This window comes from Streptomyces sp. NPDC002742 (genome assembly GCF_042888885.1).
Taxonomy (GTDB): Bacteria; Actinomycetota; Actinomycetes; order Streptomycetales; family Streptomycetaceae; genus Streptomyces.
This window is the reverse complement of the sequence record NZ_JBIAQF010000024.1, coordinates 1-57,514: the sequence shown is the minus strand read 5'-3', so window position 1 is coordinate 57,514 and position 57,514 is coordinate 1. Positions and strand designations below refer to the sequence as shown.

The 57,514-nt window shown below is 69.1% G+C and carries 46 protein-coding genes and 6 pseudogenes (1 of these 52 cut by a window edge); 25 read left to right on the top strand and 27 right to left on the bottom strand.

Annotated features, from left to right (window positions below):
• Positions 1–109: the 5' portion of an ergothioneine biosynthesis glutamate--cysteine ligase EgtA gene (gene egtA / locus ACFYW8_RS33530; protein WP_365869915.1), read on the bottom strand. Its footprint begins 1,229 nt before the window's first position; 109 of the gene's 1,338 nt are visible here — the first part of the coding sequence; it begins with the start codon at positions 107–109; the stop codon falls past the left edge of the window.
• A 256-nt stretch (positions 110–365) separates the two neighbouring features.
• Between egtA and ACFYW8_RS33525 the strand changes: the two genes are divergently transcribed.
• Together ACFYW8_RS33525 and ACFYW8_RS33520 are read left to right on the top strand one after the other, a co-directional pair.
• Positions 366–1,199: a TIGR02452 family protein gene (locus tag ACFYW8_RS33525; RefSeq protein ID WP_389086461.1), complete on the top strand. Its 834-nt coding sequence runs from the start codon at positions 366–368 to the stop codon at positions 1,197–1,199.
• 39 nt (positions 1,200–1,238) lie between these two features.
• Positions 1,239–1,484: pseudogene (locus ACFYW8_RS33520) on the top strand (zinc ribbon domain-containing protein); the annotation flags it as partial.
• A 259-nt stretch (positions 1,485–1,743) separates the two neighbouring features.
• Here the strand turns inward: ACFYW8_RS33520 and ACFYW8_RS33515 are convergent.
• The 4 genes from ACFYW8_RS33515 to ACFYW8_RS33500 form a co-directional block, all read right to left on the bottom strand.
• On the bottom strand, positions 1,744–2,190 hold the full coding sequence (locus tag ACFYW8_RS33515) for a type II toxin-antitoxin system PemK/MazF family toxin (protein ID WP_365869918.1): 447 nt from the start codon (positions 2,188–2,190) through the stop codon (positions 1,744–1,746).
• 203 nt (positions 2,191–2,393) lie between these two features.
• On the bottom strand, positions 2,394–3,884 hold the full coding sequence (locus tag ACFYW8_RS33510; protein WP_389086452.1) for a flotillin family protein: 1,491 nt from the start codon (positions 3,882–3,884) through the stop codon (positions 2,394–2,396).
• Between the two features lie 200 nt (positions 3,885–4,084).
• Entirely contained in the window at positions 4,085–4,303 is a 219-nt protein-coding gene (locus ACFYW8_RS33505; protein ID WP_365869920.1) for a hypothetical protein, read from the bottom strand.
• A 26-nt stretch (positions 4,304–4,329) separates the two neighbouring features.
• On the bottom strand, positions 4,330–5,754 hold the full coding sequence (locus ACFYW8_RS33500; protein WP_389086444.1) for an amidase: 1,425 nt from the start codon (positions 5,752–5,754) through the stop codon (positions 4,330–4,332).
• A 169-nt stretch (positions 5,755–5,923) separates the two neighbouring features.
• Between ACFYW8_RS33500 and ACFYW8_RS33495 the strand changes: the two genes are divergently transcribed.
• From ACFYW8_RS33495 to ACFYW8_RS33485, 3 genes are all read left to right on the top strand, one after another.
• Complete coding sequence (locus ACFYW8_RS33495) at positions 5,924–6,958, top strand: LacI family DNA-binding transcriptional regulator (protein WP_389086437.1); 1,035 nt, start codon at positions 5,924–5,926, stop codon at positions 6,956–6,958.
• A 110-nt stretch (positions 6,959–7,068) separates the two neighbouring features.
• A complete protein-coding gene (locus ACFYW8_RS33490; protein ID WP_389086432.1) occupies positions 7,069–8,283 on the top strand; it encodes a 4-hydroxybenzoate 3-monooxygenase in 1,215 nt (404 codons plus the stop codon).
• Positions 8,284–8,300: 17 nt separating this feature from the next.
• A complete protein-coding gene (locus ACFYW8_RS33485) occupies positions 8,301–9,737 on the top strand; it encodes a benzaldehyde dehydrogenase (protein WP_365869924.1) in 1,437 nt (478 codons plus the stop codon).
• Positions 9,738–9,805: 68 nt separating this feature from the next.
• Here the strand turns inward: ACFYW8_RS33485 and trxA are convergent, their stop codons facing one another.
• Positions 9,806–10,201 carry a thioredoxin gene (trxA, locus tag ACFYW8_RS33480; RefSeq protein WP_389086423.1) on the bottom strand — a complete coding sequence of 132 codons (396 nt, stop codon included), beginning with the start codon at positions 10,199–10,201 and terminating at the stop codon, positions 9,806–9,808.
• Positions 10,202–10,320: 119 nt separating this feature from the next.
• Between trxA and ACFYW8_RS33475 the strand changes: the two genes are divergently transcribed.
• Positions 10,321–11,754: a dihydrolipoyl dehydrogenase family protein gene (locus tag ACFYW8_RS33475; RefSeq protein WP_389086418.1), complete on the top strand. Its 1,434-nt coding sequence runs from the start codon at positions 10,321–10,323 to the stop codon at positions 11,752–11,754.
• 146 nt (positions 11,755–11,900) lie between these two features.
• On the opposite strand, the pseudogene ACFYW8_RS33470 reads toward ACFYW8_RS33475, so the two are convergent.
• Positions 11,901–12,747: pseudogene (locus ACFYW8_RS33470) on the bottom strand (ATP-binding cassette domain-containing protein); the annotation flags it as partial.
• 95 nt (positions 12,748–12,842) lie between these two features.
• Complete coding sequence (locus tag ACFYW8_RS33465; protein WP_389086413.1) at positions 12,843–13,502, bottom strand: peptide deformylase; 660 nt, start codon at positions 13,500–13,502, stop codon at positions 12,843–12,845.
• Positions 13,503–13,706: 204 nt separating this feature from the next.
• On the opposite strand from ACFYW8_RS33465, the gene ACFYW8_RS33460 reads away from it, so the two are divergent.
• Entirely contained in the window at positions 13,707–15,149 is a 1,443-nt protein-coding gene (locus ACFYW8_RS33460) for a PepSY-associated TM helix domain-containing protein (RefSeq protein WP_389086407.1), read from the top strand.
• Positions 15,150–15,557: 408 nt separating this feature from the next.
• Here ACFYW8_RS33460 and ACFYW8_RS33455 read toward each other — a convergent pair whose 3' ends face one another.
• The 3 genes from ACFYW8_RS33455 to ACFYW8_RS33445 form a co-directional block, all read right to left on the bottom strand.
• Entirely contained in the window at positions 15,558–15,899 is a 342-nt protein-coding gene (locus ACFYW8_RS33455) for a tetratricopeptide repeat protein (RefSeq protein WP_389086402.1), read from the bottom strand.
• Positions 15,900–16,033: 134 nt separating this feature from the next.
• Positions 16,034–16,474, bottom strand: coding sequence for a MarR family winged helix-turn-helix transcriptional regulator (locus tag ACFYW8_RS33450; protein WP_389086397.1), 441 nt, complete (start codon positions 16,472–16,474; stop codon positions 16,034–16,036).
• Between the two features lie 2 nt (positions 16,475–16,476).
• Positions 16,477–17,013: a MarR family transcriptional regulator gene (locus ACFYW8_RS33445; RefSeq protein ID WP_365869931.1), complete on the bottom strand. Its 537-nt coding sequence runs from the start codon at positions 17,011–17,013 to the stop codon at positions 16,477–16,479.
• Between the two features lie 179 nt (positions 17,014–17,192).
• Here ACFYW8_RS33445 and ACFYW8_RS33440 point away from each other — a divergent pair, with 179 nt between their 5' ends.
• Positions 17,193–18,158, top strand: a complete 966-nt coding sequence (locus ACFYW8_RS33440) for a pirin family protein (RefSeq protein WP_389086390.1) — start codon at positions 17,193–17,195, stop codon at positions 18,156–18,158.
• 461 nt (positions 18,159–18,619) lie between these two features.
• Here the strand turns inward: ACFYW8_RS33440 and ACFYW8_RS33435 are convergent, their stop codons facing one another.
• The 10 genes and pseudogenes from ACFYW8_RS33435 to ACFYW8_RS33390 form a co-directional block, all read right to left on the bottom strand.
• On the bottom strand, positions 18,620–18,934 hold the full coding sequence (locus ACFYW8_RS33435) for a hypothetical protein (protein ID WP_389086385.1): 315 nt from the start codon (positions 18,932–18,934) through the stop codon (positions 18,620–18,622).
• An 82-nt stretch (positions 18,935–19,016) separates the two neighbouring features.
• A pseudogene (locus ACFYW8_RS33430) lies at positions 19,017–19,871 on the bottom strand (IS5 family transposase).
• 107 nt (positions 19,872–19,978) lie between these two features.
• The gene (locus tag ACFYW8_RS33425) at positions 19,979–20,995 is read right to left on the bottom strand and encodes an IS630 family transposase (RefSeq protein ID WP_389086380.1); all 1,017 of its coding nucleotides are present in this window, start codon (positions 20,993–20,995) and stop codon (positions 19,979–19,981) included.
• 230 nt (positions 20,996–21,225) lie between these two features.
• Entirely contained in the window at positions 21,226–22,173 is a 948-nt protein-coding gene (locus tag ACFYW8_RS33420; protein WP_389086375.1) for a bile acid:sodium symporter, read from the bottom strand.
• 1,014 nt (positions 22,174–23,187) lie between these two features.
• Positions 23,188–23,364, bottom strand: a pseudogene (locus tag ACFYW8_RS33415) (cytidine deaminase); the annotation flags it as partial.
• A 21-nt stretch (positions 23,365–23,385) separates the two neighbouring features.
• A pseudogene (locus ACFYW8_RS33410) lies at positions 23,386–23,706 on the bottom strand (transposase); the annotation flags it as partial.
• Positions 23,643–23,945, bottom strand: coding sequence for a hypothetical protein (locus tag ACFYW8_RS33405; protein WP_389086370.1), 303 nt, complete (start codon positions 23,943–23,945; stop codon positions 23,643–23,645). The pseudogene ACFYW8_RS33410 and the gene ACFYW8_RS33405, both read right to left, overlap by 64 nt.
• Before the next feature lie 390 nt (positions 23,946–24,335).
• The gene (locus ACFYW8_RS33400) at positions 24,336–24,941 is read right to left on the bottom strand and encodes a DUF6325 family protein (protein WP_389086365.1); all 606 of its coding nucleotides are present in this window, start codon (positions 24,939–24,941) and stop codon (positions 24,336–24,338) included.
• On the bottom strand, positions 24,901–26,319 hold the full coding sequence (locus ACFYW8_RS33395; RefSeq protein ID WP_389086360.1) for a DUF2252 domain-containing protein: 1,419 nt from the start codon (positions 26,317–26,319) through the stop codon (positions 24,901–24,903). The genes ACFYW8_RS33400 and ACFYW8_RS33395 overlap by 41 nt, the downstream gene beginning before the upstream one ends.
• A 415-nt stretch (positions 26,320–26,734) precedes the next feature.
• Positions 26,735–27,154 (bottom strand): hypothetical protein, encoded by a 420-nt coding sequence (locus tag ACFYW8_RS33390; protein WP_389086354.1) that lies wholly within the window; start codon positions 27,152–27,154, stop codon positions 26,735–26,737.
• Between the two features lie 276 nt (positions 27,155–27,430).
• On the opposite strand from ACFYW8_RS33390, the gene ACFYW8_RS33385 reads away from it, so the two are divergent.
• The 7 genes and pseudogenes from ACFYW8_RS33385 to ACFYW8_RS33355 all read left to right on the top strand — a co-directional run bounded on the left by ACFYW8_RS33385 (position 27,431) and on the right by ACFYW8_RS33355 (position 36,395).
• Positions 27,431–28,003, top strand: a complete 573-nt coding sequence (locus ACFYW8_RS33385; protein WP_389086349.1) for a cation:proton antiporter — start codon at positions 27,431–27,433, stop codon at positions 28,001–28,003.
• A 23-nt stretch (positions 28,004–28,026) separates the two neighbouring features.
• A pseudogene (locus ACFYW8_RS33380) lies at positions 28,027–29,543 on the top strand (ISL3 family transposase).
• A 220-nt stretch (positions 29,544–29,763) separates the two neighbouring features.
• Positions 29,764–30,558, top strand: a complete 795-nt coding sequence (locus tag ACFYW8_RS33375; protein WP_389086789.1) for an SDR family oxidoreductase — start codon at positions 29,764–29,766, stop codon at positions 30,556–30,558.
• Between the two features lie 19 nt (positions 30,559–30,577).
• Positions 30,578–31,936: an NAD(P)/FAD-dependent oxidoreductase gene (locus ACFYW8_RS33370; protein WP_389086344.1), complete on the top strand. Its 1,359-nt coding sequence runs from the start codon at positions 30,578–30,580 to the stop codon at positions 31,934–31,936.
• Entirely contained in the window at positions 31,933–33,390 is a 1,458-nt protein-coding gene (locus ACFYW8_RS33365; RefSeq protein WP_389086340.1) for a cytochrome ubiquinol oxidase subunit I, read from the top strand. Before ACFYW8_RS33370 ends, ACFYW8_RS33365 begins: the two co-directional genes overlap by 4 nt.
• Positions 33,387–34,406: a cytochrome d ubiquinol oxidase subunit II gene (locus ACFYW8_RS33360; protein WP_389086335.1), complete on the top strand. Its 1,020-nt coding sequence runs from the start codon at positions 33,387–33,389 to the stop codon at positions 34,404–34,406. The genes ACFYW8_RS33365 and ACFYW8_RS33360 overlap by 4 nt, the downstream gene beginning before the upstream one ends.
• Before the next feature lie 222 nt (positions 34,407–34,628).
• Entirely contained in the window at positions 34,629–36,395 is a 1,767-nt protein-coding gene (locus ACFYW8_RS33355; protein ID WP_389086330.1) for a cation:proton antiporter, read from the top strand.
• A gap of 100 nt (positions 36,396–36,495) precedes the next feature.
• Here ACFYW8_RS33355 and ACFYW8_RS33350 read toward each other — a convergent pair whose 3' ends face one another.
• Genes ACFYW8_RS33350 through ACFYW8_RS33340 form a run of 3 tightly spaced genes read right to left on the bottom strand, consistent with a single transcriptional unit; the run spans position 36,496 to position 40,916 of the window.
• Complete coding sequence (locus ACFYW8_RS33350) at positions 36,496–38,076, bottom strand: GMC oxidoreductase (RefSeq protein ID WP_389086325.1); 1,581 nt, start codon at positions 38,074–38,076, stop codon at positions 36,496–36,498.
• A gap of 56 nt (positions 38,077–38,132) precedes the next feature.
• Entirely contained in the window at positions 38,133–39,074 is a 942-nt protein-coding gene (locus tag ACFYW8_RS33345; RefSeq protein WP_389086321.1) for a cyclase family protein, read from the bottom strand.
• 21 nt (positions 39,075–39,095) lie between these two features.
• On the bottom strand, positions 39,096–40,916 hold the full coding sequence (locus ACFYW8_RS33340; RefSeq protein WP_389086316.1) for a glycoside hydrolase family 15 protein: 1,821 nt from the start codon (positions 40,914–40,916) through the stop codon (positions 39,096–39,098).
• Positions 40,917–41,129: 213 nt separating this feature from the next.
• Between ACFYW8_RS33340 and ACFYW8_RS33335 the strand changes: the two genes are divergently transcribed.
• From ACFYW8_RS33335 to ACFYW8_RS33300, 8 genes are all read left to right on the top strand, one after another.
• A complete protein-coding gene (locus tag ACFYW8_RS33335) occupies positions 41,130–42,080 on the top strand; it encodes a DUF389 domain-containing protein (RefSeq protein WP_389086312.1) in 951 nt (316 codons plus the stop codon).
• A 160-nt stretch (positions 42,081–42,240) separates the two neighbouring features.
• Positions 42,241–42,489: an amphi-Trp domain-containing protein gene (locus ACFYW8_RS33330; RefSeq protein WP_389086307.1), complete on the top strand. Its 249-nt coding sequence runs from the start codon at positions 42,241–42,243 to the stop codon at positions 42,487–42,489.
• A gap of 235 nt (positions 42,490–42,724) precedes the next feature.
• A complete protein-coding gene (locus ACFYW8_RS33325; RefSeq protein WP_389086302.1) occupies positions 42,725–44,089 on the top strand; it encodes a glutamate decarboxylase in 1,365 nt (454 codons plus the stop codon).
• Between the two features lie 419 nt (positions 44,090–44,508).
• Positions 44,509–45,858, top strand: a complete 1,350-nt coding sequence (locus ACFYW8_RS33320) for a chloride channel protein (RefSeq protein ID WP_389086297.1) — start codon at positions 44,509–44,511, stop codon at positions 45,856–45,858.
• A 97-nt stretch (positions 45,859–45,955) separates the two neighbouring features.
• Positions 45,956–46,861, top strand: a complete 906-nt coding sequence (locus tag ACFYW8_RS33315) for an HAD family hydrolase (RefSeq protein ID WP_389086292.1) — start codon at positions 45,956–45,958, stop codon at positions 46,859–46,861.
• 79 nt (positions 46,862–46,940) lie between these two features.
• Positions 46,941–47,171 carry a hypothetical protein gene (locus tag ACFYW8_RS33310; RefSeq protein WP_389086288.1) on the top strand — a complete coding sequence of 77 codons (231 nt, stop codon included), beginning with the start codon at positions 46,941–46,943 and terminating at the stop codon, positions 47,169–47,171.
• A gap of 10 nt (positions 47,172–47,181) precedes the next feature.
• The gene (locus ACFYW8_RS33305) at positions 47,182–49,104 is read left to right on the top strand and encodes an alkyl/aryl-sulfatase (protein ID WP_389086283.1); all 1,923 of its coding nucleotides are present in this window, start codon (positions 47,182–47,184) and stop codon (positions 49,102–49,104) included.
• 200 nt (positions 49,105–49,304) lie between these two features.
• Positions 49,305–51,149, top strand: coding sequence for a SulP family inorganic anion transporter (locus ACFYW8_RS33300; protein WP_389086279.1), 1,845 nt, complete (start codon positions 49,305–49,307; stop codon positions 51,147–51,149).
• A gap of 245 nt (positions 51,150–51,394) precedes the next feature.
• Here ACFYW8_RS33300 and ACFYW8_RS33295 read toward each other — a convergent pair whose 3' ends face one another.
• The 3 genes from ACFYW8_RS33295 to ACFYW8_RS33285 form a co-directional block, all read right to left on the bottom strand.
• The gene (locus ACFYW8_RS33295; protein WP_389086274.1) at positions 51,395–53,029 is read right to left on the bottom strand and encodes a UvrD-helicase domain-containing protein; all 1,635 of its coding nucleotides are present in this window, start codon (positions 53,027–53,029) and stop codon (positions 51,395–51,397) included.
• Positions 53,017–55,020, bottom strand: a complete 2,004-nt coding sequence (locus tag ACFYW8_RS33290; protein WP_389086269.1) for an AAA family ATPase — start codon at positions 55,018–55,020, stop codon at positions 53,017–53,019. Before ACFYW8_RS33290 ends, ACFYW8_RS33295 begins: the two co-directional genes overlap by 13 nt.
• A gap of 453 nt (positions 55,021–55,473) precedes the next feature.
• Entirely contained in the window at positions 55,474–55,854 is a 381-nt protein-coding gene (locus ACFYW8_RS33285; RefSeq protein ID WP_389086264.1) for a phosphotyrosine protein phosphatase, read from the bottom strand.
• Between the two features lie 242 nt (positions 55,855–56,096).
• Here ACFYW8_RS33285 and ACFYW8_RS33280 point away from each other — a divergent pair, with 242 nt between their 5' ends.
• Complete coding sequence (locus tag ACFYW8_RS33280) at positions 56,097–57,011, top strand: DUF559 domain-containing protein (protein ID WP_389086259.1); 915 nt, start codon at positions 56,097–56,099, stop codon at positions 57,009–57,011.
• Positions 56,960–57,514, top strand: a 555-nt coding sequence (locus ACFYW8_RS33275; RefSeq protein WP_389086255.1) for a transposase domain-containing protein, incomplete at its 3' end; no start/stop codon positions are given. The genes ACFYW8_RS33280 and ACFYW8_RS33275, both read left to right, overlap by 52 nt.

Genomic DNA, 57,514 nt, shown 5'->3' with positions numbered 1-57,514 from the left:
AGCGGGGCGGACCGGTCTTGAAGCAGATGCCGCGGACCAGCGCCTCCACCTCGGCCTCGGTGACGGCGGAGCGCCGTCGCTCCGTACAGTCACTCACCGAATCGGACATGTAGGGATCCTCCTGAGATTCCAGCATGCCGCCGGCCCGGGGTCTGGTGGGCCGGGCCGACAATCACCCGTCCACCCAAGACCCTCGCGGCGGTTCGCACAAGGGTGCAAATGCTCGCTTTCGGGACCGGGAAACCATGTTTGCGGGGCCGCGAAACTCTGTTGCGCCGCAGGACCAGCATCGCTCACGATGCGTTCATGGGCACGACGGGGGAGCGCACGCAGGCCGCGCCCGTGGCGCGTACGGGGGTCGCGCCATGAGCGCGCGCCTGCGTGCGATCGCGCGGGAGACCGAGGAGATCGTGGCGGCGGGTGGCTATCGCGCCCCCTCCGGGGGCACGGTGTCCATCGCCGCGGCGGTCGAGAGCGCGCGGGCCGGGACACGCCTGTACGGTCCGGAACCGGTGGAGACACCGTCGGTGACCTCCGTCGGTACCTTGTTCGAGGTCACGGGCGAGAGCAGCCTGGAGGCGGCCCACCGGCTCACCACCCTGGGTGTGGACCCGGTCGCCGTGCTCAACTTCTCCTCGGCGCGCAATCCCGGCGGCGGATATCTGAACGGCGCCCAGGCCCAGGAGGAGGCCCTCTGCCGGGCCTCCGCGCTGTACACCTGTCTCCTGCGGGCCCGGGATTTCTACGACCATCACCGCGCCCACCGTGACGCGTTCTACACGGACCGTGTCATTCACTCACCCGGAGTACCCGTCTTCCGGGACGACCGGGGCGGGCTCCTGGACGAGCCGTTCCCGGCCGGATTCCTGACCGCGGCGGCGCCCAACGCGGGAGTCGTCCTGCGCACCGCCCCGCAGCGCGCGGCCGACCTGCCGGGCGCCCTCGCGCTCCGCGCCGAACGTGTCCTGGAGACGGCCGCCGCCCACGGCTACCGTCGCCTGGTCCTCGGGGCCTGGGGCTGCGGGGTGTTCCAGAACGATCCGGCGCAGGTGGCCCAGGCCTTCCGCGGGCTGCTGGTCGGGGGCCGCTTCGAGGGGTGCTTCGACCAGGTGGTGTTCGGGATCCTGGACCGCACTCCGGGCCGGACCACATACCTCGCATTCGGGCAGGCGTTCGCATTCGGGCCCCGGGGAGCGTGACGCGCCCTCGTCTGGGCGCCTCACCCGTCGACTTCCACCTCCCTGCGGTGCAGCGCCTGTGGCTGGATCGACAAGAACTCGCGCAAGAGCCAAGCCGAGTTCGTCTGTTCCTCCTGCGGCTTCGCCTGCAACGCCGATGAGAACGCAGCAGTCAACGTCGCGGCAGGACAGGGCGGGATCCCCCACCCCCGGCGCTCAGCCGGTGCCGGAGGGGCGACAACGGCCACCGGCCGTCCGAACGCCCGTGAACCTCAACCCCTCTGGGTTGGAATCCCCCTCTTTTAAGAGGGGGAGGATGTCAAAGAAACGGCAGGCCGGACCGTACCCGTACGGCGGGAGCTGGCCGGACACGGGACCGAACTGCTCCGCTGCCGCAGCCGGCGGCGGAGCAGTGGGAGAGCCAAAGGGGGATGGCGGTGTGCTCAAAAGGTTTCCCAAGATCGATGTGAACAAGAGCACCGCAGGGTAGCGAGGCCGACTGACATCACATGATCTTGCGAACGCCTGCTGCGGGAAACCGTCACCAGACCGTGCCCTGACCGGGCTACCTCCAGCGGTAGAGCTCCTTGAGCCGGTTGACGACGAGGTTGAAGCGTCCCCGGTCCAGGGCGCAGGCCTCGCGGCGCATGCCCTGGTCGTGGACGCGGAGCACCCGGTCGACGTTCACCCAGGAGGCGCGGCCGGACTTGTCCCAGGGGCCGGAACCTATCGCCACCCACTCGCGGTCGTCGTTGTGTTCCTTGCTGGACAGTTGCACCGCCAGCAGCGTCCCCGCGGCCTCCCGGGCGACGACCAGCACCGGGCGGTCCTTGCCCCGGCCGTCGTTCTCCTCGAAGGGCACCCACGTCCAGACGATCTCGCCGGGATCGGGGTCGCCGTCGTGCGCGGGGGAGTACTCGGTCTTCACGGGGCCGACCTCGCGGGGCTCGGCCTCGGAGGTCGCGGAGGGGCCGTAGCGGCCGGGAACGTCGTCTTCGGTAAAGGCAGTCACGCGGGCCACGGTAGAGCCTGCGCCGGGCGCCGCGGCGGGCGGGTCCGGGGCCGTACGGCGTCGGGCGTACGGGAGTGGATGTCCAACTTCCCCGCGACGTCTGACGTACGGCGTCGGGCGTACCGGAGCTGTGATCCAACTCCCGTACGCCCGAGCCTCATTGATCAGAACCTCTGGTGCCTGTGCGCCTCAGCGCGTCTGCCTCACCCCTCGTCCTTCTCCACGGGCACCTTCTCGGTGCGCGGCGGCACGAACCCGTTGAGCTCGGGGGCCGGGTTCTTGGCCGGGCCGCCCTCCGGGTTCATCGTCGAGAGCAACTGGCGGGCGAGGCCCAGGCCGGTGCCGCCCATGGTGAGCGCTTTGGCGAACATCTCCGACATGCCGTCGGCCCCGTTGAGCAGCACCATGTGATCCACGTTGCCGAACGCGCTCGCGCCCGCCTGCACGATCTCCGGCCAGTTCTCGGCGAGTTGCTGGGCGACCACCGCTTCCTGGTTCTCGGCGAGCGCGGCGGCCCGCGCCTTGATGGTCTCCGCCTCCGCGAGGCCCTGTGCGCGGGTCGCCTCGGCGGCGGCGAGCCCCTTGGCCTGGGCCGCTGCCGCCTCGGCCTCACCGGTGGCCCTGGTGGCCATCGCGGCGGCCGCACCCCGGGCCTTCGTGGCCTCGGCCTCCGCGTTGGCGGCCGTCTTGACCCGGTTCGCCTCGGCCGTGGCCGCGAGCTCGGTCTCCTTGGCCTTGGCCTGCGCCGCCGAGATCCGCGCGTCACGTTCGGCCTCGGCACGGGCCCGCGTCTCGTACGCCTGGGCGTCCGCCGGCTTGCGGACGTCCGCCTGGAGCTGCTGCTCGCGACGGAGAGCGTCGAGCTCGGCGATCCGGGTTTCCTGCACGACGACGTCCTGCCGGGCGGCGGCGTCCGCGAGCGGTCCGGCCTGCCGGGCCTTCGCCGCCGCCTTGTCGCGCTCCGCCTGGTAGCCGGCCTGGAGGATCTCGCTGTCCCGGGTCGCCTCCGACATCCGTGCCGCGGCCTTCTGTTCGGCCTCGGTGGCGAGACGGTTCGCCTCCGCCTGCGCGATGCGCGCGTCCCGCTGTACGGCGGCGGCGTGCGGCATCGCGAGGTTCTTGATGTACCCGGTCGGGTCCTCGATCTCGTGGATCTGCAGCGAGTCGACGATCAGACCGAGCTTCTCCATCTCCGTACCGCACGCGGCCCGGGTCTGGCCGGTCAGCTTCTCCCGGTCGCGGATCATGTCCTCTACGGTCAACCCGCCGACGATGGACCGCAGATGACCGGCGAACACGTTGTGCACCCGCTCGGCCATCATCTTCTGCTGGTCGAGGAATCGGCGGCCCGCGTTGGCGATCGACACGAAGTCGTCGCCCACCTTGAAGATGACCACACCCCGCACCTTCAGCGGAATGCCCTGGGTGGTCACGCAGTCCACGTGCAGTTCGGTCTCGTTGAGGTCGAGCGAGATCTTCCGCACCGCCTGCACACCCGGCAGCACCAGCGTGCCGCGCCCCGTCACGATGCGGAAACCCATGCCCTCTTCGAGGCCCTCGGTCCGATGCTTCGAACCGGAGATGATCAGTGCTTCGTTGGGCTCCGCGACACGCCACATGAGCTTGAAGACCACAACGATGAAGATCAGTGCGAGGACAACCGCCCCCGCCACGACGCCGACAATCATCGGCATACGCCCCCTTTTGATGGTGCCCTATCGGCACCGAACGAAGGGAGTGTGCTCCTCGCCGACACCGGGGTACAGAGGTGGGGGAATCCTTGTTGCGTTCTTGACGCATACGGCTCTCACCTGGGACGAGGGCAGCTCAACTGTCGTATGGACGGGGCGAGTCCGCTACGGTTCCGCCGTGTCGCCGGCCGTCCCGGCGCGCGTCAGCTGTCGTAGGCGGCCGAGACGTACACCGTGCGCGGCGCCAGGTACTCCACCACCATGACCACCGTGCCGCGCTCGATGCGGTCCTGTGGGGCGGCCGCGTACGCGAGGAAGTGCTCGGCGCCGCCGCGCACCCGGACGATCACCTCACCGACGAGCCCGGGTCCGACCGTGCCGGTGACCCGTCCCATCAAACCGACCATCGACGCATCGTCCATGGTCACAGCGTAAGGCCGGAACTCCCCTATGCGGCCGGGGAGTCCTTGACGGCTTCGTGGGACGGCCACTGTTCGTGCCAGCGCCGGTCCGCCTCCAACTGCCCGGCCAGCGACACGAGCAGCGGCTCGCTGTCCGCCGGGCCGAGCAACTGCGCGCCGACCGGGAGCCCTTCGCCGACGAAGCCCGCGGGGACGTTGACGCCGGGCCAGCCGAGTACGTTCCAGGGCCAGGCGTACGGGCAGGCGGCGATCATGGCCCGGTCGGTGCCGAAGCCGCTCAGGCCGAGCATCGCGCCGATCCGCGGCGGGGGAGCGGCGGTCGTCGGCGCGAGCAGCACGTCGTAGGTGTCGAAGAGCGCGCCGACGCGCTGTTGCAGCGCGGCCTCGGCGCGGCGGGCGGCCCGCAGCGGCGCCCCGCCGAGCAGCCGGCCAAGGCGCGCGGCGTCGTGGGTGCGCCGGTCGAGGAGCTCGGGGAACGGCGCGTCGCGCACGCGTTCCGCGATGCCGGCCGTGGCGCGCGGGAGGAACGCGAGCCCGATCCGTCCGTAGCGCGGCTCGGCCTCCTCCACCGTGTGGCCGAGCCCGGCGAGCCGCTCCGCGAGCGCGAGGACCTTCGCGCGTACGGCGGGGTCGAGCCGTGCGGGCACCGCGGTGAAGGGCGGCTTCAGCGACAGAGCGATGCGCAGCCGGCCCGGATCGCGGCCCACGGCGTCGCGGACCCGGAGCGCGGCGGGCCGGTGCAGATCGCCGTCGTGGCTGCCGCTCGCCGCGTCCAGCAGCAGGGCCGCGTCCGCGACCGTGCGGGCGAGTGTGCCGTTGACCGTGATGCCGTGGAAGGACTCCGGGCGCGGCCAGGTCGAGATCCGGCCGCGCTGCGGCTTGATGCCGACCAGGTGGGTCCAGGCGGCCGGGATGCGCACGGAGCCCGCGCCGTCCGAGCCCAGCGCGGCGGGCACCAGACCCGCGGCCACGGCGGCCGCGGAGCCCCCGGACGAGCCGCCCGGAGTGTGCCCGTGGTGCCAGGGATTGCGGGTCGCGCCGAAGGCGGGGCCCTCGGTGAAGGGCCACTGGCCCAGCTCGCAGGTGTTGGTCTTGCCGATCACGACCGCACCGGCCGCGCGCAGCCGGCGTACCGCCTCGCCGTCCTCGGCCACCGGCGGGTGGTCGCCCGGGCAGCCGAACGCGGTCGGCTCGCCCGCCACGTCCATGTCGTCCTTGACCGCGAGCGGCACCCCGAGCAGCGGCCGCCGCACACCCGCCGCCAGCTCCTTGTCCGCCGCGTCGGCCTCCGCGAGGGCGGCCTCGGCGCGCACCAGCCGGAAGGCGTTCACCGTGGCCCTCGCCGCCTCGATCCGGGCGAGCGCCCGCTCGACCAGCTCACGCGAACTCACCTCGCCCGCGGCCAGCGCACGCGCGCTCTCCGTCAGCCCTGGGGCACGGTCGGGAGCCATTCGGGTCACCTCCGAAGACATTGTCTACCGAACGGTAACCTCTCGCGAGGTCCACCGGTACGGGGCACTCAACCTCCTTTGCGGAAGCGGCAGTTCCACGATCCCGGGAGCCGTCCGGGCGGCCCCGGCGCACAGCGGGGTTCGGGCCCCTGCGAGGATGCGGTCCGTCATGGTGCAGATACCGAAACAGTCCGCTCAGCCGGCGCCCGCACAGCGACCCGTGCCGACCAGTGCCGACGTGGCGCGCCTCGCGGGTGTCTCGCGCGCGACCGTCTCGTACGTCCTGAACAACACCAGCGCCGTCCGGATCAGTGAACCCACCCGGCTCCGGGTCCGCGAGGCCGCCGAGGAACTCGGCTACGTCCCGCACGCGGCCGCCCGCAGCCTGCGCGCCGGACACAGCCGCATGGTCCTGATGCCCGCCCCGACCGTGCCCGTGGGCCCGCTCTACCACCGGTTCTTCACCGAACTCCAGTCGGCGCTCGGCCGGCTCGACTACACCGTCGTGCAGTACGGCAGCGTCGGCCTGCGCGGCGACGAGGCCGCCCGCGCCTGGGCCGAGCTGCGGCCGGTCGCCGTCCTGGTGCCCGGCAGCGGGCTCGGGCCGCAGGGCGTGGCGGTCCTCAAGCGGGCCGGCGCCCGTGCCGTGGTCACGCTGGGCCCCGAACGGGTCGAGGGCGCCCACGCGCTGCTCATGGACCACGACCGGGTCGGCCACTGCGCGGGCGTCCATCTGCTGTCGCGGGGCCGCCGCCGTATCGGCGTGGTGATGCCCGAGGAGACCGGCCTGGAGATCTTCTCCCGGCCCCGCCTCGACGGCGTACGCCGGGCGCTGCGCGACGCGGACGCGACGGTGACCGAACTGCCCCTGGCGTACGAGGAGGAGGCCGCCGCCCTGCTCGCGGCGCGCTGGCGTGAACTGGGCCTCGACGCCGTCTTCGCCTACAACGACGAGTACGCCATGCTTCTGATGCGCGCCCTTCAGGACGAAGGGGTCGCCGTCCCGGAGGAGACCGCCGTCGTCGGAGCCGACGACCTCATGCTCGGCCGGCTGCTCCGGCCCCGGCTGAGCACCGTCCACATCGAGCTGCCCTCCGGCCGCGACCTCGCCGAACTGGTCGACCGCGCGGTCCGCGAACCCGGCGCGGAACCCGAGACGCACGAGGTACTGGGAGCACGAGTCGTGCACCGCGCGTCGAGCTGAGAGAGGCTGGTGCCGCGGCAGGCAGCAGCCTGTTCGCCCGGCCTGTGCGGACCGGGCCGGTCCCCGTGCCGGAGCCTCGCCCCGGCGGCATCGGACACCGGAGGCGCGTCATGCGGACCACGGTCGGCATCATCGGCGGCGGCCCGGCAGGGCTTCTGCTGGCCCGGCTGCTGCACCGGGCGGGGATCGACTGCGTCGTGCTGGAGAGCAGGACGCGCGTGTACGTGGAGCGGCGCCAACGGGCCGGGATGCTGGAGCAGGGCACGGTCGACGCGCTGCGCGCCTGCGGAGCCGGCGAGCGGCTGGACGCGGAAGGCCTGGTCCATCACGGCATCGAGCTGCGCTTCGAGGGCGGGCGCCACCACATCGACTTCCCAGGGCTCACGGACGGCCGGACCGTCACGATCTACGCCCAGACGGAGATCGTGAAGGATCTCGTCACCCTTCAACTCGAAGACGGGCCACCCCTGTTGTTCGAGGCCGAGGCGTTGGCCGTGGAGAATCCGGAGAGCGGACCGCCCCTCGTGCGGTTCGTGCACGAGGGCCGCGAGCGGACGCTGACCTGTGACTGGGTGGTGGGCTGCGACGGCTCCCACGGCATCGCGCGCGCCGCGTTCCCGGCCGGGACGAGCCGTTCGTACGCGCACGACTACCCCTACTCCTGGCTCGGCATCCTCGCCGATGTGCCGCCCTCCTGCGAGGAGTTGATCTACGCCAGGGGCGCCACCGGTTTCGCCCTGCACAGCATGCGCTCCCCGTCGGTGTCCCGGCTGTACCTCCAGGTCCCGAACGGCACCGACATCGCAGACTGGCCCGACGAACGCGTCTGGGACGAACTGGCCGCGCGTTTCGCGGTCGACGGGGACTGGCGGCTGGAACGTGGTCCCGTGACCGCCAAGTCGGTCACTCCGATGCGCAGTTGGGTCCACGAGCCGATGCGTCACGGGCGGCTGTTCCTGGCCGGGGACGCCGCCCACATCGTGCCGCCCACCGGCGCCAAGGGGCTCAACCTCGCGGTGTCCGACGTACGGCTGCTGGCGCGCGCCTTCGCCGAACTGCACCGCACCGGATCGGCTGAACTCCTCGACCGCTACTCGGAGTTGGCCCTCGAACGGGTGTGGCAGGCGACGCGCTTCTCGTACGACATGACTAGGATGTTGCACGCTCAACCAGATGGGGATGCCTTCGAACACCGGATGCAGCTCGCGCGACTGCGCCGGATCACGGCATCCCGTCCCGCCGCCGCCGAACTGGCCGCGAACTACACGGGACTTCCGCTCGCCCCGAGCCGTACGGGCCCGCTGAGTCCCGCTGGTGATCACTGAACGATCGGAGAGCCGACATGCCGCTGCTCGACCCCACGACCTGGCAGTCCCGCCCGCTCTCGGGCGATGAGTACACCGTCACCGAGCCCGCCACCGGCGAGAGCCTCGGCACCGTCACGCTCGCCGCCGCCGAGGACGTCGCGACGGCCACGCGCACCGCCCGCGCCGCACAGAGCGAGTGGGCCAAGGCCCCGCACTTCGCGCGCGCCGCCGTCCTGCGCCGGGCCGGGGACCTCTTCGCCGCACACGCCGACGAGCTGCGCGAGTGGATCGTGCGGGAGTCCGGTTCCATCCCGGGCAAGGCGGACTTCGAGCTGCACGTCGCCGCCCAGGAGTGCTACGAGGCGGCGGCCCTCGCCTCGCGCCCGACGGGCCAGATCCTGCCCTCGGAGGCGCCGCGTCTGTCGTACACGCGCCGTGTCCCGGTCGGTGTCGTGGGCGTGATCGCGCCCTTCAACGCGCCGCTGATCCTCTCGATCCGCTCGGTCGCCCCGGCGCTCGCGCTCGGCAACGGCGTCGTTCTGAAGCCGGACCCGCGCACGGCCGTGTGCGGCGGCCTCGCACTCGCGGCGGTGTTCGCCGAGGCGGGACTTCCGGACGGGCTGCTGCAGGTGCTGCCCGGCGGCCCCGAGGCCGGCCGGGCCCTGGTCGCCGACCCGCTGGTCCCGGTCATCTCCTTCACCGGCTCGACCGCCGCCGGACGCGCGGTCGGTGAGGCGGCCGGCCGTCATCTCAAGCGCGCGCACCTGGAGTTGGGCGGGAACTCCGCCCTGGTCGTCCTGGCGGACGCCGATCTCGACGCGGTCATCTCGACAGCGGCCTGGGGCTCGTTCTTCCATCAGGGCCAGATCTGCATGACGACCGGCCGCCACCTGGTCCACGCCTCGCTGTACGAGGAGTACGTCGAACGGCTCGCCGCCAAGGCCGACTCGCTGGCCGTCGGCGACCCGCACCGCGAACAGGTGCACCTCGGGCCCATCATCGACCAGGCCCAACTCGCCAAGATCCGGGGGCTGGTGGAGTCCAGTACGGCGAGCGGCGCGAAGCTGGCGGCGGGCGGCACGCACGACCGGCTCTTCTACCGGCCCACCGTGCTCGCCGGGGTCGACGACTCGACCCCGGCCTACGCCGAGGAGGTCTTCGGCCCGGTCGCGCCGGTGCGTTCCTTCAGCACCCTCGACGAGGCGGCGGCCCTCGCGTCCGCGGGACCCTACGGTCTCTCCCTGGGCATCGTCACCCGGGACACCGCACGCGGCCTGGACCTCGCCGAGCGCATCCCGACCGGTATCGCCCACATCAACGACCAGACCGTCAACGACGAGGCCGTCGCACCCTTCGGCGGTACCGCCGCCTCCGGCACCGGCGCCCGCTTCGGCGGCGAGGCCAATCTGGAGGCCTTCACCGACATACGGTGGACGACGGTGCGCGGGGACGTGGCGGCGTACCCGTTCTGACGGCTGACGGCTGACGGCTGACGGCTCCGACGTGTCCGGCTCCGGGCTCGGCCGTACGCCGTCCCGGCCTACTCGGTGCCGTCGGCCCGCTCGGTGCGCTTGGCCTGCTGGGCCGCGACCGACCTGTGCACCTCGTCCATGTCCCGCTTCCGGGCCTCCTCGATGACGGTGTCCAGGGCGGCGGCGGGCAGCGCGCCGGGCCGGGCGTAGATCGCGACCTGGTCGCGCACGATCATCAGGGTCGGGATCGACCGGATGTCGAAGGCCGCCGCCAGCTCCGGCTGCGCCTCCGTGTCGACCTTGGCGAAGACCAGGTCGGGGTTGGCCGCGGCGGCCTTCTCGTACACCGGGGCGAACTGACGGCACGGCCCGCACCACTCCGCCCAGAAGTCGATCAGGACGAACTCGTTGTCCGTGACCGTCTGGTCGAAGTTCTCCTTGGTGAGCTCGACGGTGCTGCTCATTCCATTTACCTCTTCCTCACGTCCGGGTCGTGCCGGTTCGCACAACGCCACCCGTCGGAGGCGTATTCCGCGCCCGTACCCGTGTGGCCACGGCGCACACCAGCAACCAGACTGGCCCCATGACGGAAACGGAATCCATCGCCTACGACGTCGTGGTGCTCGGTGCCGGACCCGTGGGGGAGAACGTCGCCGACCGCGCCCGCGCCGCCGGCCTCTCCACCGCGGTCGTGGAGAGTGAACTGGTCGGCGGCGAGTGCTCCTACTGGGCCTGCATGCCCAGCAAGGCACTCCTGCGCCCGGCCATCGCCCGCGCCGACGCCCGCAAGGTACCCGGCCTCTCCCAGGCGGTGCAGGGTCCCCTCGACGCCCCCGCGGTGCTCGCCCACCGCGACTACTACACCTCGAACTGGAAGGACGACGGCCAGCTCGCCTGGCTGGACGGCATCGGAGCCGACTTCTACCGCGGGCACGGCCGCCTCGGTGGATCGCGGACCGTGACGGTCGACGGACCCGACGGCGAGCGCCGTGTGCTGACCGCCCGGCACGCGGTCGCGGTCTGTACCGGCACCCGCGCCCTGCTCCCCGACCTGCCGGGGCTCGCCCAGGTCAAGCCGTGGACGAGCCGCGACGCCACCAGCGCGCACGCCGTGCCCGGACGGCTGATCGTGGTGGGCGGCGGTGTGGTCGCCGCCGAGATGGCCACGGCCTGGCAGGCGCTCGGCTCCCAGGTCACGCTCCTGGTCCGCGGCAAGGGCCTGCTGCCCCGCATGGAGCCCTTCGCCGGGGAGCTGGTGGCCGAGGCGCTGGCCGAGGCGGGCGCCGACGTACGCACCGGCACCTCCGTGACCGCCGTCTCGCGCGAGGGCTCGACCGTGGTCGCCCTCACGGACACCGGTGAGCGCGTCGAGGCCGACGAGATCCTCTTCGCCACCGGCCGCGCGCCCCGCACGGACGACCTGGGCCTCGACACCGTGGGCCTGGAGCCGGGCAAGTGGATCGAGGTCGACGACAGCCTCCGGGTCATCGGCAGCGAGTGGCTGTACGCGGTCGGCGACGTCAACCACCGCGCCCTGCTCACCCACCAGGGCAAGTACCAGGCCCGGATCGCGGGCGCCGCCATCGCGGCCCGTGCCGCCGGGGTACCGCTGCTGGAGTCGGACCCCTGGGGCGCGCACGCCGCGACCGCCGACCACGCGGCCGTCCCGCAGTGCGTCTTCACCGACCCCGAGGCGGCCGCCGTGGGTCTGTCCCTCGCGGAGGCGGAGCAGGCCGGTCACCGGGTGCGGGCGGTGGACGTCGACATGGCCTCGGTGGCCGGCGCCGGACTGTACGCGGACGGCTACCGAGGCAGGGCCCGCATGGTCGTCGATCTCGACCGCGAGATCGTCCTCGGCCTCACCCTGGTCGGCCCCGGAGTCGGCGAACTGATCCACTCGGCGACCGTCGCCGTCGTCGGCCAGGTGCCGATCGACCGTCTGTGGCACGCCGTCCCGTCCTACCCGACGGTCAGCGAGGTGTGGCTCAGGCTCCTGGAGGCGTACCGGGACGCGTGACGCGCGCGGCCACCCGGGCGACCGGCCTCGACCGGTCCCGTGTGGGGACGCAGGGGGCCACGCACGCCCCGCGTGCCACGCGACCCTGGGCGGCACACCGGGCGCCGCGTCGCGCGCCGCCCGGTGTGCCGTCGCATTCCCGGGTGTCAGGCCGGTGACACCAGCTCCCGGTACTCCTCGCTCCACAGGTCCTCGTCCGCGTCCGGGAGCAGCAGCACCCGGTCCGGGCGCAGGGCGTCGACGGCCCCCGCGTCGTGGGTGACCATGACGAGCGCACCCGGATACGTGGCCACCGCGGCGAGGACCTCGGCGCGGGAGGCCGGGTCGAGGTTGTTGGTGGGCTCGTCCAGGAGGAGCACGTTCGCTCCGGAGTGGACGAGCCCCGCCAGGGCGAGCCTGGTCTTCTCGCCTCCGGAGAGGACCCCGACCCGTTTGTCGGCGTCGTCGCCCGTGAACAGGAACGAGCCGAGCACCCGGCGCACCTCCCCGTCGGTGAGATGCGGCGCGGCGGCGGCCAGTTGGCCGCGGACCGTGCCGGCGGGGTCGAGCGTGTCGTGCTCCTGCGCGAAGTAGCCGAGGCGCAGCCCGTGCCCGCGCGTCACCCGCCCGCCGTCCGGACTGTCGTGACCGGCGAGCAGACGCAGCAGCGTGGTCTAAGGGCTTGCAGGGAAGCAACACCTTGATTCCCTGCAAGCCCTTAGCCCGAGCCGTTCGGGCCGAGGATCAGCAGACGGCTGCCCCGGTCGACGGCGAGGTCGACTCCGCCGAGGACCCGCAGATCGCCGTACGACTTGGTCAGGGCGACCGCGCCGAGCGGCGTGCGTCCGCACGGGCGGGTTCCGGCAGCCGGATCCGGGCCACCCGCTCCGTCTGCCGGACGGGTTCCAGTTCCGCGAGCAGGCGGTCGGCGCGGCGGGCCATGTTCTTCGCCGCCACCGCCGTCGACACACGCGCGCGCATCTTGTCGGCCTGCGTGTGCAGGCTCGCCGCCTCCGGTTTACCGTCCGGAGGTCCCGTCGAGCGCTCGCCGGGCAGGGCCTGGGCGTCGGCCCGGCGGTGCGAAGCCGAGCTGACGCCCGCCCGGGATGTCAGCCGGGCAGAGTGAAACCCAGAACCTCGGCGGCCCGCTCCGGCGTCGGCTGGGCCCAGAGTTCCGCCGTCGCCCGGTTCGAGGACAGCGAGCGAAGCTCCGCGTGGTCGAGATAGAGCGTGCCGTCCAAGTGGTCCGTCTCGTGCTGGACGATGCGCGCGGGCCAGCCGCTGAACACCTCGTCGATCGTGTGACCGTGCTCGTCCAGCGCCGTCAGCCGCACCTCGGCGTGCCGGGCCACCACGGCCTGCCAGCCCGGAACGCTCAGGCAGCCCTCGAAGAACGCGGCCCGCCCCGGACCGATCCCGACGTACGACGGATTGACCAGCACCCGGAACGGCTGCGGCACCCGCCCGCGTGCGACGCGCACCTCGTCCGACACCGGCGCCGGGTCCTCGACGACGGCGATCCGCAGCGGCACGCCGACCTGGGGCGCGGCGAGGCCGACTCCTGGTGCCGCGTGCATCGTGGCGCGCAGAGCGGCCACGAACCGGGCGAGCAGCGCCGGGTCCAGCTGCCCGTCGAACGGCTCCGCGCCCCGGCGCAACACCGGGTCACCGGCCGCGACGATCGGCAACGGCCCCTCATGGCCGAGGAGTTCCTCGACCAGGTCGCTCAGGGTGAAGCGCGGGGCACTGCGGTCACGTTCGGATGCCATCGCGCCAGGATGCCAAGCCGGATGGGGCCGATCGAAGCGGCGCAGGGCGAGTCCCGCGACTTTTCTTTTGTGATGCAGGCCACACACGGGCGCGGGAACTCGCCGCCCGCACGCCCCGACTACTGGACCGCCACCGGCGAAGGGAGCCCAGCTCCCGGACCCACGGCCCCTTTCCGCCCCCTGCCCGACCGGAGAACACCGCCGATGCCCACCACTCCCTCCCCGGCGACGGACGCGACCCCGCGGCCCGCCGCACCCGCACCGGCCAGAAGCGTCAGGTCCGTCCTGCGCCCGCTGATCCTGCGCCTGCACTTCTACGCGGGGGTGCTCGTCGCCCCGTTCCTGCTGGTGGCCGCCACTACCGGCCTGCTGTACGCCGCCTCGTTCCAGGCCGAGGAGATCGTGTACGCGCATGAACTGACCGTCCCCGCCGGTGACCACAAGCTGCCGCTGTCCGAGCAGGTCGAGGCGGCCCGCGCCGCTCACCCCGAGGGCGTGGTCTCGGCCGTCCGCCCGTCCCCGGAGGCGGACGCCACCACACGGGTCCTGCTCTCCGGCGTCCCGGGGGTCGACCCCGACCGCACCCTCGCGGTGTTCGTCGACCCGTACACGGCGAAGGTGCGCGGCTCGCTGGAGCAGTACGGCGCCACCGGGGCGCTGCCGCTGCGCGCCTGGCTGGACGGGCTGCACGGAAACCTCAGGCTGGGCGAGAGCGGCCGGCTGTACAGCGAACTCGCCGCGAGCTGGCTCTGGGTGATCGCGGGCGGAGGCCTCCTGCTGTGGTTCGGCCGCCGCCGGGACCGCCGCAAGGTGCGCGGAACCAGCGGCCGCCGCCGCATCCTCGGACTGCACGGCACGGTCGGCGTCTGGGCGGCCGCCGGGTTCGTCTTCCTCTCCGCGACGGGCCTGACCTGGTCGACGTACGCCGGGACCAACATCGACACCCTGCGGACCTCCCTCCATCAGGCCACCCCGTCGATCTCGGCGACGACCGTCGGCGACCACGCGGGCCACGGCGGTTCGGGAACCGGAACCGGCGCCGGGAAGGAGGCCCCGCAGCGCCTCGACACGATCCTCGCGGCCGCCCGCGCCAAGGGCCTCGGCGATCCCGTCGAGATCGTCCCGCCCGCCGACGCGTCCTCGGCGTACGTCGTGAAGCAGATCCAGCGCAGCTGGCCCGAGAAGCAGGACGCGGTGGCCGTGGACCCGGCGAGCGGCGAGGTCGTCGACGAACTCCGCTTCGCCGACTACCCGTTGCTCGCCAAACTGACCCGCTGGGGCATCGACGCCCACACCGGAACGCTTTTCGGCCTGGTCAATCAGATCGCCCTGATGGCGCTCGCGCTCTCGCTGATCCTGCTCGTCGTGTGGGGCTACCGCATGTGGTGGCTGCGCGGCCGTGCCTCGGCGTTCGGCCGGCCGATCCCGCGCGGAGCCTGGCAGCACGTGCCGCCGCAGATCGTGGTCCCGGCGCTCGCGGCCGTCGCCGTCCTCGGCTATTTCGTCCCGCTGCTCGGCATCCCGCTCGCCGCGTTCATCGCCGTCGACGTGCTCCTCGGAGAGATCGCGCACAGAAGGGGCGGGGGCACCGGGGCGGCGAGTCAGCGTGATCCGGCACGCGGCGATGCCGTTTCGGGCCCGGCCTGATGCGGCCCGGTCCGGTCCCGCCCGGTCCGGCCCGGTCCGGCCCCGCCCGGTCCTGACCCGGTTCGCGCTCGTCGCGGTGATGCCCGTTCAGGCCGGTCCGGCGTCATCGCGGTGACGCCCCTTGGGTCCGGCCGGTACTCGCTGGGGTGACGCCCCTTCGGCCCGGCCGGTACGCGCTGCGGTGACGCCCGTTGGGCCCGTCCCTCATCCGCCGCGGCACGCCCCCTCGGCCCCGCCCGCGCCCGCCGCCGGGCCCCCCGGCGCGCGGGAAGGCCGGTCACCGAGGTGACCGGCCTTCCCGGCAGGGTCCGAACCCGAACCTGGAATCGCCCGGGTCGATCCCGAACCCGGAACAGCCCGGGTCGGATCGGATCAGGCCCGTTCGTAGCCGTAGCCGTAGCCGTAGCCTTAGTCGAAGTCGCCCGCGAGCGCGGACGCGATCCGCAGGTGCGACGCCGCCTCGTCGGACCGGCCGAGGCGCTGGAGCGTGCGTCCCAGCATCAGCCGGGCGTAGTGCTCCACCGGGTCGAGCTCCACAAGCGCGCGCAACTCGGTTTCGGCGCGGCGCAGTTGGGCCGAGTGGTAATAGGAACGCGCCAGCAGCAGCCGGGGTCCGGTCTGCTCCGGCACCTCCTCGACCAGTCCGCCCAGCACCCGCGCCGCCGCGGCGTAGTCCTTGGCCTCGAAGAACAGCTGCGCCCGCTCCCAGCGCTCCGCGGCCGTCCCGTGGTCGTAGTACGTCATGTCCACCACTGACCTCCTTCGAGGGCCCACAACCGCGCTCGTTGGTTGAATATTCCACGAACTGTCGAGGTGGCCCAGGATGGCTCGGGTACCCAGAGGTGCCCCCGGGTGCCACGAGTGTCACCGGTGCCCCGGAGTGGTTACGCGTCGGCGAGTTCCGCGTTGGCCCGCTCCGTGACGAGGGCCAGCACGCGCCCGGCGGTCGCCAGATCCTCGGCCGGGATCCCCCCGTACACCCGGGCCGCGATCGCGTCGCCCGCGGTACGGATGGACTCGAACAGCTCCCGGCCGCTGTCCGTGAGGGACACCTGCTCGGGCGTCGGCTCCACCAGGAGCCCCCGTGCCGTCATCTCCTCGACGGTCCGCCGGGCCGCCGACTCCTCGATCTTCAGTCCGCCGGTCAGCCGGCCCACGACCCTGCCGCGCGCGACCGTCCCGCCGTTGTCGGACACGGCCCGCAGGGCCACGGACTGCTCGAAGGTGGTGCCGCTGCGGGCCAGTACGCGCTCCAGGGCGGCGCGGCTCGCGTAGTGGGCGAGGCCGATGGCCTGACCGTTGACGGGGGGAACAGGGGTGGTCATGACTACTCCTCGGGTGAAGCCTCTTCGGAATCGGAAGGGAGGGGAGCCTCGCCGGAACGCGGCTCGGCTCCGGTGTGCGGATCGAGCGTTACGTCGAGCAGGACGGCCACCTCGCGGCTGAACGCCCGTGTGCGCTCACCGCCGAGGCCGCCCAGTGGTTCGAGAAGCTGTTCGAGCAGGCCCTGGACCACGGTGATCGCGCGGCGGGTGATCTCGCGCCCGTCCTCGGTGAGGGACAGTCGCACCGCACGGGGGTCCGCCGGATCCCGGGTGCGGTCCAGGAGCCCGGCCGTCTCGAGGGAGCGGGCCAGCTTCGAGACGTAGAGCGGTTCGAGTCCGGTGTGGTCGGCGAGCCTGCGCTGACTGGGGTGATGCCCGTCCCGGTTCATGCTGTAGAGCGACGCGACCAGCGAGTACTGCGCGTGCGTCAGGCCCAGCGGGCCCACCGCCCGGTCGACCGCGACACGCCATTTCATCGACAGGCGCCAGACGAGGAAACCGGGCGTCGCGTACTCGGATACCGACTTCGCTGAACTCATGCAAGAAACAGTACATGGATATTATGTCCATGGCTACTATTTCCTCGAACGGCCCGCCGTGCGGAGTACGGACCTGGGGCCCGGGTCCTGGGCCGCCGCGCCGGTTCTGAGCCGAGAGCCCCTCGACGGGCGGATCGACGGCCTGACGAGAGACCCCCGACGGGGCTAGGTTGGGCGCCATGAGCAATCTTGATCGGGAGGCGGTTCCCGCCCCCTGTGGTGGCCGCGGGTTCGTGGTGGCCGAGCCGGTGCGCGAACTCCTCAGCCCCCGCCGGGTCAAGCTCGGCGAGTCCACCGAAGTCCGTCGTCTGCTGCCCAACCTGGGCCGGCGCATGGTCGGCGCGTGGTGCTTCGTCGATCACTACGGGCCCGACGACATCGCCGACGAGCCCGGCATGCAGGTTCCGCCGCACCCGCACATGGGCCTGCAGACCGTCAGCTGGCTGCACGAGGGTGAAGTGCTGCACCGCGACTCCACGGGCAGCCTCCAGACGATCCGCCCGCGCGAACTCGGCCTCATGACCTCGGGGCACGCCATCAGCCACTCCGAGGAGAGCCCCCGCGAGCACTCCCGCCTGCTGCACGGGGCGCAGCTCTGGGTCGCCCTGCCGGACAGTCACCGGCACACCGACCCGCGCTTCGAACACCATGCCGAACTGCCCGTCGTCACCGCCCCCGGCCTGCGCGCCACGCTTCTGCTGGGCGCGCTCGACGGCACGACCTCACCCGGTACGACGTACACGCCGATCGTCGGTGCCGACCTGGCCCTCGCGAGCGGCGCGGACGTACGCCTGCCGCTGGAGCCCGACTTCGAGTACGCCGTCCTCGTCATGTCCGGCGAGGCCCATGTCGACGGCGTACCGGTGGTCCCCGGCTCCATGCTCTACCTCGGCTGCGGCCGCACCGAGCTCCCGCTGCGCGCCACCTCGGACGCGGGCCTCATGCTTCTGGGCGGTGAGCCGTTCGAGGAGGAGCTGATCATGTGGTGGAACTTCATCGGACGGTCCAATCAGGATATCGCACAAGCGCGTTCTGACTGGATGACCGGTTCGAGATTCGGTGAAGTAAAGGGCTACGACGGGGGTCCCCTGGTAGCCCCCGAACTGCCCTCGGGGTCACTGAAACCCCGAGGGAGAGTGCGCTGACCTGCGTAGACGACTGGAGTGTGCGATTGCGGCCGTCTTCGGGTTGGCCCGGACCTCCTGGCCTTGCGTGAATGCTGTGGTGACGGCTGTCAGAAGTCTGGAGGCCGGTGGCGGGACGCCGCGCGTCTCCAGAGTTCGGCAAGGTGTGGGCATCTCTGGTAGTCCTTATGCTGACTCAATGCTGACTTTTCTGATGCATCGTCAGTGATTGGTGAATGACGGTTGGGTGGCCACGTAAGCGAGTTCGCGTCGGGCGACGGGGCTGCTTGTGCTTCCCATGACTGCGGGGCGCGTATGCGGACCGGACGTTGATCGGAAGCCTGTTGTCGAAGCCGCTGTGGCGATGGATGGCCAGGGGTCGGGTTGTGGGAAGTGCACAATCGTGCCTTGGTCGTCCTGCAAATATGGGCGACGCTGTGGGAGCGTAACTTCCTTCAGTGAGGGCGCACTTCGAGAGGGCGTTAAGTCCGTTTCTGGTAGCGGCCTCGTCCGGGTTGGGTGAGGAAGCCTTGGCGGGTGAGTCGTCCGAGGCGGCTGCGGGTGACGTTCATAGCCGGGTCGTCGGTGGGCATGCCGAGGAGTTCGTGCAGTTCTCGGACCCGGAATGCCTGGTCGGGGTGTTGGTTGAAGGCGTTCACGATGGCCTGGTAAGCGGTGGCCTGTTCGGGCGGATCGAGCTCGCCTCCGTCGCAGGGCGGCGCGATTTCGGCGATGACCTTTCGGGTGGTGGCCAGGTCCGTGAGGCGCGCTTCGGTCTCGGCGAACGCGCTGGTCAAGTCCTCTGTCTGGCAGCGGAGTTCGTCAGCCCGGCGGCTTCGTCATGGCGGGCCTGGAGATCGGTCAGGAGCTCGGTGATGTTCATGCGGCCGCTCGGAGGGTGTCGCGCCAGGCTGGGGTGGGTGTGGTGAGGCGGCGGGTCATGTTGGCGGTGGAGGCCCAGTGGACGCGTGAGGCGGAGGTGTCGGACCGGTGATCGTATTCACGCGCCAGGCGCCGGTGTGGCATCAGGGTGCCGTTGACCTGCTGGACCACCCACCGCTCGGGCTGCGGGACGAAGCCCTTGCTCTGGTCGGCGGGGTTGCGGCGGACGACCTCGACGGTGATGTCCGACAACGCGCCGTGGATGATGACCTCGTCCTTGAAGCCCTGGTTCACCAGGGCCTTCTCCAGACGCATCCAGCCCTGCTCGGCCGCCTGGTCGAGCAGGGCGGTGCCGGCGGCGTTGTCGTGGGCTGAGGCGGCCAGGACAACGACGCCGACGATCAGGCCCAACACGTCGGCGGCCAGTCCCCGCTTGCGCCCAGGTGTCCTTTTGTTCGCATCCAGTCCCGTCGTGGTCTTCGGGACTCTCGCGGCCGCGCGCACGGACCGGGTGTCGATGATCACGAGGGACGGGTCCTCCAATCGGCGGGCTTTCTCCCGTACCTGGCAGCGCAGGAGTTCCTGGATCTGCTGGTCGAGCCCGTCCTGGCGCCAGAGGGTGAAGTAGTAGAACACCGCCGACCAGGCGGGAAGATCGTGGGGCAGGTAGCGTCACTGACAGCCCGTCCGGTTCTGATAGAAGATCGCGTTGACGATCTCCCGGAGATCGCAGGATCCGGGGTCCCCGGTCGCCGAACGGCTCACCCGGCCCTGCTTCCAGGCCGTGATCATCGGCTCGATCAACGCCCAATGCTCATCCGGTAAGTCGCTCGGATACGGTCTTCGGCCCATGCCTGCATCCCGGCATGCACATGACTAACGGTTGGCTCGTACGGCGATGAGTACCACGATCGAGCGATCACGAATCGAGGAAGATCGGACTTACTGACTTCGGCTGATTAGGGTGGCGTTGGGTCGTCGAGGTCCAGGCCGGTTCCGGCTATGAAGCCGTCGAGGGTGTCGGGCCGGTACTGAAGGCGCTTGAGCCGGTTGCGGACGAGGGCCTCGAGTCGGTCGAGGGCGACGACGGCGAGGTTGGCCAGGCTGCGTTTGACGTGTACCCAGACCCACTCGACGGGGTTGAGGTCGGGTGAGCAGGCGGGCAGCAGGAACACCGTCAGCCATGCCCGCTCGGTGATCAGCTCGCACATGGCGTGGGAGACGTGGGTGTTCAGGCGGTCCCAGACCAGGACGATCGGGGCCTTGACGAGGTGGTGGGTGCCGTCGATCAGGGCGATGAAGTCGCGCTCGCCCATGCTGCGGCGTTTGCCCTTGCCGGCGGGGTGGGTGCGTAGGCGGTGGCAGAGTCGGGTGCGGGAGCCGGGTCGCATGGCGATCAGTCCGGCGACTGACAGGCGTCCCGAACGTCGCCCGTTGACCGTCACGACCGGGGTGCGGCCGCGTCGGCCCCAGGTACGTCCCTTGGGCGGCCGCCGGGTGAAGCCTGCCTCGTCCTCGAAGCAGAGGTACCCCCCCGCAGGCCGCCCGGGCTCTTTTACCTCCGCCCAGGTCGCCTCCTTCCAGACGGTGACGGCCTGCTCGTCGCGCTCGGCCACCCGTTGTGCGGGGACCTGCGGGCTGAAGCCGAGCCGGTGCATCAGCCTCGTCGCGCCCGAGACGCTGTAGGAGACGTGGAACTTCCTGCCGATCAGCGTGGCCACCCTCGCCGCGGTCCACACCTGGTCCTCCACCCAGCCGTGCGCGGCCGGACCCTGCTCCAGATACGCGGCGAGTTTCTCCAGACAGCGCGGGGACAGACGACACCGCGATCCGCTCGGGCCCCGGGAGGCCAGCGCCTCAACTCCGCTGTCCCGCCAGAGCTGGTGCCACTGGTAGGCCAACTTCCCGCTCACCCGCAGGCACCGTGCCACCTCCAACGCCTTGACGTCCTGCTCGAACAGCTCGGCCGCCTGCATCCGCACCGTCTCCCGGCGCCGACGTCCTACAGCGGTCAGCCCACCCCCCCATCCGCATATCTCACACACCCCGGGATACCGCCACCACATCGAGACAATCAGGCATTCCAGAACACTTCACCCTGACGAGCCGAAGTCAGTAACGCTACGAACTAGTGCCGTGTCAGGGAAGGTTCGCCCCGTCCTCCAACGGCACTTCGGCGGCAGTCAGCATCCGTACTGATCACTCGTTACGTCGATGTTGGCGGGGTCAGGCCCTCGCCGGCTGGCTGGTTGGTCGTTGCGTGGGTATCCGATGACGACGCAGCGCGCCTCCACATCAGGACGAACAGCAGAACAGTCACGACGCCGACGGTGTTGAGGATCGTGATCGATACCGTGACCAGCGGGTCGCCACCAAAGGGAAAGATCATCATCAGGAGCATCGGAGCGATGTTGCGTACCGCCGTGGTCACCTCGGCCGCATGCCTGATTCCCACGTCTTTAACTCGAAGACTGGAAACGAGAAGGTAGCCACACCCGAGGCCGATGAATGGGCCGGCAACGGCTGCGATGTAGCTCTCGGTGCCCCACTCCTCCACGAACTGGTTCCAATACGCAACCAGCGTGAAGTTGAGATTGAAGAGCAGACACAGAATTGCGACTCGGACAATCCAATGTGCCAATGGCGGCGTCAGGTCGGCCCACCAGACCCTGAAGCCGCACCCGAGAACCAGCGGCAGGAGAAAGAAGAGCAGCAGCGGCCAAGCAACATCCCAGACAGAGGTCTTGAGCTGCGCGTCAACCGCATCGATGGCGAGGGGCAACCCGATCGGGAGGGCGATAACGGTTCCGACGGTCAAGGCCACCAGCAGCGTGGTGGAGATGCCGACGTTCGCCTTGGCTAGTCCGGCGAGGAGGGGAGCGAAAGGCATTCCCGCACAGAGGGCTGCGACACAGAACCCGACCTTGATCTCTCCCGGAATGGACGAGGCGATCGTCAGCAAATAGCCGATGAACAGGAGCGGGATGATGACGAAGTTGATCACCAACGCCCACACGGCGACCTTCCAGTGGGCATAGGCCTCTGCCAGCAGCTTGCCGACCTCGATCCTGAGGCCCAACCCGAACGAGTTCAGTATCACGAAGAGCAACCCAAACCCGTTGATCAGGACGCTCTGAGTGGACTGGGTAGTCATATCGCTCCTTCTCGCGAGCAGACGATCCACCAGGTAAACGAGTACTCCTCAGCCGTGACCGCTACTGGCGCTGGACACCATCATGGATTACCAGTTGCTGCTGCGCTCACGGCTCGATCGCCATCACGGCGGGAGCAGGCAGGTTCGATTTGCGGGGTGCTGTGTAGCCGGACACGAGTCAGCGTCGACCTGCCGATCCGTCGCTTCTGCACCGATCACCGGTCGATGTCCTCGCCATCGAGCCGTCGTATCGGAGGTTCGCGGTCTGCGCTTGGTCTCACGCCGACGGAGCGCGGCCGGTAGCGCCACCTTGACCAGACGGGACGCTGCGCGTGGTCCAGTCGCTCCACTCACCGCCACTGTCGGCACGCCACAGCACTGCGGCCATGACCGGCTTCCGACTCGTGTCGACTTTCGCGACCCACAGGACGTCGACACCTGATCCCAGGTCCGGGGCCGGAGACGACGAAGTTCGTCGTCGGTGAGGGACTCGCTGGCGAAGAAGTCGGACCCATCCATCCAGACGAACAGATGACGTTCTTCAACATCGACCGCCCGAGCGAGCTTGGCCCGGTTCGGCTCGACCTCGGTCATCGCGGCAGCGACGACGACGTCGGGGTGCACCGCATCTGCGCCCCCCTTCGTCGACAGGGAGATGGCCGAGCGTGCTGGTGCAGGACAGAACGACACGCTCAGCACGCTGAGCGACACCAGGCGCTGCTCGGCAGGCGTCAGCGTCGAGTCACACCGATCCCATCGAACGTGCTCGATGTCGATTCCTTCGAGTGTGACTGAGATCGCCCGTGTCCGCCGACTGAAGGACCGGAGCGCAGCATCATGACCGCCACACCGCCACCGTCCAGCGCAGTCCCGCCCACGCTGGCCGGTCACCTGAAGCCCTGCTCCCCGAACGTCGCCTCCGCGACGAAGGCTCTCGCCTGCATCGCCGAACAGGGCTGGCAGCCGATCTCCCCGCACCCCGGCAGCGATGTCCTATGGCACGTGAAATGCCTCCTGCGCGGGTGGACCGGGATGCGCTTCTACAGCCACATTCACCGCGGTGACGATCCGGCCGTCCCCGGCGCGGGCCGCGGCTGCCATGGTGTGGTTGTCACCCCGGCAGCGAGTGCGAGCCATGTGCGCCACGGCCTGGATGAGTTCGTGATCGACGGAGTGGGTCTGCGTGGTCATCTTCTCTGCCTTCGTCAGGTGTCAGGCGACGTTGACCCGAGTGACGATGGCGTGCAAGCGAATATCGGCGGTGTGCTTGTTCCGCCAGATGATGTAGCGGCGGATCATGCTGCCCTGCTCCTTGTGGCTGGCGTGGTCGGTGCCGTCCAGCGCGAAGTACCGCAGGGCGGTGAACTGGGCCTCGATCCGGTTCAACCACGAGCTGTTGGTCGGCGTGTAGGCGAACTCGACGTTGTTGGCCCTGGCCCAGTCGCCGACCCGGGTGTCCTTCTTCGTGGTCAGGTGCGGGGAGAAGTTGTCGAGCACGATCGCGATGCGGATCTTGGGCGGGTAGAGGCTGCGGTCTTCTCGGCGTCGGTGGTGGTGAGCTTCCAGACCGATTTGATGTGGGTGTAGTCCTTGGCGTATGTGCACCAGAAGGCGTGGTTGGCGGGTTTCCAGTCGGCGGGGCCGCTGTCGGACTTGGAGGACTCTGAGGCGATGAGGAGTTGGGGGTCTTTGAGGTTGTTGCCGAAGGCTTTGCGTTGATCTGCGGTCCAGGTGTCGGCGCCGGAGCGCCAGGCCTCGGCGAGGAGGACCATGTGGTCGATGGTCGATGGTCGATGGTCGATGGTCGATGGTCGATGGTCGCCTGGGCGACGACGGTGACGGTGGTGTCGTCGTAGACGGAGTACCAGGAGCCGCTGGCGGGCTGGCAGCTGTTCGGATGGGCTTGGATGTTCTTGCCGTCGCGGGCGAGGACGTCCTGGTGGGTGGTGCAGCCGTCGACCGCGTCCACCAGCTCGGATCAGCGCCGGTCCCGGCGGTCTTCACGGCGGTCTCCACGGTCCTCGCGGCGGTCTTCGCGCCGGTCGCTGCGGCGATTGACCCCGTGGGCGACGACAGCCGCGGTGCCCGCGACAGCCGCTGTGCGAACGACGGGGCGGTCGATGACCCCGCGTCGTCCTCTGCGCATGGGTCCGAGAGGCATCTCATTCTCCTTCTTCGTCGGCTTCGATCGAGGCCAGGATGGCCTGGATCGGAATACGTCCGTTGGCGATGAGCTGGCCTCCCGCACGGCGGGCGGCGGATGCGAAGGGCCCCGCCCACACGTTCTCCCAGACCAGTACTCCGGCTGTCGTGCCGGGCTCCATGGCTGCGGCCAAATTGACCACGTCCTCTTCCGCGAGCAGACCGGCCAGCTGCGCCTCTGCGGCGCGCAGTTCACCCACGCTGTCCGGGGCATCGACCTCCATCACGTCGAGCTCGCCGTCTGCCCCCTTCGACAGGATGATCAGATCCAGGACCCGGATGGTCCCTGAAGTGACCAGCTTGTCGAGCTCTGCGGCCATCTCACCGGTGAAGTGAGAGGTTTCCGGCGGGAATTCGACGACGACGTAGTCGACCGGTCCCAGTTCGTCGGTGTCAGGAGATGTCATTTGTCTGCGTTCCGTTCTCTCGATGAGTACCAGTTCGAGGTCAAGGGCCTTTTCGGCAGCCAACAGCTCAGAGACCTCACTCCCGAAGGCGTCGCCGATGGTGCGGGCGGCCGGCTTCTCAAGCTGCTTCGGCCGGTACCCGTCCGGCGCGGATGGCATCGACCAGGGCGCGGTGGTCCTTCTCGTTCTGGTCCGCGTACAGCTCGGCGAACGTCACCAGTGCACGGTCGAAGGCGTCACCGCCGCCCAGGTACGCGGCGATCGCGATCCGGTCCCCGGACCGGGCGTGGGCGCGGGCGAGCGTGGCACCGCACAATTGGCCGAACAGGGCCATCCTCTTCGGAGGCATGTTCTCGGCCACGGCGATTCCTTTCCAGTCCCGCAACTGGCGTACGTAGAAGTCGCGCTGTTTACCGTCCATGCCCGTGAGGCGTTCCCAGCCCAGGAAAACGTCGCTGGTGGCCTGCATGAGCCGCTGGCCGGAGACGACGCGCTCGCCCTGGGTGCCGTATACGCTGCCGCCGACATAAGGCGCCAGAACCGACTCGTCGGCTTCCTTGGCCTGGAGGAACAGGGGGTCCTCGTCGTCCTTGCCGAGCAGCAGGATGATCCAGCAGCGGGTTCCCACGCTGCCCACACCGACCACCTTGCGGGCCACGTCGGTGAAGCGATAGCTCTCCAGCAGTGTCCGGCGGTCCGTCGACAGGGTCTGGCCGTAGCGCTCGATCAGCCGGCTGAGCTTCTTCTCCAGCTTGCCGCGTTCGGTGTCCGGCAGCAGATCATGGAGCCGCATCAGCAGCGGCGGATCGGGAGCGATCAAACGCCTGCCGTCGATGACGTGAGTGAGTTTGTCGAAGACCTGCAGCGTGTCATGAGCACGGGCCCGTTCCCGGGTCTTCTCCCAGCTGTCGCGCACTTTGGCGCTCAGCAACGGGGCGAACTGCTGCTGCAGTTCGTCGGCGTCGAAGCGGGCGTACCAGACCTCGAGATTGCCCATTCCGGCGAAGCTCCGCATGCGCTCGCGGTAGGACTGCACGGCGGCTCGCACCACCGACGCCCTCTCCTTGCCGCTGAACCCGTTCGCCCGGCCCGCGATGACGAGGCTGGACGACAGCCGTTTGACGTCCCATTCCCATGGTCCGGGCAGGGTCTCGTCGAAGTCGTTGATGTCGAACATCAGGCGGCGCTCCGGCGAGGCCAGCAACCGGAAGTTCAGCATGTGTGCGTCGCCGCAGCACTGCACCCTGATCCCGGTGTGGGGGGTCTCCGCGAGGTCCGCGGCCATGATGGCTGCGGCCCCGCGGTAGAAGCGGAACGGTGCTTCGCTCATCCTGGCGTAGCGGATCGGTACGAGGTCCGGCACTCGCGTCGCGGACTGCTTCTCGATGATGTCCACCGGGTCCTGGCGCTTGGACGAGGGCCTGAACTCGGCATGACTGGCCCGGGGTACGGTGGTACGGGCAGCCTTGCCGCGGGCGACCCGCTCCTGCGTGGTGAGGTGCCGCGTCTCCATGCCGGAGTGGTGGTTCTGGGTCATTGCAGACGCTCCACGATCTGGTCGTCGACGCGCAGCGCGTTGGTGGTCCGGCGGCCGCCGAGGTCGTGGATCGTCCAGCATGACCTCGAGCGGAATGACGCCGAGTTCGGCGTCCGACAGGGTCGCCGCCGTAGCGGATCGTTCCCATCTCCTACCGCACTGGATGAAATGGGCATATTTCACAATTCGCTTCAGCGTATCTTCGGACAGTACTCGCGGCCATTTGGGCGACTGGGCTACCAGGTCGATCCGGCCGTGTCCCGAATCCGCCGAGGCCAAGGCGGGACGGCCATGAGCTGGCCGTTCACTTGCCGCCGTCCGATTACGGCCCCGGACGGCGGCTCCGTCGAACAGTGCGCCGCCTAGGCTGCGGAAGGATTGACCGGCAGGGCCGGGAGCGGAAGGGCCGGACCGCTCAGCCGGTGAACGCGTCACGCTTGACCACGCACAGCGCCCAGATGATGAACGCGTACAGCGCAATCAGGGTGATCGACCACACCGGGTAGTACGGGATGGACAGGAAACTGGCGACAAGCAGCAGCCCGGCTATCCCCACCCCTACGACCCTCGCCCATACGGCCGCCGAGAAGAGGCCGATGCTCACCAGAACGGCCACCACTCCGAGGATCAGGTGGATCCAGCCCCAGCTGGTCAGGTCGAACTTGAAGACGTAGTTCGGGGTGGTGACGAAAACATCGTCGTCCGCGATCCCCATGATGCCCCGGAAGATGGCCAGAAAACCGGCGATGAAGAGCATCACTGCGGCGAAGGTCACCAGTCCGCCGGCGGCCGCCTTGGATGATTCCGATCGGTGGGGCGTAGTTGTGGTTGCCATGACGCATCCTCGATTCCCCTTGAGCCGCACTTTCGCAGCTCCTCTCATCCACCCTGCGTCGTTTGAGGGGGCGGGGCCATTCGGGCGAGTGAGGTGCTGTCGCCGGGGCGGAAGGGCCTGCTGCCCGGCGTGTCCTGGTCGAGGTCGGCGGGCAGCCCTTCGCCGACCTGCAGAAGGAGGCGACCGGCGCGTTCCGCACGGCGGTGGTTCTGCCGCAGCGCCGAAGAAGTCGACAATCCGCCATGAGGTCCGGCGGTTGGATCCGAAAGGCCCAACATGAGCAGTGGCGGCTGGACCGTTGTGGCAGTGGCGGGCGTCACCGCCTCGTACGCACTGGCTTCACGTCGGCTGTCCCCGACGCCGCTGTCGTCGGCGATCGTGTTCGTCGGCGCCGGGATCCTCATCGGCCCGGCCGTGCTGGACATCGTCCGCCTGGAGCACGACACCTCACCGATCACTGCACTCCTCGAAACCACTCTGACTCTCGTGCTGTTCACCGATGCCATGACCGTGCGCAGGCGGGACCTCGTGGCCAGGGGTTTCCTGCCAGGCCGTCTGCTGGGCATCGGGCTGCCGCTGAGCATCGGGGCGGGCTGGCTGCTCGCCTGGCCTTTGCTGTCGGGGCTGACGGTGTGGGAGCTCGCGCTCGTCGGCGCGATCCTCGCCCCCACGGACGCCAGCCTCGGAAAGACCGCGATCTCCAATCCCAAGGTCCTGGCGCTCGTGCGGCAAGGACTGAATGTGGAAAGCGGCCTGAACGACGACATGGTGCGGGTCCGTAAAGTTAACGGCCCTGTCTCACATTCGGTGGTGACGCAGAGTCGTGAGGAGTCGTTGGTATCCGTGTGAAGGATGTCAACGGGCTATTACAGATGGTGTTTTCAGGGCTGTCCCCGTTGGTCATCGAGGATGTGGTCGACGAGGGCGAGCGGGTCGTGGTGCGGGCACGGACTCCGCAGGACACTGCGGTCTGTCCGGTGTGCGGGGCGTCGTCGGGGCGGGTGCACGGCTATCACTGGCGGACGGTGGCCGACGTACCGGTCGACGGCCGGCGGGTGGTGGTCCGTGTGCGGGTGCGGCGTCTGGTGTGTCCCACCCGTGGCTGCCTGAACACCTTCCGCGAACAGGTGCCCGGAGTGCTGGACTGATACCAGCGGCGTACGACCCGCCTGACCAGGCAAGTCGAGGCCGTGGTCAAGGAGTTGGCGGGCCGGGCCGGGACGCGTTTACTGGTGATACTGGCAGTGAGCCTGTCGCGTCACACGGCCCTACGCGCCCTGCTGAGGATGCCGTTGCCCACCGGGCGGGTGCCCCGTGTGATCGGCGTCGACGACTTCGCTCTGCGTCGGCGCCACCGCTACGCCACTGTGATCATCGACGCCGAGACCCATGAACGGATCGATATGCTGCCCGACCGCACGGCCGACACCCTGGAAGCGTGGTTGTACGAGCATCCGGGCATCGAGGTCGTGTGCCGTGACGGCTCGGCGACCTATGCCGAGGCCATCCGCCTTGCCCTGCCTGACGCGGTGCAAGTCGGTGATCGCTGGCATTTATGGAAGAACCTGTGCGAAGCCGCCCTGAGCGAGGTGAAGGCACACAGTGCCTGCTGGGCTACCGTACTGGACGCGCCGATCTACGACGGGCCCCGTGCCCAGACCACCCTCGAACGCTGGCACCAGGTCCATGGCCTGCTCGGCCAGGGCGTGGGCCTGCTCGAATGCGCCCGCCGCCTGCAACTGGCCCTGAACACCATCAAACGATACGCCCGAGCAGACCGGCCCGAGCGCATGCTCCGCGTCCCCAAGTACCGTGCCAGCCTGGTCGATCCCTACCGCGAGCACCTGCGCAAACGTCGAACTGAAGACCCCGGCGTCCCCGTCCTGCACCTCTTCGAAGAGATCAAGGTCCTCGGCTTCACGGGCTGCCTGAACCTTCTGCACAAGTACATCAACCAAGGCCGCGCGGACGCCGACCGCAGCCATATCTCGCCACGTCGACTTGCCCGGATGCTGCTGACCAGGCCCGCCAACCTCAAGGCCGAGCAGCACGAGCTCCTGGCCAAGCTCACCGCCGCCTGCCCCGAGATGACCTAACTGGCCGCAGGCATCAGGGACTTCGCCCCGCTCCTTGCGCCACACACCGACAACCCCGATGCGCTCACGCGCTGGATCACCCAAGTCCGAACAGCCGATCTGCCCCACCTGCACACCTGCACACCTTCACCCGGGGCCTGGACCGGGACATCGACGCCGTGATCGCAGGTCTCACGCTTCCGTACAGCAACGGCCCAACCGAGGGTGTCAACACCAAGACCAAACGGATCGCGCGCCAGATGCACGGACGAGCAAGCTTCACCCTGCTCCGGCACCGCATCCTCCTCGGATAACAGCATGCTCCGTCACCACCGAATGTGAGACAGGGCGCAAGCCTCGGCTGGGCCGTTGGAGGGGCACTTCTGCCCGAATGGTCGAGTGTGACGGCCCGTGAGCCCGTGCGCGGGCTCACGGTCCAGGAGTGTTGTCCCTTGGTGCCGATGTTTCGGCAGACGATGGGAGAAGGCAGTGACCTCAGGCGTGGACACGGGTGGGCAGCTTGCGGCGTTGCCGTTGCTGCGGGGCCAGAAGGCTCTGGTGACCGGGGCGAACTCCGGTATCGGGCTGGCGACGGCGGTCGCTCTGGGCCGGGCGGGCGCCGACGTCGTCGTCAACTACGTCGCCGGACAGGAGGCCGCCGAGGACGTGGTCCGGCAGATCCAGGGCTTCGGTGTGCGGGCCTTCGCCCACGAGGCGGACGTGTCCGACGAGGCTCAGGTCGTCGGCATGTTCGCGCGCATGCTGGAGGAGTTCGGCACGATCGACATCCTGGTGGCCAACGCCGGCCTGCAACGGGACGCGTCGGTCACGGAGATGACCCTCGCGCAGTGGCACAAGGTCATCGACGTGAACCTCACCGGTCAGTTCCTGTGTGCCAGGGAGGCGACCAAGGAGTTCCTGCGGCGTGGTGTCGTGCCGGAGGTGTCCCGTTCCGCCGGGAAGATCGTCTGCATGAGTTCCGTGCACCAGATCATTCCGTGGTCCGGTCACCTGAACTACGCCGCGTCCAAGGGCGGTGTCCTGATGCTCATGCAGACGCTGGCACAGGAACTGGGCCCGCACGGGGTCCGGGTCAACGCGGTCGCGCCGGGTGCCATCAAGACCCCGATCAACCGCAGCGCCTGGGAGACCCCCGAGGCAGAGCAGGATCTCCTGCGGCTGATCCCCTACCGCCGGGTCGGTGATCCCGAGGACATCGCCCGCGCGGTGACGGTGCTGGCCTCCGACCTCATGGACTACGTGGTGGGCACGACCCTGTTCGTCGACGGCGGGATGACCCTCTTCCCCGGCTTCGCCACCGGAGGCTGACCACACTGTGGAAGACCACGTGATCCCTCGCCGGGTGGTGATCCTCGGCGGTGGCTTCGCCGGCCTGTTCGCCGTGCGGGCGCTGCGCAGCGCCCCGGTCGCGGTGACCCTGGTCGATCGCTGTGCCCACCACCTGTTCCAGCCGCTGCTGTACCAGTGCGCCTCCGGCATCCTCTCCGAAGGGCAGATCGCCCAGCCGCTGCGGGCCGTCCTGCGCCGCCACCCTCAGGTGCAGTGTCTACAGGCCACGGCCACCGACGTGGACGTGGCCCGGCGGATCGTCCACGCGCAGCGGCCGGACGGCGGCGGGCTGGAGCTGCCCTACGACGATCTCATCGTGGGCATCGGAGTACGGCAGTCGTACTTCGGACACGACGAGTTCGCACCTCACGCGCCCGGCATGAAGACGCTGGCGGACGCGCTGGCCGTGCGGACCAAGATCTACCAGGCCTTCGAGATGGCCGAGGCGAGCGAGGACCCGCAGGAGCGCGCGCAGTGGCTCACCTTCGCCCTGGTGGGCGGCGGCCCCACCGGGGTCGAGCTGGCCGGGCAGATCCGGGAGATCGCCGGCCACACACTCGATCGGGAGTTCTCGGCCATCGATCCGGGCCGCGCGCGGGTCCTGGTCTTCGACGGCTCGGACGGCGTACTCGGCGCCTTCGGCCCGGTACTGTCCCGCAAGGCCGCTCGCACACTGGACACCCTCGGTGTCGAGGTCCACCTGAACTCGATCGTCACCGCGGTCGACGACCGGGGCCTGACGGTGCGCCGCAAGAACGGCGACACGGACCGGGTGGAGGCGCGCACGGTGCTGTGGACAGCCGGAGTCGAGGCACCGCCCCTGGCGACGGCGCTCGCGCGGGCGACCGGCGCCGAGCAGGACCGGGCGGGACGCATCAAGGTCGAACCCGACCTCACCGTCACCGGATACCCGGAGATCCGGGTGGTCGGCGACCTGATGAGCCTGGACAAGCTGCCCGGACTCGCAGAGGTCGCGATGCAGAGCGGCGCCTACGCCGGCCGACGGATCCGCCACGACGTCGAGGGAAGGACTGGCAAGCCCCGTCCGTTCCGGTATCTGGACCTCGGCAGCGCGGCCTACATCTCGCGGGGCCGGGCCGTCGTGAAGATGGGCCGCTTCCACGCCTCGGGGCTGATCGGCTGGCTGATCTGGCTGTTCATCCACATCGTCTTCCTCACCGGGTTCCGCAGCAGGGTCGGCGCGCTGCTCAGCTGGGCGGTGGTCTTCGCCTCCGGATCGCGCCGCGAGCGCGCCTTCCCCGCAGCGGTCCCGCATTCCGCCGCCGCGCCCGTCCTCTCCCCGTCCGGTCCACCGGCCGACCCCGTCACCCGGCACGAACCACCGAGGCCCGCATGAACACCGCCGCACACTTCTTGGCGAACACACCCGCGCAACTGCTGCCCGCCCGGGAACTCATGGCCTTCACCCTGGCCTCCCACATCATGCTCGTGCCCTTCGGCGTCGCGCTGCCGTTCATCACGCTGGTCATGCACTACCGGGGCCTTCGGAAGAACGATCCGGTCGCCATGCTGCTGGCCCGTCGCTGGTCGGCCGTGATGGCCGTCCAGTTCGCCGTCGGCATCGTCACCGGCACCGTGCTCTCGCTGGAGTTCGGCCTGCTGTGGCCCGGCATGATGGGCCGCTGGGGCGACGTCTTCGGCCTCGGATTCGGCGTCGAGGCATGGGCGTTCTTCCTGGAGGCGATCCTGATCGCCATCTACCTCTACGGCTGGCGCCGGTTGAAGCCCCGTACGCACTTCTGGCTCGCCGTCCCGCTGCCACTGGCGGCCCTGATGGGCGCGTTCGGCATCATCGCCGCCAACTCCTGGATGAACACCCCGCAGGGCTTCACCCTCGACGCGAGCGGGAAGCCCGTGAACGTCGACGTCCGGCAGGCGATCTTCACGCCGATGTTCGGCCCGCAGTACTGGCACTTCGTGGTGGCGATGTTCCTGACCGCGGGCTACGTGGTGGCCGGCGTGTACGCGGTGGGGTGGCTGCGCGGCCGCCGTGACCGCTACCACCGCCTGGGATTCACCGTGCCGTTCACCGTCGCGGCGATCCTCACTCCCGTGCAGTTCGTACTGGGCGACAACATCGCCCGGCAGATCTTCCACAAGCAGCCGGTCAAGTTCGCCGCCGCCGAGCTGGTCTGGAAGACCGACACCCATGTGCCCGAGTACATGTTCGGGCGCCTCCAGGAGGACGGCAGCATCAAGGGCGGGCTCAAGATCCCCCAACTCGACTCCATCCTGGCCGGGTTCAGTCCCGACACTCAGGTGACGGGCCTCTCCTCGGTACCCGCCTCCGACCGGCCCACCGCCACCCAGGCCACCATCGTCCACTGGGCGTTCGACATCATGGCGCTCATCGGCAGTGTCCTGATCCTGCTCGCCCTCTGGTACGCCTGGTGCTGGTGGCGGAGTCGTGACCTGCCGAAGTCCCGCTGGTTCTTCCGTTGTGCCGCCGTCGCCGGGGTCGCCAGTGTGATCACGGTGGAGTGCGGCTGGATCACCACCGAGGTCGGCCGCCAGCCCTGGATCGTCTACCAGAACATGCGCGTCTCCGAAGCGGTCACCCCGACGGGCGCCGGCGCGCTGTGGACGATGTTCGGCATCATGGTCACGGTCTACGTGCTCGTCTTCGGGTCCTTCCTCGCCGTGCTGCTCAAGATGCGTACGCGCTGGCGCCTCGCCGACTCCGCCGGAGTGCCGGCCGAGGGCCCCGAGTCGCACACACCGTACGGCCCACGCCCGGAGCCGGCCGCCTCCACCGTCTCCGGTGACCGAGCGCCCGGGAGCGACCTGTGACCGCCACCGTCGTCGCCTGGGTCCTGCTCCTCGCGGTCGCCGCCTACGCCTGCGGCGGCGGCGTCGACTACGGCGCCGGGTTCTGGGACCTGCTGGCCGGCGGCGCCGATCGCGGCAGACGCCCCCGCTGGCTCATCGACCACGCCATGGCGCCGGTCTGGGAGGTCAACAACGTCTGGCTGATCTTCATCGTGGTCCTCATGTGGACGGGCTTCCCGGTCTTCTTCCAGACCGTGTTCACCGCCCTGTGGCTCCCGCTCGCGCTGGCGGCCGTCGGCATGGTCCTGCGCGGCGCCGGCTTCGCGCTGCGCAAACCCACCCACCGCCTCGCCGAACGCCGCATCTACGGCGCCATGTTCGCCGTCTCGTCACTGCTCACCCCGTTCTTCCTGGGCGCGGTCATCGGCGCGGTGGCCTCCGGACATGCCGCACCGGGCACCACCGCCTCGACGGACGTCTGGGCCCACACCACCTCGGTCATGGCGGGCCTGATCACCGTCGCCGCCACCGCCTTCCTCGGCGCGGTGTTCCTCACCGCGGACGCCCGCCGCTTCGAGGCCCACGACCTCGTCGGCTACTTCCGGCTGCGCTCCTGGATCGCCGCCGCCGCACTGCTGATCCTCGGAGTGATCGGGCTGACGGTGACCGACTCGCACGCGAGCTATGTTCACCACGGGCTCACCCACGGCGTCGGGCTCGCTCTCGTCATCGCCGCTGCGGTGGCCCTGGCGGTCACGGCCTGGCTGGTCGCCGGCCCGGCCGCCGGCTGGGCACGGTACAGCTCGGTGGCCGTGGTGGCGCTGCTGGTGGCCGCCTGGGGGTTCGCCCAACGGCCCTACCTGGTGCCCACCTCGCTGACCGTCCAGCAGGGCGCGGGGGCGAGCGCGACGATGCAGTGGATGATCATCGTCGCGGTCGTCGCCCTCGTGTTCATCGGCCCCGCCCTGGTCGTGCTGTACCGCCTCGACACCCACGGCGTTCTGCAGTCCGTCCCCGAAGAGGACGGTGCCGAATGAGCGGGGACAGCGGCCGACGATGACGACGGTCCTGGTCCGCGCCACGGTGCCCGCGACGGCCGGGAGCCCCGCCCACGCACGGCAGCGGATCCTCCACCGTGGCGCCGGCCTTCGAACTCGCCGTCGGCGCGGGACTGATCGCCCACGGCGGCGGGCGGTACCCGGCTCTGCACGAGCATCCGCCGACTCGTGGGGCAGGACGGCACACACGGAGGGGATGACATGACAGAGACCCAGATTCTGCTCGGCATCGGCCTGATCGTGGCCCTCGCCGTCGGCTCACAGCTGGTCGCGAGCCTCCTGCGCGTCCCCGCGATCCTTCTCCTGCTGCCGGCCGGATTCGTCGCAGGCGTGCTGACCGACGACGTCAACCCCGAGAAACTGCTCGGCCCCGCGTTCTCCCCGCTGGTATCGCTGGCCGTCGCGGTCATCCTCTACGACGCCGGACTCGGACTCGACCTTCGCCACCTGAAGGGCCACACCCGCACGGTCGTGGTCAGGCTGGTCTGGCTAGGCGCCCTGGTCACCTGCGTGTCGGCGACCCTGCTCGCCGTCCCCATCATCGGCATGTCGCTGCGAGCCGCCGTGATGCTGGGCGCGATCCTCATCGTCAGCGGCCCGACCGTCGTTGGGCCACTGCTCAACTTCGTCCGGCCGACCGAACGGCTGCAGCGCGTCCTCGTCTGGGAAGGCTCCCTGATCGACCCCCTCGGCGGCATCCTCGGGGCGTTCATCTTCCACGGTGTCCTGGCCGTCGGACAGCACGGCGTCGGCAGCCAGCTCGGCAAGTTCAGTGGCAGCGCCGTGATCGGGCTGGCCGGCGGAGCGGCCGGAGCGGCTCTGCTCTGGCTGGTGCTGCGTCACCTCACACTCGACGAGGTACTCGGCACGACGGTGCAGCTCGCCGCCGTGGTGGCGGTGGCAGCGGTCTGCGACGCCTTCCGGGACGACACGGGCCTCATCGCCGCCGTCGTCATGGGAATGGCGGTGGCCAACCTGCCCGGGCTGCACATCCCCGCCCGCCGGCCCTTCTTCGAGACGCTGGTCTCGCTGATCATCGGCCTGCTGTTCATCTCGATCTCGGCCACCGTCACCCCGCAGTCCCTGCACCACGTGGCGCTGCCGACCCTCGGCCTCGTCGCCGCCCTCGTCCTGGTGGTCAGACCCCTGGTGGCGCTGCTCTCCACCGCCCGCACCGACGTCCCGTACCCGGAACGCTGGTTCATCGGATGGATGGCCCCCCGCGGCATCGTCGCCGCGGCCACCGCCTCCACCTTCTCGGTCTCCCTCGTCCAGGCCGGTGTCGACGGCGCGCAGAAGATCCTGCCGGCCACCTTCGTGGTGATCGTCGCCACTGTCATGGTGTACGGCCTGACAGCGCTTCCGGTGGCACGGTGGCTCGACGTCCGCCGCTCCGCCCGGTCGAGGCCACTGCTCGTCGGCGGCGACCCGTGGGTGGTCGAACTGGGGCGGGCCCTGCGCTCGGCGGGCCTGGACGTGCTCATGTGGGCCGGCCTCGACCGCCAGCGCCGGACCATCACGGACGCCGGTCTCGACCTGGCCCCCGGCGGACTCCTCGCCGCCGCCACCGGCGCCAGGGCCGAACTGGAAGGCATCACGGACGTCCTGCTGCTCACCGACGAGGACGACTTCAACGCTCTGGCGTTCATGACACTCAAAGAGACGGTGGAGGGGCCCGTCCACCGGCTCGCGCCGCCCACGCGCAGCCACGGCGTGGTGGCCCCGTACACAGGGAGCGAGCCGCTCTTCGGGGACGGTCTGCACCGGCCCGAACTGGCCCACCGGTACGCGGACGGCGCCCACATCGTCACCTACCCGGTCGACGGGGGCATCCCGGCCGGGTACGCCATGCTGTTCCTGGTCCGCCCGGACGGACAGCTCGTCGCCGCCACGGAGAGCAGCCTGCCGACGCCGGCCGCGGGTGACATCGCCATCCTGCTGACACCTCCGGCCAAGTCCTCGCCGTAGTCGCCTGTGGGGCCGCCTGCCCGTGCGTGGCCACGCACGGGCAGGCGGCGGCCCCGTGTGGTGCGCTCCGGCGATCGACCGGAGGTGGTCGTGCCGATTTTCAGCGAATCCGTTCGGTGATGTGGTCGCCGACGCGCAGGGCGTTGGCGATGGCGGTGAGGGACGGGTTCACGGCGCCGATGCTCGGGAAGAAGCTGGTGTCGACGACGTAGAGGTTGTCGAGGTCGTGGGCCTTGCAGTTCATGTCGAGCGCGGAGGTCTGCGGGTCGGTGCCGAACCGGACGGTGCCGGCCTGGTGGGCGGTGGCGCCGATCGGCATGCCTTTGTGCAGGTAGAGGCTGTGCGGCAGCAGGTGGTGCGGGTGCATGCCGAGTTTGCCGAGCATGCCCCGCAGCTTGTGCTGCAGCCGCTTCAGCCCTTCGATGTTGTTCTTCTCGTCCAGGGCGAGGTGGATGTCGCCGTTGCTGTCCAGGGTGACGCGGTTGTCCGGCTGGGGGAGGTCCTCGCCGCACAGCCAGAAGTCCACGGCATGGTGGGCGAGCACCTCGAACGGCATGTCCGGTGAGGCGAGTCCGGCCCACCGCGGCGCCTCGCCCTTGATCTGGTCGGAGTCCGACTTGCCCAGCATCTGGATGCCGCCGAGCGGGAACTCCCAGTCGTCCGCGCCCAGATACCAGTCGTTCAGGGCGAGGGTCTTCTGGAACTGCGTGTCGTTCGGCTCCTTCGAAACCGCCATCAGGGCCAGGTTGTTGTGCCGCATGTAGTGGCGGCCGACCGTGTCGGAACTGTTGGCCAGGCCGTTCGGGTGCCGGTCGTTCGCCGAACGCAGCAGCAGCGCGGCGGAGTTCACCGCTCCGCAGGCGACCACCACGATGTCGCCGTGGAAGCGTGCCTCGGAGCCGTCCTCCAGCTCGGCGACCACGCCGGTGACCGCGCGTCCGGTGTCGTCGGTCTCCAGCTTGCGGACGTTGGCGCCGGTGACCATCCGGACGTTGTCGTGCTCCAGCGCGGGCTCGACGCAGATGACCTGGGCGTCGGCCTTGCCCTGCACCAGGCAAGGGAATCCGTCGACCCGGTTGCAGCGGATGCACACACTGCCATGGGTCGCACCGCCGTTGGCGTCCTGCGTGAGGTTGACGCCGATGGGCAGGTGGAAGGGGTGCAGGCCGTGCTTCTCCAGGTCGTCGCTGAGCTGCTGGATCCGCGGTTCATGCCGCACGGGCGGATGGGCGTACTGGGCGCTGACCGGCCCCTCGCCCGGATCCTCGCCGTGCTGCCCGTGCACGAGATAGAGGTGCTCGGCCTGCGTGTAATACGGCTCCAGATCCTCGTAACGGATCGGCCAGGCCGGGGAGATGCCGCCGTGGTGGCGCAACTCGCCGAAGTCCTCGGGGCGCAGACGGAACAGTGCGGCGCCGTAGAACTTGGTGTTGCCGCCGACGTAGTAGTTGACCTCGGGCGGGAACTGCTCACCGTGTTTGTCGTACCAGAATTCCGGTGCGCGGTATTTGCCCTTCACGAAGACCGCGGTGGACTCCCAGTTGTCCCGCTCGCGCGGCAGGTATCCGCCACGTTCGAGAATGAGGACGCGTTTGCCGGTGGGAGCGAGGCGGTGGGCGAGGGTGCCGCCGCCTGCTCCGGTGCCGATGATGATGACGTCGTAGTGCTGGTCGTCGGCCATGTCGGCCACCTCGGTGTCGTCGGGGCAAGGTCGCTGCCGGGTTGATGGATCGGGGGTCAGAGGACCGCGATGGGGTTCACGGGGGAACCGGTGGCCTCGGGTAGACGCAGGGGCGCGATGACGCAGAGGAACGACCAGCGGCCCTCCTGCTCGCACAGGGGCACCAGGTCCTCGAACTGGAGGTAGTCGAGGAGGTGGAGCCCGAGCGCGTGGATGCCCAGCACGTGCACGGGGAAGTCCACGCCGTCGGTGACGCTCGGGGCGGTGTCGTTGTTGCCGTCGCCGCCGAGGACGGCCACCCGGCGCTCGGCGAGGAACTCCATCGCGGCCGGGTGCAGCCCGGCGCGGGTGCGCGCGGCGTCCCAGGGGCCGCTCACCGTCCGCCGGCGGCGATGACCGACCCGGACGAACAGCAGGTCGCCCTCACCGACCCGGACGCCCTGGTCCCGCTCGCAGGCCCGCAGGTCGTCGGCGGTGACATGGTCACCGGGTTCGAGCCAGGGGACACCGCGCAGCCGCGGGACGTCCAGCAGGACACCCCGGCCGACGATGCCGTCGTGGACCAGCTCGACGGAGAGTGCCGTGGCGCCCTCCGCGGTGACGGTGGACGCGGGGACCCCGCCGTGCAGGGTGCCGTCGTAGACCACATGGCAGAGCGCGTCGAGATGGCTGTCGGCGTCGCCGTGCACGTTCATGCCGAAGTGGTCGGTGGCGAAGTGCAGCCCGTGGGCGTGCTCCTCGTCCTCGGGCGGCCCGGTCAGCCTGTGGGCGGCGGGGTGCGGGTTGTCGGGGGTGGCGCGGGTTTCGACGGGCGCCGCCATCGTCACCGTCCGGCCCAGGCGGACCTCGCGCGCCGCAGCGACGACGCGCTCCGGTGTGATGCCGGCCAGTGCACCCCGGGCGTCGCCCGTCCCCAGGTGCACAAGGCGCCCGTAGAGCTCCTTGAAATCGTCCTGGCTCTGGCGCGGTCGAGGATGCCGCTGATGGTGTGCGGGCATGAACATCGCTCCTGGGGCCGGTCAGCCACGCTGCTGGTCGAGGGCCTCGTCCAGGGTGCTCGCGGCCATGATGAGCGACAGGTGGGTGAACGCCTGCGGGAAGTTGCCGAGTTGCTCACCGCTGGGGCCGACCTCCTCGGCGAAGAGGCCGACGTGGTTGGCGTAGGTGTGCATCTTCTCGAACGTGTACCGGGCGGGCCGCAACCGGCCGGCCCGCGCGAGTGCGTCGACGTAGAGGAAGGTACAGAGGCTGAAGGTGCCCTCGGAGCCGCGCAGTCCGTCGGGCGAGGCGGCCGGGTCGTACCGGTAGACCAGGCTGTCGGACACCAGAGTGCGGTCCATCGCGTCCAGGGTGGACAGCCAGGACGGATCCTGCGCGGCGATGAATCCGACCCGGGGCATCAGCAGCAGCGAGGCGTCCAGGACGGCGTCATCGCCGTAGTGCTGGACGTACGCCTGGGCCTTCTCGCTCCAGCCCTGTTCCATGACCTGCAGCAGGATGGCGTCGCGGGCCTTCGTCCAGCGCTCGGTGTCGGCCGGCCGTCTGAACTCGGCAGCCAGTTGGAGGCCGCGGTCGAAGGCGGCCCAGCACATGACCCGGCTGTAGGTGAAGTCCTGGCGGCCGCCGCGGGTCTCCCAGATGCCCTCGTCGGGACGGTCCCAGGAGTCGGCCAGCCAGTCCAGCGTCCGGGAGAGCACCTTCCAGCCGCGGTAGCCGGCCTGGCGGGCGATCTCGCGGCCCTCTGACAGCGCGTAGAGGGCTTCGCCGTAGATGTCGAGCTGCAGTTGGTCGGCGGCCGCGTTCCCCAGGCGTACGGGTGCGGACCCGCGGTAGCCCTCCAGGTGGCCGAGGATCTCTTCGCTCAGGATGGGTTGTCCGTCGACCCGGTACATGATCTGCAGCGGTTCGCCGTCCTTGCCCGCGGACTCGCGCAGCCGGTCTCCCAGCCAGTGGGTGAAGTCGGTGGCCTCCTCGACGAAACCCAGGTCGAGCAGAGCGCGTACGGACAGCGAACCGTCGCGGACCCAGGTGTAGCGGTAGTCCCAGTTCCGTTCGCCGCCGACCTGTTCGGGCAGGCCCATGGTGGCCGCGGCGACGGGCGCGCCGGTGGGGGCGTAGGTGAGCAGTTTGAGGGTGATGGCGGAACGGTTGACCATGTCCGGCCAGCGGCCGCGGTAGTTGGAGCCACGCACCCATTTCTGCCAGAAGTCGGCGGCATCCCAGAGTCCTTGGGTGATCCCGTCGACGGTGGGAGGCGGCGGGGCCTGTCCGTCGGCGTCGCAGACGGTCAGGACGACCGCCGCCATTTCGCCGACGTTCAGCGTCACGGAGCCCCGCATGTCGTCGCCGTCACGCTCCGTCGGGAAGGTGCTCTGGAGGTACGCACAGGTACCCGGCGCCCGGAAGACCGCGCCCTCGGGGCGCACGTCGAGGTCGTGCGTGGCCCGGCCGTAGTCGAAGCGCGGGCGGCACTCCATGTCGAAGCGCACGGTGCCGCGCACCGCGCGCACAGCTCGGATCAAGGTGTGCCGGTCGGTCGGGGTGCGGCTGGTGTTCGGCGGCATCCAGTCGATCACCTCGCCCACGCCGTCGGGGGACATGAAGCGGGTGACGAGGACGGCGGTGTCCGGGTAGTACAGCTGCTTGCAGCTGGCCTCCGGATCCGCCGAGGCGATCCGGAAGTAGCCGCCGCGATCATGGTCGAGCAGCGCGGCGAAGATGCTCGGAGAGTCGAAACGGGGCGCCGCGAACCAGTCGACGACGCCCCGCGAGGTCACCAGCGCGGCGGTCTGCAGGTCGCCTATGAGGCCGTGCTCGGCGATGGGCGCATAGCGATCCATGAGTATCCCCAGGTCAGAGAAGTCCTTGGGATTCACTATCGGCCAGGTGCACTGGACACGCCTGTTGTGTGAGGCCAACCGAACGAGTCTTCTCGGAAACCGCGGACGGTCGGCGACGTAGCGCGCGGCGTTGCCGTGGATGACCGGTCCGCGTGAGGGATCCTGCACAGACCGGCAGCGCGCCGTGACACCGGAGCTCGTGGAGGTTCAGGATTGGACATGATCCATGTCCGCGCGGTGAGCCCGCCGGACCTCACCCACCAGGTCGTCGACTTCCTCTCCGGCGACCCCTCGGTCCTGAACCTGATCGTGCAGCGCGCTGCCGCGCACAACCCGGACGGCGACGGCATCGTCTGCGACGTGCTGACCGGCGCCGCGAACGACGTCCTGCGGGCCCTGCGTGCTCTGCACCTGGACAGCCGGGGCTCCATCGTCATCGAGCCGGTGGACATGGCCTTCGTCGGCGGGGGCACCGCGGCCGCACAGGAACTCGGGCCACTCACCCACGCACCCGTCTGGGATCAGGTCGAGGCAAGGATCCGAGCCCAGGGGTCGTACGCGCCGAGCTTCTACCTCTACCTCGTCATCGCCGGTCTCCTCGGTGCGGTCGGGATCGTCACCAACTCACAGATCCTGATCGTCGCGGCCATGGTGGTCGGTCCCGAGTACGGGGCGATCGTCAGCATCGCGCTCGGCATCGACCGGCACAACGGGCCACGCATCCGCCAGGGACTGCGCGCGCTGCTCGTGGGCTTCCTTTTGGCCATCGTCGTCACCTACCTCTTCGCCCTGCTGATCCGCGCGTGCGACTTCGAGTCGAAAGCGTTCAGCCTGGGCTTCCGGCCGGTTTCCAACCTGATTGACACACCCAACTTCTTCTCGTTCGCCGTCGCAGGCCTGGCCGGGATCGTCGGCGTGGTCTCGCTCACCGAAGCCAAGACCAGCGCGCTGCTGGGTGTGTTCATCTCCGTCACGACCATTCCGGCCGCCGCCGACATCGCGGTCTCCGCCGCCTTCGGCAGTGGGAGCGAGGCCTGGGGCTCGTTCGTTCAGTTGCTGGTCAACATCGTCGTGCTGATCGTCGTCGGTACCGCCACGCTCCGCTGCCAGCGGGCGGTCTGGCGCCGGGTGGCCCTTCGCCACGAACGGACGAGCAAGTCGTGACGCCGCTGCTGCACCGGCGTCCTGCCGACAGCTGCGCTCTTCCGCCTTTGCTGTGCTTCCTGGGCTGGGTCCGAGGATTGCGCAGCGTGAGTGTGCCGTCCGCGACGCATGGCCTCACAATGATCTGGTATGAGGCTTATCTACTGGATCGGAGGCATCCGTGAAGGACCTCGAATTCGAGCACAAGCGGTCACTGTCACGCCTTGAAGCCGCCGATCAGCTCGCGGCACTCTCGGCCGCCCTGCGCCATGGCGGCCGCGCCGAACTACAGCTCGGCCCCGGCAAACTGAGCGTGCACATCCCCGACGAGCTGCAGAGCGAAGTCGAGGTGGAGATGGGAGACGAGCAGATCGAGCTGGAGATCGAGCTCAAGTGGTCGACAGCGCAGCCTGACGAGGCAAAGACATAGCAGACAGCACTGTGCCGGCACGCCCCGGCGAGCGGGGAAAGCACACGAGCCGGTACAGGTCCTGCCGTGAAGAGGCGCGGACAGTCGGTCGCATTGCACGTTGGCCCGTAGATCCGGACGTGGGCACGAGAGTGATCGTGTCCAGAACTCCTCAAGGTACGCCGTTGTCGTGTATCCCAGGCCCGCCCCGAGGTCCTGAGCACGGCTCCCACTCGGGAAGAGATTGGATCGCCATATGGCCAAGAGTGACGATGAGGCTCTTTTCGGTAACCGGTTCCTGACCGTGCCCGCCCCCGCGGACCACTTCCCCGAGGAGGGCATGGCCGCGACGGATGCGATGAGGCTCGTGGACGTGGATCTCGCCATGGAAGGCGACCCGCAGCGCAACCTCGCCACGTTCGTCACCACATGGATGGAGCCGGAGGCGCAGCGGCTGATCGCCGAGAACCTCCACCGCAACTTCATCGACCACGCGGAGTACCCCATCTCCGCCGAGATCGAGCAGCGCTGCGTGCGCATGCTCGCCGACCTCTTCCACGCGCCGGGCCCGACGGCCGGATGCCGGACGCAGGGATCGTCCGAGGCGATCATGCTCGGCGCGCTGTCGCTGAAGTGGAAGTGGCGCGAGCGCCGTCAGGCGGCCGGCCTGTCCACCGACCGGCCCAACCTGATCTTCGGGGGAGACGTCCACGTCGTATGGGAGAAGTTCTGCCGGTACTTCGACGTCGAGCCGCGGATCGTGCCGCTCGCCGAGGGCAAGTACACGATCGGCCCGGAGGACGTGGAGCCCCACCTCGACGAGAACACGATCGGTGTCGTCGCCGTCCTGGGCACCACGTTCACCGGCCACAAGGACGACGTCGTCGGGATCGACAAGCTCCTGCGGGACGTCCGCAAGAAGCGGGACCTCGACATCCCGATCCACGTCGACGGCGCCAGCGGCGCGTTCGTGTGGCCCTTCCTCTATCCGGACTCGAAATGGGACTTCCGGCTGGAGCAGGTCCGGTCCATCAACGTCTCGGGACACAAGTACGGCCTGGTCTACCCCGGCATCGGATGGCTGGTCTTCCGCGAGGAGTCCGACCTGGCCAAGGACCTCGTGTTCTACGAGAACTACCTGGGCAAGACCGACGCGACGTTCACGCTGAACTTCTCCACCGGCGCGTCGATGGTGCTCGCGCAGTACTACAACTTCGTACGGCTGGGCCGTCAGGGCTACACCTACGTCATGAAGATGATGCAGCAGAACGCCCGCGCCCTGGCGGACAACCTGCGCGACAGCGGCCGCTTCGAAGTGATCGGGAGCGACCTCGAACAACTGCCGCTGGTCGCCTTCCGCCTCGCCGGCGAGCACGCCTACGACGAGTCCGACATCGCCTGGCAACTCTCGGCCGAGCGGGGCTGGATGGTGCCGGCGTACACGCTCCCGCCCAACGCGGAGCGGGTGAAGATCATGCGCGCCTTGGTCAAGGAGACCATGAGCCGCGAGCAGATCGACCGTCTGAGCCAGGACATCGCCGACGCGTGCCGCACGCTGGACGACAAGGGCGCGGTCCACGGCAACGAGCGGACCCAGGTCAAGCGCGGCACCGGCTACTAGCCGCTATGCACCCCCGGCGACCGGCACCCGCAGGGTGCGGGCGAGGAAGTCGCTCCCTGCCAGCGAGAAGTGATGGCCCAAGCCGGGCCCGGGAGGGGCAGGCCGACTGGCTGTCTCTGGACGGCTGGCAGCACAGCTGCCGCCACATCGAAGATGCGCGGCTTCCTCGTGATGGGCACGACCACGCTCCGACTCCGGCTGGAGAACTGGCGCCGGGGCAGTGGTCGACGAGAACACGCCGGCCTTCGGTGAGACGCGCGCTCCAACGAGATGGACTGGGCCGTCGGAACGACATTGGGTGAATCGCCGGGCGGTCACGGCAGGACGCACTCGCTACGCCGCGGCGCAGTGGTAGGAACTGCTTGAGGCCTGTTGACCGACGTGACCGGACGGCTTCCGACGCTGAGGAGACGATGAGTATGTCGGCCACCCCCGTCGGGCCGTCGGCCGCGACGCCACCGGATCCGTTCGCCCTGGTCCGCAGTCGCCGGTACGCGGTCCTGCTGGTCATGACAGCGCTTCTCGGCATCCCGATCTCCGCAGTGGCCTTCGGGTTCCTCGCGCTCGTCTCCGAGCTTCAATCGCTGACCTACACCGACCTGCCCCACGGCCTGGGCTTTGACGAAACGCCCTCGTGGTGGCCGATCCCGCTCCTGACCCTGGCCGGACTGCTGGTGGCGATGACCATCCGCTACCTGCCGGGGGAGGGCGGGCACAAGCCGGCCGAGGGCCTTGTCGCCAAGGGAGCGCCGTCGGCGGCGGAGTTGCCCGGCATCGCACTCGCGGCGGTGGCGTCGCTGGGAATGGGCGTGGTGCTCGGGCCCGAGGCGCCGCTGATCGCGCTCGGTGGCGGCCTCGCGGTGTACGCCGTCAGGTCGGTGAAGCGTGACATCCAGCCGAGCGCGAGCGCCGTGCTGGGGGCCGCGGGGAGTTTCGCGGCCGTCAGTACACTGCTCGGCTCCCCTCTGCTCGGCGCGTTCCTCCTGATGGAGGCGGCGGGCCTCGGTGGCGTGATGATGGGCGTCGTCCTGGTGCCGGGCCTGCTCGCGGCCGGTGTCGGCGCACTGATCTTCACCGGACTCGGGTCGTGGACCGGGCTGGGCACTTACTCCCTGGTGATTCACCAAGTGCCGCACGCCGACCGCCCCGACATCGCCGGGTTCGGCTGGGCACTCGCCATCGGAGTGGCCGCCGCCCTGCTCGGGACGGCCATCCGCCGGACGGCACTCTTCCTGCAACCACGGGTCGAGCGCCGGCGAGTGGCGGCCACCGCGTTGACCGGTGCCCTGGTGGGAGTGGCCGCGCTCGTGTACGCCGAGGGTACGGGGAAGGCGGCGTCCGACGTGCTGTACTCGGGCCAGAGCGCGCTCGGCCCGCTGCTGGCCGGCCAGACCGCCTACACGGCGGCCGCCCTGGTCGTCCTCGTGGTCTGCAAGTCCGTCGCCTACAGCCTTTCCCTCAGCAGCTTCCGCGGCGGCCCGGTCTTCCCGTCGATGTTCGTAGGCGCGGCCGTCGGGCTGGCCATGAGCCACCTCCCCGGGCTGGACGTGACATCCGGCTTCGCGATGGGCGTCGGCGCCATGTGCGTCGCGATGCTGAAACTGCCGATGACCGCCGTACTGCTGGCCACCCTGCTCCTGGGAACACAGGGCCTCACCGTCATGCCCCTCGTGATCGTCGCGGTCGTGGTCTCCTACGTCCTCACGCAGCGCCTCGCTCCCGCTCCCGCCACCTCCCCCGCACCGCCTGCGGCGGCAGTGTCCCCGTGAGGGGTCCGTCGCCGGCGATGCCCCGTCCCGACCTGGAGGTTCACCGTGTTCCGGTGCCCGGCCGGGCAGAGGTTTTTCCAGACGAGAGGATCTTGCGTTGAGTGACACGCTGCTTGCGAACTGGCGAGACGGCCAAGCCAAGGACGCGATCGTGGACTTCGTGCGTCGTGTGACCACCGAGGGGCCGGACTTCGTTCCGGCCGCGGACCGGATCGCGGCTTTCGACAACGACGGCACGCTGTGGGTGGAGCAGCCGCTGCCCCCGCAGTTCGACTTCGTGTTCCGGCGCTGGGCCGAGGAGGTCAAGGCGGATCCCTCGCTCGCTGGCCGGCAGCCGTACAAGGCGCTGATCGAGAAGGACGCCTCGTTCCTGCAGGGGGTGGCGACGCAGGACCCACCGGTGATCCAGTCGCTGCTGGAGGCGTTCGCGCGGTCGTGGGCGGGGACCACCCCGGCGGAGTTCGACGCGCAGGTCCGTGAGTGGCTGGACACGGTCCGCCAGTCGACGCTCGGGGTTCTCTACAAAGACCTTGTTTACCAGCCGATGCTGGAGCTCTTCGACCTGATGAAGGAGAACGGGTTCCGGGTCTTCGTGTGCTCCGGCGGGGGCCGCGACTTCATGCGGGTGTTCGCCGAGGAGACCTGGGGGATCCACAAGGAGAACGTCATCGGCTCGGCCGCCGAGTACACGTACGCCGACGGCCGGATCGTGCGCGGCGAGCGGTTGCTCGGCAGACTCGATCTCGGGCCGGGCAAGCCGGAGCACGTCTTCGCCCAGACCGGCCGGCTGCCCGTGTTCGCCGGCGGGAACGCCGACGTGGACATCGAGATGCTCAGCTCTGCGAGGTTCGCGCTGCTGATCCACCATGACGACGCCGAGCGCGAGTTCGCGTACACCACGTGCGCCGAGGCGTCCCTGGCGAAGGCGGAGGAGCTCGGTTGGACCGTGGTGAGCATGAAGAACGACTGGACCACCCTCTACGGGAAGCCGGGGCAGCCATGAGTGATCTGACCGCCGTCGACATCCTGATCGAGCCGGACGCCGCCTCCATCGAGCGCGGGCGCGCGCGGTGAACCGCCGGATGCCGCTCAGCATCCCCGCCGGGATCACTTATTCGGAGCACTGGGGGCCGCCGGGTCAGGCCGTCGCCGTCCTGGGGCTGGTCCTCGACCTCCAGGCCGCACTGGTGGCCGCGTTGGCCCGTTCACATCCTGGCCGCTCGGCACCTGACCACCGTGAGCCCACTCGTCATGTCCTGCCGAATCGCCGGGTGCGGGACAGGATGGTGGGACCGATGCACTGCCTGGACTAAGGAACGTGTCATGCCGGTACCTCCCAAAGCAGCTTCCAGCGCCACAGCCGCGGCCAACCGGGCCGCGTTGCAGGAGCTGGCCTTCGACGACGTACGCGACTTCGAGGACGTCCGGCGCGGGTTCATCGCGGAACTGCCGGACAACGGGGTGATCCGGGATGCGGCTGGCGACCTGGTGTGGGACCTGGCGTGGTTCTCGTTCGTCGAGGCGGGCGAGCCGGCCCCGGACTCGGTTCACCCCAGCCTGTGGCGGCAGTCCCAGCTGATCACCGAAGCCGGCCTCTACGAGGTGTCGGACCGGATCTACCAGGTCCGCAACCACGACCTCGCGAACGTGACGATCATCGAAGGCGACGGCGGACTGATCGTCGTGGACACCGGCTCCAAGGCCGAGTGCGCCAAGGTCGCGATGGACCTCTACTACGCGCACCGGCCCGAGAAGCTGCCGGTGGTGGCGGTGATCTACACGCACACGCACATCGACCACTACGGCGGCATCACCGGGATCGTCACCCCGGAGGAGGTCAGCTCCGGCAAGGTCGCGATCCTCGCGCCCGGTGCGAACTTCGAGAAGTACGCGCTCGGCGAGAACGTGACCTGTGGCAACGTCATGTCCCGCCGGGCCGCGCACGCGTTCGGCACCCTGCTGCCGCACGGGCCGCTCGGCTTCGTCACCGACGGCGGCGGCCTGGCACTGCCGCCCACCGGCACGTTCGCCTACCTCCCGCCCACCGACACCATCACCACCACCGGCGAGAAACGGACCCTGGCCGGCCTGGAGTTCGTCTTCCAGATGGCCCCGGACACCGAGGCACCCGAGGAGTTCCACTTCTACATCCCCGCGTTGAAGGCGCTGACCTGCGCGGAGAACGCCAACCACTCCCTGCACAACATCCAGACCCTTCGCGGCGCCCGCACCCGCGACGCCGCGAACTTCGCCGCCTGCCTGGACGAGGCGATGGAGCTGTTCCCCGACGCCGAGGTCCACTACGGCCCGCACACCTGGCCCGTCTGGGGTAAGGACAACGTCCGGGACTTCCTCGGCTCGCAGCGTGACGCCTACAAGTACCTCCACGACCAGGCGCTGCGCCTCGCCAACCACGGACTGACCCCGATCGAGATCGCCGAACAGCTCGACCTGCCGCCGGCACTCGGCCGGGCCTGGTGGAACCGCGGCTACCACGGCACCGTGAACCACAATCTCAAGGCCGTCTACGCCAAGGAACTCGGCTGGTACGACGGGAACCCGATGCACCTGCACCCCCTGCCGCCGGCCGAGAACGCCCGGCGCTACGTCGAGGCCATCGGCGGTACCGAAAGGGTTGTCGAGCTGGCCCGCGAGGCCTTCGAGGCGGGCGACTACCGCTGGGTGGTGGAGCTCGCCGGGCAGGCCGTGTTCGCCGACCCCGGCAACCACATCGCCCGCGGAATCCAGGCCGACGCCTACGAGCAGCTCGGCTACCAGTCCGAAGGCCCGCAGTGGCGCAACCTCTACCTCACCGCGGCGCAGGAACTGCGCGACGGCGTCCCCACCACCGGCGTCCAGAGCACCGGCAGCATCGAGACGGTCATGGCGATGCCGCTCGACCTGTTCCTCGACTTCATCGCGGTGCGCCTGAACGGACCGAAGGCGGCCGACACCGCCCTGACCGTCAACCTCGACCTCACCGACGGCGACCAACCCGGCCCGCACAGCCTCCAGCTCGCCAACGGCGTCCTGCACCACCGCCCCCGCCACACCGACAACGCCGACCTGACCCTGCGCCTGGGCAAGGCACAGCTCGCCGGCGCCCTGCTCAGGCCGGGAGCCCTCGCAGCCGCCGTCGAAGCCGGCCAGATCACAGCGGACGGCGACCTCGCCGTCTTCGCGACCCTGACCGGCCTGCTCGACGACTTCTCGCCCTACTTCGCCCTCACCAACTCCAACGCCTGACCAAGCGGCCACCGCACGCGTCGAGCGTCCGAGCACGCGGTCGCGCGCGGCCAGGACAGGCGGCCCCGGACGGTCCGCGCAGGTGCGCGCGAACTCAATCACCCAACGGGTCCGTCGACTTCACCCACGGTTTACCGACCAGGGCCGACCGGGGGCCCGTAGGACGGGACAACACGCGCGTCCCGCGCACGTTCCGTAGCGTGATCTTCACGATTCCCGCCGCCCAGCCCGAATCGGGTACTGGCGCGGCCTGCGCGGAGGGACCTCGTATGGCCGGTCCGGGGCGGAAGGCTCCTGGCGAGAACGGAACCGGTGACGACGGGGCACCGGATGACACCAACGGGTGGCGGGCACTGCGGCCCACGTCCTGGCGCAGCGTGGTGCCGGGCGCCGTCCAGCTCGTGGAACAGGGCCGGGGATCGTGGATCAAGGACGCGACCGTCGGGCTGACGGTGGCGGCCGTGGCGGTGCCCGGAGCGATGGGCATGGCCGAGCTCGCGGGCGTCGAACCGGTGGTGGGGCTGTGGGCGACGATGCTGCCGCTCGCGGCGTACGCCGTGTTCGGGTCCTCCCGGCAGGTCGCCATGGGCCCCGACGCCACGATCGCCGCTCTCACCGCCACGACGGTCGCGCCGCTCGCCGCAGGCGACGGCGGCCGGTACGCGCTGCTCACCTCGGCGCTGGCGCTGGTCGTCGGCCTGGTTCTGATCGCAGCCGGAGCCCTGCGCCTCGGATTCATGGCCGACTTCCTGTCCAAACCGGTTCTGCTCGGTTACCTCAACGGCGTCTCTCTGATCATCATCTCGACGCAGCTGGCCAAGCTCGTCGGTATCAAGGTCCGTATCGGCGACTTCTTCCCCACGGTCTGGCGCGTGGCGCGCGGTCTCGGCAGTGCCTCGCTCACCACCGTCGCGTTGAGCTGCGCACTGCTCGCGCTCATCCTGCTCCTGCAGCGCTTCGCCCCGAAGATCCCCGGGAGCCTGGTGGCCGTCGTCCTCGCCACCGTCCTCTCGGCCGCCTTCGATCTGAAGAGCCACGGTATCGCCGTCGTCGGGGACCTTGAGGGGGGCCTGCCTGCCCTCGGCTTTCCCGGGCTCCGCCTGCACGAGTTCACCGACCTCGTGCTGCCAGCGGCGGGCATCGCGCTGGTCACCTTCGCGGACGGAAACGCCATCGCCCGGAGCTTCGCCACCAAGAACGGCTACCAGATCAGCGCCAACCAGGAGCTGGTCGCCCTCGGTGCCTCCAACGCCGTCTCCGGCTTCTCCGGAGCCTTCCCCATCGGCGTCAGCGGATCCCGTACCGCCCTCTCCGACGCCTCGGGCGGCCGCACCCAGATCGTCAGCCTCACCGCCCTGGCCGTCATCACCGTCTTCGCGGCCTTCGCGACCCCGCTGATCGCGCCTCTGCCCCTGGCAGCCCTCGGCGCCGTCATCGTCGCCGCGGCACTCAATCTCTTCGACTTCGGTGCCATCTGGCGCCTGCGCCGCATCCACGACACGGAGGCGGCCCTCGCCATCGCCGCACTGCTCGCCGTCCTCTCCCTCGGCGTCCTCAACGGACTGCTGGTCGCGGTCGCCCTGTCGATCGGAGTCTTCGTCTACCGCACGGTGCGCCCGAACGACGCCGTCCTGGGCCATCTGCAGGACATCGACGGCTACCGGGACATCGAGGAGAACGAGGACGCCGAGACCCGGCCCGGACTGCTGGTGTACCGCTTCGACGCGGCACTGTACTTCCCCAACGTCCCCTACTTCACCAGCAGGATCGAGGGTTTGCTCGACCGCGCCCGCCCGCCGGCGCGCTGGCTCGTGGTGAACTTCGAGGCCGTCACGTACATCGACGCCACCGCCGTCGACGCACTCGCCCAACTGCAGACCGACCTGGCCGAACGCGGTGTCGTCCTCGCGTTCGCCCGGCCGAAGGCCGTACTGCGCAAGGTCTTCGCGGATACCGGTCTCACGGCGCAGGTCGGCGACGCCCTGCTGTTCCCCAGCGTCCGGGCGGCAGCCACCGCCTTCGAGGATTCGTACGGGGGGAAGTGATCGACCAGAGGCGCGGGCCGGCCCTGGCTCCCTCCCTGGCGGGACCGTCCGTCCCAACGCCACAGAGCGTGGTAGCTGATCGCGAGACCATCCAGTAGCGGCCACGCCGGATCTCCATCTTGGGTAACTCGATCATGGCATCGAGACCTCGTCGCGGAATGGGCTGAATGCAGTGTGCGAGCGGCATGCTGCTACGTGTGCCAGCCGCCCTCAACATGAGGGACGGTTCCTGGCCTGGGTACGGCTCACGGATGGATGGTGCCGGAAGCGAACCAGTCGCGAGCCGTTTTTTCCGCCTTATCCGGGAGGTCGTTGGTGTAGACCACGGCCAGGCCGCGGCGGGCTCGCGAACAGCAGACGTAGAAGAGGTTGCGTGATCGTTGGGTACGGTCGGGTTTGTCGGTGCCGGCCAGCATCTTCCCGATGTTGTACATGGTCCAGGCGGAGTCGTCGATCACAACGACGACGTTCTCGAACTCATCTCCCTTGACGCCGTGTTGGGTGGAGAAGGGGGTGAGTTCGTCGATGAACTGGGTGACGCTGATGACTTCCATGTAGGGGACACCGCGGAGGCTGTTGGAGAAGTCTGCTTGCCGCTGCTGTCGCTCGTCGAGGCCGGTCGCGGTTCTGCGGCGTTCGCGGTCTCTCACCTTTCCTGGCGCGGCGAGGAGAGGACTGTCGGCCATGAGGTCCAGAACGTCGCCGACGGTCCCGATCGTGCGCACCGCGTCGAGCTTGCGGATGGCTTCGCTGACGATCCGCTTGTCGGCGTGCTGGGTGATGCGTCTTTTCCCCTGGGCCAGCAGGCTGGTCAGCTCCACGAAGTCCTTGGCGTGGTAGGCCGTGGACAGTGCCTCGATCTGCGTCAGGTACTGGATGTAGGGCTCGTTGCGAGCCATGAGGTCGTCGGGGCCGTGACTGCCGAGCTGCCGGTATTGCTCCAGCAGGTTGGCGTATTCCAGTGTGCCTGCGATGCCTCGGTGGGTGAGCAGGAGGTACTTGGAGTTCTCGGGTGTCCATCCTCTGCTCGCGAGGGTGGCTCTCGCGGCGGCCAACCTAGGCGGGCCGGGTGGCGCGTCGGTGTTGAGGAAGAGGTGTACCTCGCCCTCCTGCTGCTTGCCGGAGGCCTGCTGGCGGAGTTCGGGCCGCATCTTGTTGAGAACGTCGACTACGGGGCGTGAACACCGGTAGTTCTGGAGTTTGGTGATGGGCGTGAGCCTGTCATGGCGGACTGCGCCGACGCCGGATCGGTAGATCTTCTGCATCGAGTCGCCGAAGAGGCCGATCACACAGGGCTCCTTGCCCGCTCCCGCAAGGTGGTCCAGCAGCAGTTGGATCGTCTTGGGCGAGGTGTCCTGGTACTCGTCGACGAAGATGACGGGGTACTTGCTGGTGATGATGCGTATGAGCTTGGGGTGGGCGGCGACGAGCCGCAGGGACAAGGTTATGACTTCGTCGTGGGAAATGCGGCCCTCGCTCAGTTTCCGCCCGCGGTCGGAGTACTCGATCACCGGGGGAGTGGTCACCTCATGAAGGTCTTCTGGATTGCGCAGGTCCTGGTTGTAGTCGAAGATCTGCTGCCAGAGTTCACGCGGGAAGTCCTGGACGACGCTCCAGAGAAACTCGTGGATCGTGCCGACAGTGACGAGCGGATCCGCCGAGATGCGTTCGAGAATCTTCTTCTTGGCGACGTTCGTGTACGTGATGCAGGCGATCCGCCGGCCCTTCGCTTCCAGCTCCGCGCGTCGGGTGCTGAGGAGGTGCTGGAGGGCGCTGACGAGGTCGGTCGTCTTGCCGGCGCCCGCCCCTGCTTCGACGAGAAAACTGCGCCGGGCGTCCAGCTCTTCGACAACGGCTTCGAGGGTGTTCAGGCGAGCCACTGAAGTCCTTCGGCGATGTAGCGGGGGACTGCCCAGTCCTCCAGGAGCATGACGTCGAAGGCGAAGTCGGTCTTGTGCTTGGACAGCCGTTTGGCGATGGCAAACGCGGCGGCTTCGATGTTCTCAGAGGTGGGGTCGGCCCCGACTTCCTGAAGGAAGGCTCTCTTCAGCTCCAGATGTCTGAGGTCTTGGGCGAGGACGGCTGAGTTGGCGATGATGAAGGCGTCCTCGAAACTTCGCGCGCAGACGCCCGCCTCCTTCTCCGGGACCTGATAGGCCACGCGCACATGGCCATGTTCTTTGTCGGCCGGAGCGGCGGCGAGGAGCTTCGTGACGCTGGATTGACCCGGTAGCCAGTTCTTGAGCGTGGAGTTCGAGGTGACCGCCAGATCGGTGCTCGGCGGGCACGCCTTCTGATCCTGGGGACTGACGGAGTCGATGTCGGTGATGACCAGGGTTTTAACGTTGAGGAACTCCAGCAGCGCCTGGAATCGGACCGCGTAGGCGTCACCGACTTCGATGACCGAGACGTACTGGTGCAGGAGCCCTTCGGCACACCGGCGGACCATTTCGGGCAGCAGTAGCCGCTCGGCGGTGCCCTCGATCAGGATCACCTTGTCTGCGAAGAACATGTCGCACCGGTGCAGGACCATGTACTGGCGCAGGAATCGCAGTGTCTCGTCGCCGTGCGGGGTTGCCTTGACTCTCGCCTGGAAGGTGGAGAGATCCTTCACCTTGGCGTCAGGTTCGGAGCGGTCGAAGTACCGCACCGTGTGGAACCCGCCGCTTGCGACGATGTGGGAAGAGTGCGTGGTGATGACCACCTGCACCTTCCACGGGGCCTTGCGGTTGATGAAGTCCTGGATGTTCTTGATGAAGACCTCCTGCATCTGGGGATGCAGGTGGGCTTCCGGCTCCTCGATAAACAGCACCTGCAGCGCCGGCTTCGGAGCAGCACGTTCGTAAGCCTGGTGAAAGCTGATGACCTGCAGGATGGTGAAGATCAGCTTGCTGTAGCCGAGCCCGTTGTGGCCCTCGGGAAGGTGGAAGCCGTCATCTCCGGACGGGTACTGGAGCCGTGTACTGCCTCTGAGGATGCCCGACCCCTCCATGAGGGACACGATGCGTGGCTTTTCGACCGGCGTGATGGTTCCTACCCCGAAACTGCGCAGGTCCTCGAAGACCGGGTCGAACAGCGATTCGTAGCTGGTGTCGAGCTCCAGCGATGCGGCCGTCAGGGCGTCCTCGATCTGCTCGATGCTCTGGTGACGGCCCTCGGCTCCGCTCTGGACCTTGTAGTAGGTCTCGAACGTCCTGGACAGCGTGCGGGCCTTGTCGCCAGGGGTGTCGTCGACCTTGGTCTGCGCGTAGACGAACTTGACGGAGACGATCGCCTGCGCGGCACTGCGCTTGATCCCCTTCGTCACCTTCTCGTCGACCGGGCTTACTGCTCGAAAGACGGGAGCGAAGTAGTCCGTGAAATTCCTGCGCAGCCACTTGATGGCATCGAACTTCTGCCTCTGACTTGCTGTCCAGAAGTCCTTGAGGAAGTCGTGCGGCCGTGCCGCTTCCAGTGCTGCTTCGATCTTGACCGTGAAGCAGGAGTCGTCGAGGTCCAGGATCACGTCGGTCAACGGCGCGAGGTCATCGTCCTCGTCATACTCGATCGTGAGTCCCAGCCGGATGGACGGCACGAGCTCGTACGCCTTGGCCAGCAGGCTCTCACGCGTCTCCTGATCGCCCTGGGCCGCATGCCCGTTCGCTTCTCCGAAGATCTGAAGTGCCTGTTCGATGTCAGCGATGCGGCAGGTAGAGAAGTCCTCCAGCATGAACTGAGTGTCGTCGTCGCCGAAGAACTTCTCGAAGAGGTTGACGAACGATGTCTTGCCGCTGTTGTTGCGTCCCACGATGAGCGTGGTCTTCGGATCAATCCGCACATCCGCCCTGTCCAGGGCGCGGAAATTGATCACCTTGGCATGGGTCAGCTGCATCGCACTCCCGACTTCGTCCCAACCCCCGCTCACAGGGCGGCGGCATATGCCTTCGGCCGCCGTGAGTTGAAGCAGTATCTGACACTGAAGGGACAGGGGCGACTACCTGACTCAAAGTGGCCGATGATGCGTCAGATTGCGCCTGTTCCGATCGAGTTCGGTCGACGCCGGGTGGATCAACTGCTGCTCGGGCTGCAGGTCATGTGAGTGCGGGGTGACCAAGCCGCGAGTGACCAAGCAGCGAAAGCTGGTCTGGCACCCGGTGTGGCACGGAGCCTTGGGCGGCTGCTGAGGTTTCGGCCTAGGGGTGACGGTGATCTCGCTGGTGGGTGTATCCGCGGGTGCGCTTGGTGATGTTGGCGGCAGGCAGGGAACGAGTCGGGGACGCCGCCCACCGCGCGTTCGAACACGCCAGCGTCGAGTCGGGCCAGAGCTCAGCGCGCCCCGTGCGGGTCAGCGCTGTGCCGGGACGTCCAGATCGTCGAGCAGCCCGCGGACGCGGCGCTCGATCTCGTCGCGGATGGGGCGGACGTCGTCGACGGACTGGCCTGCGGGGTCGTCCAGGGTCCATTCGAGGTAGCGCTTGCCGAGGAAGACGGGGCAGGCGTCGCCGCAGCCCATGCTGACGACGACGTCGGCGCCGCGGACGATCTCGTGGGTCCAGGGTTTGGTGAACTCGCGGGAGATGTCGATGCCGCGTTCGCTCATCGCGGCGATGGCCGATGGGTTGACCTCGTTGCCGGGTTCGGAGCCGCCCGACCAGGCGACGCCGCCTTCGTCGGCCAGGTGCTGGAAGAAGCATGCCCATCTGGCTGCGGCTGGCGTTGTGGACACAGATGAAGAGCACGATGGGCTTGCCGTCGGTGTGGTGGCCTTCGACCTTGGCCGGGGCGCGCAGGCGCTGGCGGGCGAACCGTTCGGCGGTGAGCGGGAGGAAGTTGGGGATGGTACTGCGGCTGGCGAACTGGTCGTAGCCGGTGTGCAGACGATCTCCGTGCTGCAGGTGACCTACTTCGATAGCCTTCAGGACACGCCGTCTCGGGCGAGATCTTGCACGCACATCTCTTGGAGCTCGCATGGCAGCGATATACCTCGCCGGAAAGATTGGCCCGCTCGACTGGCGAGAGGAAATCGTTCCCGGCCTTCAAGACGCCTGGGGGGACAGCTCGTACAGCAGCCGTCAGTGGGGCGCCGACGACGCCGAGTGGCCCGTCCTCCCGAACGGAGCGCTTGGACAATACGACTACACAGGGCCCTACTTCGTCGATACCTGCACCCACTCTGATACAGGCTGCGGCCAAAGCGATCATCGTGCTGGCTCCGAGTGCGAAGGCGACTCTGGCGAACGGTCGGTCACTCTACAGAGGTGCCTTCGGGCCATCGACCGAGCCGATATCGTCTTCGCATGGCTGTCGGACCTCACCGCCTACGGCACCCTCACGGAGATCGGCTACGCCAAAGGCCGTGGCAAGATAGTGATCGTCGCGAGTCCGGACAAGCCAGGCACCGTTGACGCCTTTTACGACGACACCGTCCACGGGGCTGACCGCCACTCCCTGAACATGAACCACCTCTGGTTCGCCTTCACCCTCGCTGACAAGGTCATCACCACCGCCACGCCTCTCGAAGCCCTCAAACAGTTCGCCGGCCTCAACGTTCAGCTTGAGTCACCCATCGAAGAAGCGTTCTGGCGCGAGTATCTGAATGCCCGACCAGCCGAGCTGGACGGCCTCACATCTCAGCACCCTGTGCTCCAGGGCAGGTATCGCATCGACTTTGCCCTGCCGGAAGAGAAGATCGGCATCGAGCTCGATGGCTATCAGTGGCACTCCAGCCCCCAAGCGTTCACGCAAGACCGTGCGCGGCAACGCCAACTCGACCTCGCCGGCTGGCGCATCATTCGCTTCAGCGGTGCAGAGATCAACAACAACGTGAGTGGATGCCTCCGTCAAGCCGCCGAGATTGTCGCCAGCATCCGAGGCGCCTACTGAGTGACTTCCACCCGGGTCCGGTCACTCCTCCGGGGACGGAGCTCCAGGCCCGGCCCGTCCTCCCGCCAAGCCTTATCGACCGCGGCCACGCCGTGCACGTATCCCGCTGGTACCAGCTGCACGTGATTGTGCGCGGGTTGCCGACCATCGCCTTCACCGGCGCAGCCCGCAGCGCAGGCGGATCCTCCGCCGTCAATGAGTGCACGTGGCCGTTCACGAACCGTGTCGGATTCACGCCCGTCACCTTCAACACGTCGGCTAGAGGCAATGCTGTTGCTTTTGCCGTGGGCGTAGGGTGCTTGGCAGTGGGTCCGGGGGTGGTTCGGGTGGCTGCGAGTGTCTCTGACTTATCGGGTCTTGGCCTGTTGACCTGGGTGTATCCGCCGGGGTTGGTGGACCGGGTGGTGGCCGCGTGCGGACGTTCCGAGCAGCGCAAGCGGCTGCTTCCCGCACGGCTGGTGGTGTACTTCGTGTTGGGGCTGGCCCTGTTCTCGCCTGCTCCG

Coding starts and splice junctions, on each gene's coding strand:
- ACFYW8_RS33325 (WP_389086302.1), top strand. CDS start 42,725: ATGGCCAAGAGTGACGATGAGGCTCTTTTCGGTAACCGGTTCCTGACC.
- ACFYW8_RS33310 (WP_389086288.1), top strand. CDS start 46,941: ATGCCGCTCAGCATCCCCGCCGGGATCACTTATTCGGAGCACTGGGGG.
- trxA (WP_389086423.1), bottom strand. CDS start 10,201: ATGAGCAGCACCGTCGAGCTCACCAAGGAGAACTTCGACCAGACGGTC.
- ACFYW8_RS33305 (WP_389086283.1), top strand. CDS start 47,182: ATGCCGGTACCTCCCAAAGCAGCTTCCAGCGCCACAGCCGCGGCCAAC.
- ACFYW8_RS33280 (WP_389086259.1), top strand. CDS start 56,097: ATGGCAGCGATATACCTCGCCGGAAAGATTGGCCCGCTCGACTGGCGA.
- ACFYW8_RS33500 (WP_389086444.1), bottom strand. CDS start 5,754: ATGGCTCCCGACCGTGCCCCAGGGCTGACGGAGAGCGCGCGTGCGCTG.
- ACFYW8_RS33490 (WP_389086432.1), top strand. CDS start 7,069: ATGCGGACCACGGTCGGCATCATCGGCGGCGGCCCGGCAGGGCTTCTG.
- ACFYW8_RS33475 (WP_389086418.1), top strand. CDS start 10,321: ATGACGGAAACGGAATCCATCGCCTACGACGTCGTGGTGCTCGGTGCC.
- ACFYW8_RS33440 (WP_389086390.1), top strand. CDS start 17,193: ATGAGCAATCTTGATCGGGAGGCGGTTCCCGCCCCCTGTGGTGGCCGC.
- ACFYW8_RS33320 (WP_389086297.1), top strand. CDS start 44,509: ATGTCGGCCACCCCCGTCGGGCCGTCGGCCGCGACGCCACCGGATCCG.
- ACFYW8_RS33395 (WP_389086360.1), bottom strand. CDS start 26,319: ATGACCCAGAACCACCACTCCGGCATGGAGACGCGGCACCTCACCACG.
- ACFYW8_RS33290 (WP_389086269.1), bottom strand. CDS start 55,020: ATGCAGCTGACCCATGCCAAGGTGATCAATTTCCGCGCCCTGGACAGG.
- ACFYW8_RS33525 (WP_389086461.1), top strand. CDS start 366: ATGAGCGCGCGCCTGCGTGCGATCGCGCGGGAGACCGAGGAGATCGTG.
- ACFYW8_RS33365 (WP_389086340.1), top strand. CDS start 31,933: ATGAACACCGCCGCACACTTCTTGGCGAACACACCCGCGCAACTGCTG.
- ACFYW8_RS33355 (WP_389086330.1), top strand. CDS start 34,629: ATGACAGAGACCCAGATTCTGCTCGGCATCGGCCTGATCGTGGCCCTC.
- ACFYW8_RS33400 (WP_389086365.1), bottom strand. CDS start 24,941: ATGCCATCCGCGCCGGACGGGTACCGGCCGAAGCAGCTTGAGAAGCCG.
- ACFYW8_RS33425 (WP_389086380.1), bottom strand. CDS start 20,995: ATGCAGGCGGCCGAGCTGTTCGAGCAGGACGTCAAGGCGTTGGAGGTG.
- ACFYW8_RS33465 (WP_389086413.1), bottom strand. CDS start 13,502: ATGGCATCCGAACGTGACCGCAGTGCCCCGCGCTTCACCCTGAGCGAC.
- ACFYW8_RS33445 (WP_365869931.1), bottom strand. CDS start 17,013: ATGAGTTCAGCGAAGTCGGTATCCGAGTACGCGACGCCCGGTTTCCTC.
- ACFYW8_RS33485 (WP_365869924.1), top strand. CDS start 8,301: ATGCCGCTGCTCGACCCCACGACCTGGCAGTCCCGCCCGCTCTCGGGC.
- ACFYW8_RS33390 (WP_389086354.1), bottom strand. CDS start 27,154: ATGGCAACCACAACTACGCCCCACCGATCGGAATCATCCAAGGCGGCC.
- ACFYW8_RS33345 (WP_389086321.1), bottom strand. CDS start 39,074: ATGCCCGCACACCATCAGCGGCATCCTCGACCGCGCCAGAGCCAGGAC.
- ACFYW8_RS33460 (WP_389086407.1), top strand. CDS start 13,707: ATGCCCACCACTCCCTCCCCGGCGACGGACGCGACCCCGCGGCCCGCC.
- ACFYW8_RS33450 (WP_389086397.1), bottom strand. CDS start 16,474: ATGACCACCCCTGTTCCCCCCGTCAACGGTCAGGCCATCGGCCTCGCC.
- ACFYW8_RS33495 (WP_389086437.1), top strand. CDS start 5,924: ATGGTGCAGATACCGAAACAGTCCGCTCAGCCGGCGCCCGCACAGCGA.
- ACFYW8_RS33505 (WP_365869920.1), bottom strand. CDS start 4,303: ATGGACGATGCGTCGATGGTCGGTTTGATGGGACGGGTCACCGGCACG.
- ACFYW8_RS33405 (WP_389086370.1), bottom strand. CDS start 23,945: ATGGTCCTCCTCGCCGAGGCCTGGCGCTCCGGCGCCGACACCTGGACC.
- ACFYW8_RS33510 (WP_389086452.1), bottom strand. CDS start 3,884: ATGCCGATGATTGTCGGCGTCGTGGCGGGGGCGGTTGTCCTCGCACTG.
- ACFYW8_RS33420 (WP_389086375.1), bottom strand. CDS start 22,173: ATGACTACCCAGTCCACTCAGAGCGTCCTGATCAACGGGTTTGGGTTG.
- ACFYW8_RS33385 (WP_389086349.1), top strand. CDS start 27,431: ATGAGCAGTGGCGGCTGGACCGTTGTGGCAGTGGCGGGCGTCACCGCC.
- ACFYW8_RS33340 (WP_389086316.1), bottom strand. CDS start 40,916: ATGGATCGCTATGCGCCCATCGCCGAGCACGGCCTCATAGGCGACCTG.
- ACFYW8_RS33350 (WP_389086325.1), bottom strand. CDS start 38,076: ATGGCCGACGACCAGCACTACGACGTCATCATCATCGGCACCGGAGCA.